This is a genomic window from Roseococcus sp., assembly GCF_965227005.1.
Taxonomy (GTDB): Bacteria; Pseudomonadota; Alphaproteobacteria; order Acetobacterales; family Acetobacteraceae; genus Roseococcus.
Genome location: NZ_CBDDFJ010000003.1, coordinates 56908 through 111734, shown reverse-complemented (window position 1 = coordinate 111734; position 54827 = coordinate 56908). Strand labels below are relative to the sequence as shown.

Annotated in this window: 55 protein-coding genes and 1 tRNA gene (2 of these 56 only partly in view); 16 read left to right on the top strand and 40 right to left on the bottom strand. The window is 69.2% G+C overall.

Translation table 11 applies throughout. The features are described from left to right. The 3 genes in view from ACO057_RS00750 to ACO057_RS00740 are tightly spaced (at most 10 nt apart) and all read right to left on the bottom strand, a layout consistent with a single transcriptional unit that may run on beyond the window. Positions 1-730: the 5' portion of an ABC transporter permease gene (locus ACO057_RS00750; protein ID WP_421988438.1), read on the bottom strand. Its footprint begins 173 nt before the window's first position; only the first 730 of its 903 coding nucleotides appear in the window; it begins with the start codon at positions 728-730; its stop codon lies beyond the left edge, outside the window. 10 nt (positions 731-740) lie between these two features. Beyond that, entirely contained in the window at positions 741-1688 is a 948-nt protein-coding gene (locus ACO057_RS00745) for an ABC transporter permease (protein ID WP_421988437.1), read from the bottom strand. 4 nt (positions 1689-1692) lie between these two features. Continuing rightward, positions 1693-3282, bottom strand: a complete 1590-nt coding sequence (locus ACO057_RS00740; RefSeq protein ID WP_421988436.1) for an ABC transporter substrate-binding protein — start codon at positions 3280-3282, stop codon at positions 1693-1695. Positions 3283-3643: 361 nt separating this feature from the next. Between ACO057_RS00740 and ACO057_RS00735 the strand changes: the two genes are divergently transcribed. Further along, complete coding sequence (locus tag ACO057_RS00735; RefSeq protein ID WP_421988435.1) at positions 3644-3985, top strand: hypothetical protein; 342 nt, start codon at positions 3644-3646, stop codon at positions 3983-3985. A gap of 7 nt (positions 3986-3992) precedes the next feature. On the opposite strand, the gene ACO057_RS00730 is transcribed toward ACO057_RS00735, so the two are convergent. The 8 genes from ACO057_RS00730 to ACO057_RS00695 form a co-directional block, all read right to left on the bottom strand. Next, the gene (locus ACO057_RS00730) at positions 3993-4958 is read right to left on the bottom strand and encodes a CobW family GTP-binding protein (protein ID WP_421988434.1); all 966 of its coding nucleotides are present in this window, start codon (positions 4956-4958) and stop codon (positions 3993-3995) included. Beyond that, positions 4955-6550: an amidohydrolase family protein gene (locus tag ACO057_RS00725; protein WP_421988433.1), complete on the bottom strand. Its 1596-nt coding sequence runs from the start codon at positions 6548-6550 to the stop codon at positions 4955-4957. The genes ACO057_RS00730 and ACO057_RS00725 overlap by 4 nt, the downstream gene beginning before the upstream one ends. Further along, a complete protein-coding gene (locus ACO057_RS00720) occupies positions 6547-7392 on the bottom strand; it encodes an ABC transporter permease (RefSeq protein ID WP_421988432.1) in 846 nt (281 codons plus the stop codon). Before ACO057_RS00720 ends, ACO057_RS00725 begins: the two co-directional genes overlap by 4 nt. Positions 7393-7396: 4 nt before the next feature. Continuing rightward, positions 7397-8431, bottom strand: a complete 1035-nt coding sequence (locus ACO057_RS00715; RefSeq protein ID WP_421988431.1) for an ABC transporter substrate-binding protein — start codon at positions 8429-8431, stop codon at positions 7397-7399. Positions 8432-8434: 3 nt separating this feature from the next. Next, a complete protein-coding gene (locus tag ACO057_RS00710; RefSeq protein WP_421988430.1) occupies positions 8435-9505 on the bottom strand; it encodes an ABC transporter ATP-binding protein in 1071 nt (356 codons plus the stop codon). Further along, on the bottom strand, positions 9505-10359 hold the full coding sequence (locus tag ACO057_RS00705; RefSeq protein WP_421988429.1) for an ABC transporter permease: 855 nt from the start codon (positions 10357-10359) through the stop codon (positions 9505-9507). The genes ACO057_RS00710 and ACO057_RS00705 overlap by 1 nt, the downstream gene beginning before the upstream one ends. A 79-nt stretch (positions 10360-10438) precedes the next feature. Further along, positions 10439-10981: an invasion associated locus B family protein gene (locus ACO057_RS00700; protein ID WP_421988428.1), complete on the bottom strand. Its 543-nt coding sequence runs from the start codon at positions 10979-10981 to the stop codon at positions 10439-10441. 77 nt (positions 10982-11058) lie between these two features. Beyond that, the gene (locus ACO057_RS00695; protein WP_421988427.1) at positions 11059-12048 is read right to left on the bottom strand and encodes a tripartite tricarboxylate transporter substrate binding protein BugD; all 990 of its coding nucleotides are present in this window, start codon (positions 12046-12048) and stop codon (positions 11059-11061) included. Between the two features lie 130 nt (positions 12049-12178). On the opposite strand from ACO057_RS00695, the gene ACO057_RS00690 reads away from it, so the two are divergent. Further along, entirely contained in the window at positions 12179-13345 is a 1167-nt protein-coding gene (locus ACO057_RS00690) for a methyltransferase domain-containing protein (RefSeq protein WP_421988426.1), read from the top strand. Positions 13346-13353: 8 nt separating this feature from the next. Here ACO057_RS00690 and ACO057_RS00685 read toward each other — a convergent pair whose 3' ends face one another. The 4 genes from ACO057_RS00685 to ACO057_RS00670 form a co-directional block, all read right to left on the bottom strand. Continuing rightward, the gene (locus tag ACO057_RS00685) at positions 13354-14007 is read right to left on the bottom strand and encodes a transposase (protein WP_421988425.1); all 654 of its coding nucleotides are present in this window, start codon (positions 14005-14007) and stop codon (positions 13354-13356) included. A 164-nt stretch (positions 14008-14171) separates the two neighbouring features. Further along, on the bottom strand, positions 14172-16001 hold the full coding sequence (locus ACO057_RS00680) for an ATP-dependent nuclease (RefSeq protein WP_421988424.1): 1830 nt from the start codon (positions 15999-16001) through the stop codon (positions 14172-14174). A gap of 173 nt (positions 16002-16174) precedes the next feature. Then, positions 16175-17641, bottom strand: a complete 1467-nt coding sequence (locus tag ACO057_RS00675) for an MFS transporter (protein WP_421988423.1) — start codon at positions 17639-17641, stop codon at positions 16175-16177. A 57-nt stretch (positions 17642-17698) separates the two neighbouring features. After that, a complete protein-coding gene (locus ACO057_RS00670; RefSeq protein WP_421988422.1) occupies positions 17699-18655 on the bottom strand; it encodes an acetyl-CoA carboxylase carboxyltransferase subunit alpha in 957 nt (318 codons plus the stop codon). Between the two features lie 111 nt (positions 18656-18766). On the opposite strand from ACO057_RS00670, the gene ACO057_RS00665 reads away from it, so the two are divergent. The 4 genes from ACO057_RS00665 (at position 18767) to ACO057_RS00650 (ending at position 22187) form a co-directional block, all read left to right on the top strand. After that, the gene (locus ACO057_RS00665) at positions 18767-19969 is read left to right on the top strand and encodes a pyridoxal phosphate-dependent aminotransferase (RefSeq protein ID WP_421988421.1); all 1203 of its coding nucleotides are present in this window, start codon (positions 18767-18769) and stop codon (positions 19967-19969) included. Further along, positions 19969-20958: a GNAT family N-acetyltransferase gene (locus tag ACO057_RS00660; RefSeq protein WP_421988420.1), complete on the top strand. Its 990-nt coding sequence runs from the start codon at positions 19969-19971 to the stop codon at positions 20956-20958. The genes ACO057_RS00665 and ACO057_RS00660 overlap by 1 nt, the downstream gene beginning before the upstream one ends. Positions 20959-21009: 51 nt before the next feature. After that, the gene (locus ACO057_RS00655) at positions 21010-21525 is read left to right on the top strand and encodes a DinB family protein (RefSeq protein WP_421988419.1); all 516 of its coding nucleotides are present in this window, start codon (positions 21010-21012) and stop codon (positions 21523-21525) included. An 83-nt stretch (positions 21526-21608) separates the two neighbouring features. Then, the gene (locus tag ACO057_RS00650; RefSeq protein ID WP_421988418.1) at positions 21609-22187 is read left to right on the top strand and encodes a hypothetical protein; all 579 of its coding nucleotides are present in this window, start codon (positions 21609-21611) and stop codon (positions 22185-22187) included. 52 nt (positions 22188-22239) lie between these two features. Here the strand turns inward: ACO057_RS00650 and ACO057_RS00645 are convergent, their stop codons facing one another. From ACO057_RS00645 to ACO057_RS00635, 3 genes are all read right to left on the bottom strand, one after another. Further along, positions 22240-23091: an SDR family NAD(P)-dependent oxidoreductase gene (locus ACO057_RS00645; RefSeq protein ID WP_421988417.1), complete on the bottom strand. Its 852-nt coding sequence runs from the start codon at positions 23089-23091 to the stop codon at positions 22240-22242. Further along, positions 23091-24041: a tripartite tricarboxylate transporter substrate binding protein gene (locus ACO057_RS00640; RefSeq protein ID WP_421988416.1), complete on the bottom strand. Its 951-nt coding sequence runs from the start codon at positions 24039-24041 to the stop codon at positions 23091-23093. The genes ACO057_RS00645 and ACO057_RS00640 overlap by 1 nt, the downstream gene beginning before the upstream one ends. A gap of 124 nt (positions 24042-24165) precedes the next feature. Further along, positions 24166-25089, bottom strand: a complete 924-nt coding sequence (locus ACO057_RS00635; protein ID WP_421988415.1) for a DUF2125 domain-containing protein — start codon at positions 25087-25089, stop codon at positions 24166-24168. A 49-nt stretch (positions 25090-25138) separates the two neighbouring features. On the opposite strand from ACO057_RS00635, the gene ACO057_RS00630 reads away from it, so the two are divergent. Both ACO057_RS00630 and ACO057_RS00625 read left to right on the top strand, forming a co-directional pair. After that, positions 25139-25693, top strand: coding sequence for a gamma-glutamylcyclotransferase (locus ACO057_RS00630; RefSeq protein ID WP_421988414.1), 555 nt, complete (start codon positions 25139-25141; stop codon positions 25691-25693). 35 nt (positions 25694-25728) lie between these two features. After that, a complete protein-coding gene (locus ACO057_RS00625; RefSeq protein ID WP_421988413.1) occupies positions 25729-26073 on the top strand; it encodes a hypothetical protein in 345 nt (114 codons plus the stop codon). 37 nt (positions 26074-26110) lie between these two features. On the opposite strand, the gene ACO057_RS00620 is transcribed toward ACO057_RS00625, so the two are convergent. Continuing rightward, positions 26111-27160: a hydroxyacid dehydrogenase gene (locus tag ACO057_RS00620; protein WP_421988412.1), complete on the bottom strand. Its 1050-nt coding sequence runs from the start codon at positions 27158-27160 to the stop codon at positions 26111-26113. A gap of 122 nt (positions 27161-27282) precedes the next feature. Between ACO057_RS00620 and ACO057_RS00615 the strand changes: the two genes are divergently transcribed. Both ACO057_RS00615 and ACO057_RS00610 read left to right on the top strand, forming a co-directional pair. Next, positions 27283-27996 carry a PIG-L deacetylase family protein gene (locus ACO057_RS00615; protein WP_421988411.1) on the top strand — a complete coding sequence of 238 codons (714 nt, stop codon included), beginning with the start codon at positions 27283-27285 and terminating at the stop codon, positions 27994-27996. Further along, entirely contained in the window at positions 27996-29162 is a 1167-nt protein-coding gene (locus ACO057_RS00610) for an acyl-CoA dehydrogenase family protein (RefSeq protein ID WP_421988410.1), read from the top strand. The genes ACO057_RS00615 and ACO057_RS00610 overlap by 1 nt, the downstream gene beginning before the upstream one ends. A gap of 62 nt (positions 29163-29224) precedes the next feature. On the opposite strand, the gene ACO057_RS00605 is transcribed toward ACO057_RS00610, so the two are convergent. The 5 genes from ACO057_RS00605 to ACO057_RS00585 form a co-directional block, all read right to left on the bottom strand. After that, positions 29225-30232 (bottom strand): tripartite tricarboxylate transporter substrate-binding protein, encoded by a 1008-nt coding sequence (locus ACO057_RS00605; RefSeq protein WP_421988409.1) that lies wholly within the window; start codon positions 30230-30232, stop codon positions 29225-29227. 56 nt (positions 30233-30288) lie between these two features. Next, a complete protein-coding gene (locus tag ACO057_RS00600; protein WP_421988408.1) occupies positions 30289-32241 on the bottom strand; it encodes an alpha/beta hydrolase domain-containing protein in 1953 nt (650 codons plus the stop codon). A gap of 64 nt (positions 32242-32305) precedes the next feature. Next, positions 32306-32767: an SRPBCC domain-containing protein gene (locus tag ACO057_RS00595; RefSeq protein WP_421988407.1), complete on the bottom strand. Its 462-nt coding sequence runs from the start codon at positions 32765-32767 to the stop codon at positions 32306-32308. 95 nt (positions 32768-32862) lie between these two features. After that, a complete protein-coding gene (locus ACO057_RS00590) occupies positions 32863-33852 on the bottom strand; it encodes a tripartite tricarboxylate transporter substrate-binding protein (protein WP_421988406.1) in 990 nt (329 codons plus the stop codon). A 106-nt stretch (positions 33853-33958) separates the two neighbouring features. Then, the gene (locus tag ACO057_RS00585; RefSeq protein ID WP_421988405.1) at positions 33959-35392 is read right to left on the bottom strand and encodes an amidase; all 1434 of its coding nucleotides are present in this window, start codon (positions 35390-35392) and stop codon (positions 33959-33961) included. Positions 35393-35480: 88 nt separating this feature from the next. Between ACO057_RS00585 and ACO057_RS00580 the strand changes: the two genes are divergently transcribed. Next, complete coding sequence (locus ACO057_RS00580; protein ID WP_421988404.1) at positions 35481-36425, top strand: LysR family transcriptional regulator; 945 nt, start codon at positions 35481-35483, stop codon at positions 36423-36425. Positions 36426-36446: 21 nt separating this feature from the next. Here the strand turns inward: ACO057_RS00580 and ACO057_RS00575 are convergent, their stop codons facing one another. The 12 genes from ACO057_RS00575 to ACO057_RS00520 all read right to left on the bottom strand — a co-directional run bounded on the left by ACO057_RS00575 (position 36447) and on the right by ACO057_RS00520 (position 47925). After that, positions 36447-37220, bottom strand: coding sequence for a class II aldolase/adducin family protein (locus ACO057_RS00575; protein ID WP_421988403.1), 774 nt, complete (start codon positions 37218-37220; stop codon positions 36447-36449). 181 nt (positions 37221-37401) lie between these two features. Continuing rightward, positions 37402-37659 (bottom strand): hypothetical protein, encoded by a 258-nt coding sequence (locus tag ACO057_RS00570; RefSeq protein WP_421988402.1) that lies wholly within the window; start codon positions 37657-37659, stop codon positions 37402-37404. A gap of 567 nt (positions 37660-38226) precedes the next feature. Further along, entirely contained in the window at positions 38227-39060 is an 834-nt protein-coding gene (locus ACO057_RS00565) for a class I SAM-dependent methyltransferase (protein ID WP_421988401.1), read from the bottom strand. 133 nt (positions 39061-39193) lie between these two features. Beyond that, entirely contained in the window at positions 39194-39958 is a 765-nt protein-coding gene (locus tag ACO057_RS00560) for an alpha/beta hydrolase family protein (protein WP_421988400.1), read from the bottom strand. Between the two features lie 52 nt (positions 39959-40010). Then, complete coding sequence (gene guaA, locus ACO057_RS00555; protein ID WP_421988399.1) at positions 40011-41567, bottom strand: glutamine-hydrolyzing GMP synthase; 1557 nt, start codon at positions 41565-41567, stop codon at positions 40011-40013. 70 nt (positions 41568-41637) lie between these two features. After that, complete coding sequence (locus ACO057_RS00550) at positions 41638-41940, bottom strand: hypothetical protein (protein WP_421988398.1); 303 nt, start codon at positions 41938-41940, stop codon at positions 41638-41640. 15 nt (positions 41941-41955) lie between these two features. Further along, positions 41956-42519 carry a GNAT family N-acetyltransferase gene (locus tag ACO057_RS00545; protein ID WP_421988397.1) on the bottom strand — a complete coding sequence of 188 codons (564 nt, stop codon included), beginning with the start codon at positions 42517-42519 and terminating at the stop codon, positions 41956-41958. Positions 42520-42530: 11 nt separating this feature from the next. After that, positions 42531-43838: an RsmB/NOP family class I SAM-dependent RNA methyltransferase gene (locus ACO057_RS00540; RefSeq protein WP_421988396.1), complete on the bottom strand. Its 1308-nt coding sequence runs from the start codon at positions 43836-43838 to the stop codon at positions 42531-42533. Further along, on the bottom strand, positions 43835-44554 hold the full coding sequence (locus tag ACO057_RS00535; protein WP_421988395.1) for a haloacid dehalogenase type II: 720 nt from the start codon (positions 44552-44554) through the stop codon (positions 43835-43837). The genes ACO057_RS00540 and ACO057_RS00535 overlap by 4 nt, the downstream gene beginning before the upstream one ends. Next, positions 44547-46037, bottom strand: coding sequence for an IMP dehydrogenase (guaB, locus tag ACO057_RS00530; RefSeq protein ID WP_421988394.1), 1491 nt, complete (start codon positions 46035-46037; stop codon positions 44547-44549). The genes ACO057_RS00535 and guaB overlap by 8 nt, the downstream gene beginning before the upstream one ends. Positions 46038-46158: 121 nt before the next feature. Beyond that, positions 46159-46851, bottom strand: a complete 693-nt coding sequence (locus tag ACO057_RS00525) for an RlmE family RNA methyltransferase (protein WP_421988393.1) — start codon at positions 46849-46851, stop codon at positions 46159-46161. 69 nt (positions 46852-46920) lie between these two features. Next, positions 46921-47925, bottom strand: coding sequence for a Ppx/GppA phosphatase family protein (locus ACO057_RS00520; protein WP_421988392.1), 1005 nt, complete (start codon positions 47923-47925; stop codon positions 46921-46923). Positions 47926-48058: 133 nt separating this feature from the next. Here ACO057_RS00520 and ACO057_RS00515 point away from each other — a divergent pair. From ACO057_RS00515 to ACO057_RS00500, 4 genes are all read left to right on the top strand, one after another. Then, positions 48059-48132: transfer RNA gene (locus ACO057_RS00515), tRNA-Gln, on the top strand. A 249-nt stretch (positions 48133-48381) separates the two neighbouring features. Beyond that, positions 48382-48717 carry a hypothetical protein gene (locus ACO057_RS00510; RefSeq protein WP_421988391.1) on the top strand — a complete coding sequence of 112 codons (336 nt, stop codon included), beginning with the start codon at positions 48382-48384 and terminating at the stop codon, positions 48715-48717. Between the two features lie 180 nt (positions 48718-48897). Continuing rightward, a complete protein-coding gene (locus ACO057_RS00505; protein ID WP_421988390.1) occupies positions 48898-49887 on the top strand; it encodes a Bug family tripartite tricarboxylate transporter substrate binding protein in 990 nt (329 codons plus the stop codon). A 179-nt stretch (positions 49888-50066) separates the two neighbouring features. Next, complete coding sequence (locus ACO057_RS00500) at positions 50067-50654, top strand: hypothetical protein (RefSeq protein ID WP_421988389.1); 588 nt, start codon at positions 50067-50069, stop codon at positions 50652-50654. A gap of 184 nt (positions 50655-50838) precedes the next feature. Here the strand turns inward: ACO057_RS00500 and ACO057_RS00495 are convergent, their stop codons facing one another. From ACO057_RS00495 to ACO057_RS00485, 3 genes are all read right to left on the bottom strand, one after another. Further along, positions 50839-51426 (bottom strand): carboxymuconolactone decarboxylase family protein, encoded by a 588-nt coding sequence (locus ACO057_RS00495; protein ID WP_421988388.1) that lies wholly within the window; start codon positions 51424-51426, stop codon positions 50839-50841. After that, entirely contained in the window at positions 51423-52370 is a 948-nt protein-coding gene (locus tag ACO057_RS00490; protein ID WP_421988387.1) for a Bug family tripartite tricarboxylate transporter substrate binding protein, read from the bottom strand. Before ACO057_RS00490 ends, ACO057_RS00495 begins: the two co-directional genes overlap by 4 nt. Positions 52371-52517: 147 nt before the next feature. Continuing rightward, positions 52518-53114 (bottom strand): hypothetical protein, encoded by a 597-nt coding sequence (locus ACO057_RS00485; protein ID WP_421988386.1) that lies wholly within the window; start codon positions 53112-53114, stop codon positions 52518-52520. Positions 53115-53331: 217 nt separating this feature from the next. Here ACO057_RS00485 and ACO057_RS00480 point away from each other — a divergent pair, with 217 nt between their 5' ends. Beyond that, the gene (locus tag ACO057_RS00480) at positions 53332-53541 is read left to right on the top strand and encodes a hypothetical protein (RefSeq protein ID WP_421988385.1); all 210 of its coding nucleotides are present in this window, start codon (positions 53332-53334) and stop codon (positions 53539-53541) included. A gap of 1 nt (position 53542) precedes the next feature. On the opposite strand, the gene ACO057_RS00475 is transcribed toward ACO057_RS00480, so the two are convergent. Further along, positions 53543-54827 carry the 3' portion of a dipeptidase gene (locus tag ACO057_RS00475; RefSeq protein WP_421988384.1) on the bottom strand. 95 nt of this gene lie beyond the right edge of the window, so 1285 of the gene's 1380 nt are visible here — the last part of the coding sequence; its start codon lies off the right edge, out of view — the gene reads right to left on this strand; its stop codon occupies positions 53543-53545.

The following is a 54827-nucleotide window of genomic DNA, read 5'->3' as shown; positions in this document are numbered from 1 at the left end:
GGCCGAGGAAGGAGAGGCCCGAGGCCAGGATGATCGCGACCGAGATCAGGCTGGAGGCGTAGATCAGTACCGGTCCCAGCACATTGCCCAGCACATGGTGCCAGAGCACGAGGCGCATCGGCGCGCCGGTCGCGCGCGCGGCATCCACGAAATCGAGGTTGCGGACCTGGGTAGTCGCCGTCTCGGCCACGCGGCAGAGCGGCGGGATGAAGACGAGCGACAGCGCGATCATGCCGTTCACCGCGCCGCCGCCCATGGCGCCCGAGATGGCGACGGCCAGCAGCACCGAGGGGAAGGCGTAGAACACGTCCACCGTGCGCATGATCGCCATGTTGATCACGCCGCCGGTATAGCCGGCGAGCACGCCGAGGCTGCCGCCGATCAGCGTTGCGACGAGCACCGGCAGCATGCCCATCGTCAGCGTGATGCGCCCGCCATGGAGCAGGCGGGAGAGCACGTCGCGCCCCAGCTCGTCCGTGCCGAGCCAGTAGCGATCCATGTAGCCCGGCGGCTTGAGCCGGCGGATGATGCTTTCCTGGTAGGGGTCGAAGGGCGCGATGAGCGGCGCGAAGACCGCCGCCAGGATGATGAGCGTGAGCACGGACAGGAAGAAGAGCGTCACGTAGTCGTAGCGCAGGCGATAGCCGACCGTGCCCCAATAGCCGCGCTGGCTGGGCAGAGCGAGCTCGGTGGTCTCGGCGGGGAGAGTGTCGCTGAGGGCGGTGGACATGCTCGTCCTTTCAGCCACGCCGGATGCGTGGGTCGAGGGTGGACTGGATGAGGTCCACGGCGAGGTTGGTGACAACGAAGATCATCGCCAGGACGAGGATCGCGCCCTGCAAAATCGGGATGTCGCGGTTGAGGATGGCCTTGCTCAGCAGATAGCCGCTGCCCGGCCAGGAGAAGACGGTCTCCACCAGGATGGAGCCGCCCATCAGCGTGCCGAACTGCAGCCCCATCACGGCCAGCACCGGCGGCAGGGCGTTCTTGATGGCGTGCTTGAGCACGCGCCATTCCGGCAGGCCGTTGGCACGCAGGGTGACGACGAATTCCTGGTTCATCACCTCCGAGATCGCCGAGCGCGTGGTGCGCGCGATGATGCCGACGGGAATCATGGAGAGCGTGATCACCGGCAGGACGAGATATTGCAGGTGGTCCCAGCTCGTGGGGTCGAAGGTGTCGCCCGCCGTGCCGGAGGCGGGCAGGATCATCATCTCCACCGAGAAGATGATGACCAGCACGATCCCTAGCCAGTAGTTGGGCACCGAGACGCCGAGCACGGCGACGCCGGTCACCATGCGGTCGATCCAGGTGCCGGATTTGCGCCCGGCGACGGTGCCCAGGATGAAGGCGACGCTGAAGGCGATGAGCACCGCCACCGTTGCCAGGAGAATCGTGTTGCCGAGCGAGCGCTGGATCTCCTCCAGCACCGGACGGCCATTGGCGATGGAGCGGCCGAAATCGCCATGCATCACGCGCCAGAGCCAGTCGAGGTACTGAATGGGCAGCGGCCGGTCGAGGCCGTACATCCGCTTGAGGCGGTCCACGGTCTCGGCGTCCGCATCCGGCGGCAGCAGGGTCTGGATGGGGTCGCCCGGCGCCAGGAAGACCAGCGCGAAGCAGATCATCGAGACGCCCAGTGCGATGGGGATCGCGGCCAGAAGCCGCCGGATCACGTATCCCAGCATCGCGTCAGCGCGGCGCCATGGTGATCGGCGTCAGGTCCTGGAACCAGCTCTGCGCCTGTACGAAGCCGCGCACGCGCGGGGACATGGCGCGCGGGTTCAGGTCGTGCACGACCCAGAGCATCACGGCGTCCTCGCTCATCTTCTCGTGGATCTGGGTGAGGACCGCGTTGCGCGCCACGGGATCGAAGGTGCTGAGCGCCTGGTCGATCAGCGCGTCCATCTCCGCGCTGCGGTAGTGGCCCCAGTTGGAGCCGGCGGGCGCGGCCTGGCGGCTCCAGACGAAACGGAACATCCCGTTGAAGGGATCCTGCAGCGAGCGGCTGATGTTGATGCCGTGGATGCCCTGGTGCCGCTCGCGGCCGTCGCGGCCCACCTGCAGCAACGCGTTCCAATCCATGGTCTGCAGCGTGACCTGGAAGCCGGCGGCCTCCAGCTGCGCCTTCACCAGCTCGTTCATCGGCAGCGGCTGCATCTGGCCCGAGCCGGAGGTGGAGATCGCCAGCGTCACGCGGCAGGGCAGGCAGTTCGCCTCGCGCAGCAAGGCGCGGGCACGGGCGGGGTCATACATGTAGCGCGTGGGATTGCCGTAATAGGGCACGCCGGGAGGCAGGTTGGCGTAGCCCTCCAGCGCCACGCCGCCGAGCATTTCCTTGAAGTCGGGGCGGTTCAGCGCGTGATTGGCCGCGCGGCGGACGCGCACATCGGCGAAGGGGCCGTCCACGAAGTTGAGCTGGTAGGACCAGTTGTGCGGATAGGAGTTGGTGACGATCTGCATGCGCGAGGAGCGCAGGCGCGGGATGGCGTCGGGCGCCGGCGCCTCGATGAAATCCACCTGGCCAGAGAGCAGCGCGGCGGTGCGGGTCGAGGCCTCGGGCATCGGCAGCAGGACCAGGCGATCGGTCTTGGGCACGCGGTTGCGGTCCCAGTAATCGGCGTTGCGCACGAGCTCGAGCCGCTCGCCGGGCACCATGCGCGAGAAGCGCCAGGGGCCGGTGCCGGAGGGGTTGCGCGCGAAGGCGTCGGCGTCGTTGTTCACCTCGGCCGAGCGACGCGGGCTGACCATCATGATGAAGCTCATGTTGTAGGGCAGCAGGCTGTCCGTCTGCTTCGTGGTGATGGCGACCGTGTGGTCGTCCACCGCCTCGATGCTCTCGAAATTGCCGAGATAGGGTCGCGCGAAGGCGAACTGGCGCGGGTTGAACTGCGGCGCGCCCTCGCGCGTGTAGCGCTCCATGTTCCACACGACATCGGCGGCGGTGAAGGGCGAGCCGTCATGGAACTTCACGCCCTGGCGCAGGCGGAAGATCCAGCGGCGGTTGTTGGCGGGATCGATCTCCCAGGATTCGGCGAGGCCGGGCCTGATGTCGGCCGCCACGTCGCTGCGCGAGAGGTCCCAGCCGACCAGCGCGTCGTAAAGGGAGTAGCCGACGAAGCGGAACCCCTCGAAGCCCTGGTCGGGCATGCCGGCGGTGATAGGGATGTCGCCGGCGGTCATGGCGACGCGCAGGACGGTCTCCTGCGCTCGGGCGGGAGGTGCCGCGAGGGTGGCAAGGACCGCAAGGCCGGCGGCGAGGGCGAGGAAGGGTCTCGGCATGTGAACTCCCGTTCGGACAGCCCCATGGCCGGCCGGAATGACGTGGAGTGCGACTGGATCCCTGTGCCGCGCCCTTCGAGGAGAGCGGTCCCGAAGAAAGGCTAGGCCGGCGCGGAAATCCGTCTCAACCGGAATCTGGAGCCGGGGAGGGGTCGTTTTCGGCCCCCGCGCCGGAACTGCGGCAATGTTTCGCAGCAACTGCATGCGTGGGAGGCAAGACGCGCCAAGTCCGGTATGTATTGAAGGCCAGACATTAATCCGCGACGAAACCCGCCGATGCCTGGCGAGGGCATGCCATCCATGCCGCCGCCGCTCGCAGGAAATGCTTCGCGCAAGGCCGTGGCTCGGCTAGGAGGCGCGGATGGACAACAGCACGGCCACGAAACCCTTCAGCCCGCTGAAGGGCGATCGCTATCGCGCCTTCGAGGAGCTGCCGGCGGAGGTGCGCCGGGCGCTGCAGGAATCCCTCGTGGACTGGTGCCCGCTGCGCGCGAAGGAATGGCTGGTCCACCTCACCCGCAAGGAGAAGCTGCGTCCGGCCAAGGCCGCGGCGACGCTCGTGCGCACCATCCGCAAGATGGACCATGCCGAGGTGGCCGCTTTCGCGCGGACCTGGCGCAAGGGCGCCAAGGCCTATCCGCATCTGGCGGCCGGCGCGACCATCCAGCGCTATGCGGGCAAGGGCGGCATCCCCAACGCCTGAACCCGGCTCAGGCCGGCGTGCAGGCGAGCGCGGAGGCCCCCTCGAAGGCGGCGATGCGGACGGGCGAGGCGGCGAGCCCCGCCTGCAACTCGACCAGCCCCAGATCCCGCGCGATCACCACCAGTCCCTCGGCGGCCCCGCGCGCGGCGGGGATCGGCGAGGGCGGCGCGAAGAGCGTGCCGACCGCCTGGACGAGCAGCGGCACCTCAACGCCCGGCCGCCGGAGAAAGCCCTTCACGCGCAGCAGGCGCTCGCCGCAGAAGGCGGCCAGATCCTCCATGGCGTCCAGGCGATCGTCCCAGCTCGCCGCCTCGGTGAAGGTCAGCCGCAGGACGGAGATGCGCGGATGCCGCCCGGCCGGCGCCTCGGGTGCGCCCCAACCGGGCGGAGCGGGCAGGAAGGCCGCCCGCGCGCGGGCCAGCCGGTCCGGCTCGACGACATATTGGGCCAGCGGGTTCACCGAACGGGCCAGCTCCAGCGCGGCCGCCGGATCGCCCAGGTCGGTCTTGGTGACCACGATGGTCCCGGCCGCCGCCAGCTGCGCGGCCACCTCGTCGAATTCGGCGGATTGCTGCACCAGGCGCGTCGCATCGCAAGTGGCTACGACCTGCACCGCCAGGCGCAGCGGTGCGAGGGGGGCGAGCGAGCGCAGGATCGGCCCCGGGCGCGACAGGCCCGAGCCCTCCAGCACGATGCGCCGGAACGGCGGCAGGCCCGACGCCTCCCGCGCATCGACCAAAGCGCGAATGGTGAAGACGAGATCGCTTGTCAGCGAGCAGCAGACGCAGCCGTTGGTCAGCATGGTCATCGGCACCGAGCCGCCCTCCGCGAGGATGGCGCCGTCGACATTGATCTCGCCGGCCTCGTTGACGATGACGGCTGTATCCGCCGCCTCGGGCAGGCTCAGCCAGTCCACCAGAAGCGCGGTCTTGCCGCTGCCCAGGAACCCCGCGAGGAGGATGAAGGCGGTCATGCCGGCGCGGCAGCCTCGATGGCCTTCTGCCCGGCCACCATGGCGCGGACATCCGCCAGCAGCTCCTCCGCATCGAAGACCAGCCCGGCGCGGATGGTATATTTCAATGCGCGGCGCCACTCGCCCTTGTTGGTCTCCTCGTTCAGTCGAAGGGCGCCCGTGCCGTAGAGAAGCTTGAAGTCGGCCAGCGGGTTCTCGTCGAGCACGAGCAGGTCCGCGATCTTGCCGACCTCGATGCTGCCCGTTTCGCCGTCGATGCCCAGAAGCTCCGCGCCCTGGATGGTGGCGGAGCGCAGCACCTCCAGCGGGTTGAAGCCGGCCTCCTGCAGCAGCTCCAGCTCGCGGATATAGCCGAAGCCGAAGGTCTGGAAGATGAAGCCGGAATCGCTGCCCGTGCAGACCCGCCCGCCGCGATTCTTGTAGGCGTTGAGGAACTGCATCCAGAGGCGGTAATGCGCCTTCCACTCCACCTCGTTGCCGATGGACCAGCGGTACCAATAGGCCCCGTGTCCGCCGCGCGAGGGCTGGAAGTAGCGCCACATGCTCGGCCAGGTGTGGTCGTCATGCCAGTCGGCGCGGCGGAAGCGCATGAGGTCGCGATTGGCGTCGTAGATCGTGAAGGTGGGCACGAAGGTGAAGTCGAGCTCGAGGAAATGCTCCAGCACCTCGTTCCACTTGGCGCTGCCGGGCTCGGCCGCCTGCAGGAAGGTCTGGCCCGCGGCGGAAAACCGGAAGTACTCGTCGCTGTAGCTGTAATCGGGCGGATAATCCTGGACCACGCGGTCGGCATAGAGCGCCTCCGGCAGGCCGTAGTAATGCTCGGCGCTGGTCAGGCCCCAGCGCGCGGTGGTCAGCGCGTTCATGCGCGTCACCGCCTGCTGCGCGTGGTGGCAGCCGCTGCGCAGGCCGAGCTTGCCGCATTCCTCGAGCGCGGCGCGCATGATGGCCGGCGGCGCGCCGAAGAACTTCACCCCGTCCGCGCCCTTGTCCTTGGCCTTGCGCAGCCAGTCCCGCGCCTGGTCGGGCGTGTGGATGGTCTTGAGCATGTCGTTCACGGCGGGGAAGTAGGGGTGCGCCACGATGCGCGGCGCGGCGATGCGGTTGGCCGCCGAGGCCTCGCGCTGCTCCGCCACCCAGTCGAGCCCGTTGAAGCAGCCCATCTCGCGCACCGTCGTCACGCCATGGGCGAGCCACAGCTTGTAGACGTAGTCCGCCGGCGCGACGGCGCCGTGCAGGGCATGATAGGCCACGCCGATATGGGTGTGGCAGTCGATCAGCCCGGGTGTGACGAACTTGCCGTGGCAGTCGATCTCGTGGTCCCCGGCCGGAGGGCGGCGCGAGGGGCTGATCGGCCGGTGCGGCGTGCCGACCGGCGTGATGCTGGCGATCCGGTCGCCCTCGATGACGATATCGGCCGGGCCCCAGGGCGGCGCGCCGGTGCCGTCGATGACCTGTGCGCCGCGCAGAACGAGGCGGCGATACGGACCCGTCCCGCGATCGCGGCCGGTGGCGGCCGGCACCGGCGGCATGCCGAGCTTCGTGTTCTTGGCCGTGATCTCCAGGCCGATACCGGGCGTTTCGTCGGTCGTCATGAAGCTTCCTCCTTCGTCCGGCGGTAGCGCCGGCCGAGAGCGGCGCTGCCGAGAACGGTCAGCACCAGAGTGATGGTGAGCAGGATGAAGGCCAGCGCCGCGCCGAAGGGCCAGTTATTGCCCCGCACGAACTGGTCGTAGACGGCGGGCGCCATCATCTTGAAGCGCGGCCCGCCGAGCAGCACCGCGCTGGCATAGGTGTTCATGCAGAGCACGAAGACGAGCACCGATCCGGCCGCCACGCCGGGCAGGGCCAGCGGCAGCACGACGCGCCGGAACACCGTCCAGGATCGCGCGCCGAGATTGGAAGCGGCCTCCTCCACGTTGCGCGGAATGCTCTCGATCACCGCCGAGAGGGTGAGGATCATATAGGGCAGCACCACCGCCACGATGCCCAGCACCACCGCGCCGGTGTTGTAGATGAGCGGCAGCGGCGCGGAGATGAGCCCCAGGCCGAGCAGCGAGGCGTTGATCGCCCCGCCATTGCCCAGCAGCGCGAGCCAGCCCGCCGCCCGCACCACATTGCCGACGAGCAGTGGAAACATCACCACGATGGTGGCGAAGCTCTTCCACCGGCTCTCCATCCGCGCGAGCCAATAGGCGGTGGGAAAGCCGAGGCCGAGGGTCAGCAGCGTGCTTCCCAGCGCCACCGACAGCGTGGTCAGCAGCACCGAGCGGTAATAGGGATCGTTGACGGCGCGCAGGTAATTGGCCGCGGTCGTCGCCTCGATCATCATCTCGGTCGGGCTGTATTCGTTCAGCGAGATGCGGAACAGCAGCACCATCGGCGCGATGAGAAGCATCGCGACGAGCAGCCCGGCGGGAAGGACGAGCGCGGCCAAGGCGTCAGCCCTTGAACTGACGATTCCAGAAATCCAGAATCTCGGCATGGCTGCGGATCAGATAGTCGTAATCCGGCGAGCGCAGCCGCGCCTGGTCGGCCTCGCTCAGGCTGATCGCTGCCGCGACGGCGGGCGGCAGGCGCGCATCCGTCACGGTCGGCAGGTAGCCCATGCGGTCCGCGAAGGCGACCTGCGCCTCGGCGCGCAGCATCGCGTCGAGATAGGCGTAGGCGGCCTCCTTGTTGCGGCTGTTGCGCGTCATCGCCGCCTCGAAGAGGATGGCGTAAACGCCTTCGCGCGGAACGACGTGGCGCAGCGGAATGCCGGCCTTCTGCCACATATAGCCGCGCGCCAGCCACATCGGCGTCATCCACACTTCCTCCTCCTTCAGCGCCGTCGCGAGCGCCTCGTTGGAGGGGTAGATCTTGGCATCCAGGCCGCGCAGCTCCATGAGCTTGGCCTGGGACGGGCGGTAGTCGCTGAAGCTGCCGCCGCCCGCCATCGCCGCGGCGAAGGTGTTGGTGGAATAGAGGATGTCCGAGAAGCCGACGCGGCCGCGATATTTCGGGTCCCACATGTCGGAGAAGCCGGTGGGCGGCGTCGTCACCTTGCTCGGATTGTAGAGCAGCACCAGCGCCGAATAGATGTGCGGCACCGCATAGGGCTTGCGCAGCGCGGGCACGACGGAACCCCAGCGCGAGAGCTTGCTCGTGTCCAGCGTCTCCAGCGCGTTCTGCTGGGACATCATGTTCATGTCGGTGTCGGACAGGCACGCGACATCCATCGTGCCGCGGCGCGCGGTGCGCTCGGCGAGAATCTTGGTCTTGCGCGGGTCGGCGTTCGCGATGTCCTGCAGGACCTCGATGCCCTGGGGCGCGATGAGCGGGACGTCGATGTTCTGGCGCAGCAGCTCGCCGTAATCGCCGCCCCAGGTGCCCACCACCACCTGCCGGGCCTGGGAGAAGGCGGGATTGGGAAGGCCCGCCGAGGCGGCGGCGATGGCGGCACTGGCCAGGGCGGCACGCCGGGTGATGTTCATGGATCAGGCTCCTCGCTCGTCGGGTTGTTCAGCGGACAGCAGCCGGGCGGCGGAAGCGTCCCATGAAAGGGATACGGCGTCACCCGCGGAAATGCGGCGCAGCGGATCGTCCTTGGCCGGCGTCGGGCGGATGGCCATGAGCGGCGTTCCATCGAGGTCGAGATGGTATTCGGTGAGCGGGCCGAGATAGGTGACCGCGCGCAACCGGATGGGGCCGTCGGCCGCCGGCGCCACTTCGATGCGCTCGGGCCGCAGCGCCAGGACGTAGCGCCCCGGCGGCGGGGGCGTGGTCGCGCAGGAGAGCAGCGCGCCGGAAGCGGCGCGGAAGGCGCCGGGCGCCTCCAGCGCGCCAACGATGAGATTGCACTGCCCGACGAAGCCGGCGACGAAGGGATTGGCAGGACTCTCGTAAAGCTCCTCGGCCGTACCGACCTGGCAGACGCGGCCGCGCTCCATCACCACCAGCCGGTCGGCCATGGTGAGGGCCTCCTCCTGGTCATGCGTCACGATCAGCGTCGTCAGGCCGAGGCGCTGCTGCAAGGCGCGGATCTCCATCCGCACCTCGCCGCGCAGCTTGGCGTCGAGATTGCTCAGCGGCTCGTCCAGCAGGAAGACGGCAGGGTTCACGACGAGGGCGCGCGCCAGCGCCACGCGTTGCTGCTGACCGCCGGAGAGCTGGCGGGGGAGGCGATCCTCCAGCCCGTCCAGCCGCACGAGGCGCAGGGCCTCGCGCACCCGCGTGTCGCGCTCGGCGCGGCCGACATTGCGCATCTCCAGGCCGAAGGCGACATTGGACGCGACGGTCATGTGCGGGAAGAGCGCGTAGGACTGGAAGACCATGCCGGTGTCGCGCGCATGGGGCGGCGCCTGGGTGACATCCGTGTCGCCGATCAGCACGCGGCCCGCGCTGGGCGCCACGAAACCCGCCACCATGCGCAGCGTCGTCGTCTTGCCGCAGCCCGAGGGGCCAAGAAGGGCCACCATCTCGCCCTGACGCACCTGGAGGTCCACCCGCTCCACGGCGATGGAATTGCCGTAACGCTTGGCCAGGGCCTCGAGAACAAGGCTTCCCATCAGACGGTCCTTGCGATGGAGACGAAGCGGTCGGTGACGAGCATGAGCACGGCGACGACCAGGATCTGCACGGTGGCGACGGCCGCGAGCGTGGGGTCCACGCGGAATTCCAGATAGTTCAGCATCGCGACCGGCAGCGTCGTGCGACCCGGACCGACCAGCAGCAGGCTCAGCTCCAGGTTCTCGAAGCTCTGGATGAAGGAGAATAGGCAGGCGGCGATGATGCCCGAGCGCATGGCCGGCAGCGTCACGCGGCGAAAGACCGTGAGGGGCCTCGCGCCGAGATTGGCGGCGGCTTCCTCGGCGGCGCGGTCGAGCCCCTGCAGGCTCGCCGTCACCAGCCGCACGGTCCAGGGGATGGTCAGCAGGACATGGGCCGCGACGAGACTTTCCAGCGTCGCGGCGATGTCGCGGTCGAGCCAGAATTCGGCGCGAAGGTAGAACATGTAGAGCGCCGTACCCGCGACGACCGCCGGCACCGCGAGCGGCGCGAGCAGCAGCGTGCTCATCGCGGAAGCGCCGCGCATCCCGCCCCGCACGATGGCATAGGCGGCGGCCGTTCCGAGCGGGACGCCGATGCAGGTGGCGAGTGCGGCGACCTGGAGGCTGGTGACGAAGCCTCGGGCGAATTCCCGCCGCTCCCAGGCATTGACGTACCAGCTGAGCGTCAGGCCCGAGGGCGGGAAGGACACGATCTCGTCGCGGAAGACGCTGATGACGACGACCGTGGCGACGGGCGCCAGCATCACCACGAAGGCGGCCAGCACGAGAAGCCGAAAGGGCAGCCGGCGCAGGAAGCCGGGCAGCCTCAGGGGCCGTGCTGCGGCCGGTCCCTCCTGCAGTGCCGCGCGCATGCCAAGCTCCTCGACGCAAGAACGGTCCGGACCGTCGCGAAGAGTGGAGCGATCCGGCGACGCCTGTCCAGCAGCCTGTTCAGAAGCCCTCGCGCCCGAGCGCATCCAGCGCCTGGCCGAGGCCCCGCGTCGAGAAGGGCAGCGCGACCTCGGCATTGAGCGCGTCGCGATATTCGAGCTGGCCGCGCGTTTCGCGGGCGCGCATACGGGTCAGAAGCGCGGCACCCAGCTCCGTATCGGCAACGCAGCCGCGCGGGCCGCAGGCCTTGAGTGTGACCGGGACGGCCGCGCCGCCATCGCCCAGGCTGAGCCGCATCGGCACCGCGATGGTGATGTTGGAGGGGATGAGCACCACGAGTCGCATCGGGTCTTCGCGATGGATGCGGCCGAGCGCGAATTGCGCGACGGGCTGGCCGCGCTGGTCCTGCAGGGATTGCAGCAGTTCGCAGCCCCGGCCGGTGGCGGGCGCCGTGCGCGTCTCGCAGCGCATCACCCAGTCGCCATAGGTGGCGGAGGTACGCTCGGGCGAGGTGGCGGCGGGTGGCGCGGGGCGCTGCTGGGCCCAGGCGGGGGAACTCGCGGCGAGGCTGGCGGCGAGAACGGCGAAAAGGGGGCGCATCATGAATCCGGATCCGGTCTGGCGCCCAGCATAGAACGGCGGTCGGGGCGGCCCAAATCGTGGCCGCCCCCTTAGGTCGCTCAGTCGGCGAACTGACCGGCCGCCTGGATCACCGGACGCCAGCGGGCGATGTCCGCCGTCCAGAAGGCGCGATGCGCCTCCGGCGTCGCGCGCTCCTGCGCCACCGGCTCGGTGCCGAGGTCCTGGAAGCGGCGGACCAGGCCGGGCTCGCGCAGGGCGACCTGCAGCGCGCGCGACAGGCGCGCCACGACCTCGGTCGGCGTGCCGCGCGGCGCGTAGAGCCCGTGCCAGACGCTCACCTCGAAGCCGGGCATGCCGGCCTCATTGGCCGTGGGCAGGTCGGGCAGGGAGGAGAGGCGCGTCGGCGTCGTCACCGCATAGGCGCGCACGGTATTGGCGCGGATATGCTCGGTCGTGTTGGTCGTCTGGTCGCACATCAGGTCGACCGTGCCGCCGACGAGGTCGTTCATCGCCGGGCCCGTGCCGCGATAGGGCACGGTGGTCAGCTGCACGTTCAGCGAGGACTGGAAGAGCAGGCCGCACAGATGGCTCGCCGCACCCACGCCGGCATTGGCGAGGTTGATGCCCTGGCCCTCGCGCCGCACCAGCGTCACCAGCTCCTGCAGGTTATTGGCCGGGAGATTGCGCTTGCCGATGATGGTCATCGGCACCTCGGTGATGAGGCCGACCGGCTCGAAGCCGTTCACCGCGTCATAGGCGAGGCGGCGATAGAGCGTCGGGATCGTGCTCATGCCGATGTGGTGGATCAGCAGGTTGTAGCCGTCCGGCCGGGCCACGGCCGTGCGCTGGGCGCCCAGCGTGCCGCCGGCGCCGCCGACATTCTCGATGACGACGGTCTGGCCCAGGTCACGGCCGATCTGCTCGGCGACGAGGCGGGCCACGGTGTCGGTCGGCCCGCCCGCCGCGAAGGGGACGATGACGGTAATGGTGCGGGTCGGGAAGCTCTGCGCGGAAGCCGGGGCGGAGGCGAAGGCCGCGAGCGCGGCGGCTGCCAACGCGGGCAGGATGCGCCGGTTGAGGCGGGACATGGTTTCCTCCATCAAGGGGATCATTCGATTGGACGCCGGCAATTTTCTGGTCATTGGACGCAATCTTGGCAATGCCTAAACTCAGCGTCATGCATCGATCTCGCGCGAAATCACCCCATAAGACGCAGCCATGAAGATCACCGCCGAGGAATTGCTGCGACGCGGCATGGAACGCCACCGCGCCGGACAGGTCGCCGAGGCCGAGGGCCTGTACCGCCGCGCGCTCCGTCTGGCCCCCGCGCACCCGGATGCGGAGAACCTGCTGGGCATCTGCGCCCGCCAGCGCGGAGACCTCGCCGCCGCTTTGGCCCATGCGGCGCGCGCCGTGGCGAGCCTGCCCGATTCCGCGCTGTTCCAGGCCAATCACGGCGCGACTTTGGCCGAGGCCGGACGGCTCGGCGAGGCGATCGCCGCCCTGCGCCGGGCCCTGGCGCTGAACCCCGCCGACGCGATGAGCCTGCGCAATCTCGGCCAGGCCCTGACGGCGGCCGGCCGCGCGCATGACGCCCTGGAGCCCCTGCGCGAGGCCGCGCGCCTCGCCCCCCAGGCCGCCGAGGTCTGGCTCGCTCTGGCCCATGCCGCGCGCGAGGCCGGCGAGGGCGACGCCGGGCGCGAGGCCGCCCGGCGCGTGACCGGCCCGCTGGCCGAGCAGGCGGGCTTCCTCCTCGCCGGGCTGGGCGCCGCCCCGCTGCCCGCCCGCGCCCCGGCGGCCTATGTGCGCGAGCTCTTCGACGCCTTTGCCCCCAGGTTCGACGCGGAGCTCGAGGGCGCGCTCGGCTACCGCACCCCCGCCTTGCTGGCCGCGATGCTGGAGGGCGTGGCCCCCGGCCGCGTGCTGGACCTGGGCTGCGGCACGGGCCTGTCCGGCCTGGCGCTCAAGCCCTTCGCCACCCGGCTGGAGGGGCTGGACCTCTCGCCGCGCATGCTGGCCGAGGCGCGGGCACGCGGCATCTACGCCGCGCTGCACGAGGCGGATCTGCTCGATTTCCTGCCGCGCCGCGCGGCCGCCTGGGACATCGTGGCGGCGGCGGATGTGCTGAACTACCTGGGTGACCTCGGCCCGGCTCTGGCCGCGATCCGCACGGCGCTGCGGCCCGGCGGGACGGCGGTGTTCAGCCTGGAGGCGGGCGAGGCGGCGGTCGCGCTCGGGGAGGGGCTGCGCTACCGGCACAATGCCGACCATGCCGCGACCCTGGCCGAGGCGGCGGGGCTCACGGTCCTGGCGCGGCAGGAGGCGGTGCTGCGCCGGGAGAAGGGCGCGGATGTGGCGGGGGTGCTGTTCCGCCTCGGGGGCTGACACCGGGCTCAAACCCAGCACTCCCGGATGGGCCTGGGGATGTAGTGCCGCCCCCCGGTGAGGGTGTGGAGGTGCATCAGCCCGCGCAGGAAGCCGAGGGCGGCGGGCTTGTCGCGACGCCAGGATTTTATGCGCTGCGCAATCGGCAGCCGATGGATGATTTCGGACAAATCCGGATGGGCGACCATCCAGGGCGGGCCCGGCAAGGCCCGCAGCAGCCTGAGCCGGCGGGCGAGGACGATCAGCGCCAGGCCGCGCAGCCGGATGGCGCGGCGGGCGGCGCGGCAGATATAGCCCTCGAGCCGGCGCAGGACGTGGCCCGCCGGCGCGGCGGCCAAGGCGCGAAGCAGGCGTTCCCACAGCCCGGCATGGGTGAGGCGGCGGAAGTGGCGCGCGACAGTGGCGGCCTTGCCGTATTCCTCGGGGAGCTCGCGCCAGGCCCCTTCGGTGGCGGCGACGCGGAAGATGGCATCGAGATGGGCGCGCTGGTCGCAGGGGCGGCCGCTGGCGTGGGCGGGGAGATGGGGGAGGAGGGCGTGCCATTCCTCGTCGGTGAGCGGGGCGTGGGGGATGAGGAGGCGCGCGGGCGGCCGTGGGCGGGGGCCGCGGGGGCGGATGTAGGGTTCGCGGAGGCAGGCGGGGAGGAGGAGACGGAGGGGCATCCGCCATTTATGGTTTAAAGATTAAGAACAAATCAAGAACATTTATGCATAGTCTGAGTTTGACTTTGCTTCGTCAAACTTCGCCATTAACCGTTCCGGCAGTCACCCCGCCCATTTTCGCGCATCAAAGCCGAGACATTACCACTCCTCGCGGGCGCTCAATTTTAACCTGACTCAGGGCTAGGCAGCACGTAGGGAACGACGACGTTGGTATTCTCGCTCTGGCCTACTTCGAAAGGGAAAGTGTCACGCTGGAACAATGGTGATGATATATTAACCTTGACGCGCAATTCATTTTTCTCTGACCGATTTGATAGTAGGAATATATCGGCATCAGCACCTATTGTGGTCTTGGCGATTATGTTTAGTTGATCGTCGGAACTTTCGTGATTCATGCCGAGAAAAACTGACGAAAGTACGGCGCCTAACTTCGGACGAAGCAGTTTATTCTCGTCTACGGTCTGATTGGATGCAATATGTGAGAGGGCAGAAAAAATAGTCTTATAATTCTGTCTGAGATATTTGGTATCAGTTTCCTCAAATTGAGCCGCTTCTTCGGCAGCAAAATCCGGTTTTCCACGATCTGTGGCTGTTATTTTATAGTAATTCTCGATAGCGCCTCGTCGCAAAAAGAAACAACCTAACTCGGCAAGCGCATCGAGCAGTGTATCATAACGCGTCCGTAGGCTTGTCGCTTCAGCGGAGGCAGCGGCGTCATCGAAGCTCGTTGGATCGGTCAGCACCCGCGCAAGCGTTACTCTGCGTTTGGCAAGTGCAGTCGACTCCTTGCTCGACCAATCAGGATAAGTTTTCGCGGCGGTATCGACCGCGGCTTGATGGTTAGCCATGAACGTCGCCAGGGCATTACGCAGATCACTGTCGAGGTCGGTGAGAGTGGCTCGTCCGCGCTGATTGGCTACTGCAGCGGCCTTGGGCAATGTGCTGAAATGGCTTACTAGGCTATTGCTGTCCGCTAGGGCGTCCAAGTCCGCTAGAACGGCGGCATGTTTGTTCATTAGGCCGAATAGTTTCAAAACTTCAACGAATTCACCCTTACCAATAACCGGAAGAACCTGCGCGTTGCGCGCAAGCAGCCGCAGATCGAGGCGGCGAGCGAGCTGCGTAGCGATGATCTCGTCGCTGGGTCCTTCGACCAGTAGAACACGCTCAGCAAACATTGCTATGCGATGGGTCGAGCCAAGCCGGGCTATCATCGCCGCTAACCTAGTTCGTTTTAGAATATCAGCATCAACCGACACTTGTGCCGGAGGTTCACGGACGGAGTTGAAAAAGGCAATACTGGGTAATTCGCTGATGCGTCGAAGCGGTAGCAGAGACGCAGAATGCGTGGCGATCACAATGAGCTTTCGCGTAGGGTCAGATGGATCACCCGCGACCTTCTCCATTTCCTCGAGCAGAAAGGCTTGGTGTTGCGGATGCAGGGAAATCTCCGGTTCATCGATAAGCAGGGCGCCAATTTCATCGTTGTGAATAGCTGCAAGTAGAGCCACAAGATGAAGAATGCCGCTTGCCTCATGATTTGCTGCATAGGAAGTGCCGCCAGACATAGGTGATATTCGGACGTTGAGGCCCTGCTGTGACCACGCAAGCTGTACACTGCGATCAAATAACTGTTGAAGTCGTGCTTCGATCTTTAAGCGTAGATCGGAACGATTTTCTAGTACAAGTAGAATTCCAGTTATACTCTCGATGGTCCACCAGCTCCCTAAATAGCTTGAATGGCCCACTGCCGCATCCATAGTATTTATTCCACCCGGACTGTCGACTGATGCACGAAAGGTCTCTAGTGGGCTGTTTCTCCCGGCCGCCAGGAAGTACGTCTTGCGATTATGAGTTGCAATGGCGCCTGTAGCATCGAGGGCAGTCTTGATTGCGCGCAGGGCACGTGTCTTTCCACTGCCGTTCGGGCCGACCAGTGTGGTGATGCCGGGCCGAATGTTTACTATCCCTTCGGTCGCGGAATTTCCTAGCAAAGGGACTTTGATCCCGAGTGGCCAAGCTTGCTCACTGTTTATACTAATGTTGCCGTTAAACCTTTTATTGGCCCGTAATTGATTTTTGTGTTCAACGATATTTTTGAATAACTAAATTAATAATGATGCCGATTAATTGGATAGTTACCTTGAAGGGCGGTGTTGCATTGGTGTCAAACCCTCCTCAACGGCACCCGCCAAGCCAACACCGTCGCCACCCCCATCAGCACCGCCGCCGCCGCAAACATCGCCCTGAATCCCCCGGCCAGCCCCGCCGCCATCGCCCCCCGGTCCGCCTCAGACAGCAGCGCAAACGCCGCCCGCCCCCCGCGCATCGTCTCCGCGAAAGCCGCCGCCATCGGCCCGTCGCTCAGCGCAAAGGCGCCAAAAATCACCGCACTCAGCAGCGCCGTCCCCGTCGCCGAGCCGAGGTTGCGCATGAACTGCACCGAGGCCGTGGCCACGCCGATCCGGCTCACCCCCGCCGCCGCCTGCACCGTGGTCTGCACCGCGGGGAAAGAGCAGCCGAAGCCGAAGCTCGCAAAGGCCAGCACCCAGGGCAGGCCGTGCAGCGGAATGGCGTCGAGCGCGACCGAGAAGAAGGCCAGGGTCAGCATGCTGATCCCCAGCGTCACCGAGGGCAGCGCCATGTTGCGCCCCGTCCGCGCCAGGAAATGGCCCGAGCTCAGCGCGCCCAGCCCCCCGGCCAGGCTCGTGGGCAGCATCATCGCGCCCACGGTGGCGATGGGCACGTCGCGCACCACCGTCAGATAGAGCGGCATGAAGGAGATCATGGAGACCATCACGCCGGCCACGCAGGCGGCCAGCACATTGGTCCGCCAGATCACCGGGTCGGTGAAGAGCCACAGCGGCAGCAGCGGGTCGGCCGCGCGGCGCTCCACGCGCAGCAGCAGCCACACGGCGGCCACGGCCACGGCGGCGATGGGGAGCGCGACCAGCAAAGCGTCCCAGCTCAACCGCTGCACCCGGTCCAGCACCAGCAGCAGCGCGCCGACGAAGATGGTGAAGAGCAGCGTGCCCGGCGCGTCGAAGCGGAAGCTGCCGCTCTCGGCGCCATGGCGCGGCAGGCGCGTCGTGGCCAGCACGCCGGCGGCGACGACGGGCAGCCCCGCCAGAAACACCCATTGCCAGCCCCAATGCTGCGTCAGCCAGCCGCCGGCCAGCGGCCCGGCCGCCGAGGCGCTCATGAAGCAGGCGACCAGATAGCCCTGGTAGCGGCCGCGCTCGCGCGGCGGCAGGCTCTCGCCGATCAGCGCCATCGCCAGCGTCAGCAGCCCGCCGCCGCCGAAGCCGTGCAGGACGCGCGCGGCCAGCAGCGCCTCGAAGCCCGGGGCGAGGCCCGAGGCGAGCGAGCCCACCGCCTGCAGCCCGAAGGCGCAGAACATCATGCGCCGCCGCCCATAGGCGTCGCCCAGCTTGCCGAAGATGGGGGCCGCGATGGTGGCCGCGACGAGATAGGCCACCACCACCCAGGAGATCCGCTCGACCACGCCGAAATGCGCGGCCATGTCGGGCAGGGCGGTGGCGGTGATCGTCTGGTCGATCGACGAGACGAAGATGGCGGTGCCGATGCTGGGGAAGGCCCGGAAGAACGCCGCGCGCGCGGACGGGTCGGTCATGCGGGGCGGCGCCGCCCCGAGATCTGATTTTGTTGCTTCCCGGACGTTTCCATCGCCTTACACCACCGCGTTGCGGCCCATCTCGAGGAATTTCTCGCGCCGGCGCGCCTTGAGCGTGGCGCCGTCCAGCGGCAGCAGCGGCTCCAGCGCGGCCCAGATGGAGTCGCCCACCCGCTCCAGCGTGGCGGCGTGGTCGCGATGGGCGCCGCCCAGCGGCTCGGCGATCACGGCGTCGATGAGGGCGAGTCGCTTCAGGTCCTCGGCGGTCAGCTTCAGCGCCTCGGCGGCGGTCGGCGCCTGGGCGGCGTCGCGCCAGAGGATGGAGGCGCAGCCCTCGGGCGAGATCACGGAATAGATGGCGTGCTCCAGCATCAGCACGCGGTCGGCCGCGGCGAGCGCGATGGCCCCGCCCGAGCCGCCCTCGCCGATGATGGTGGCCACGAAGGGCACGGGGGCGGAGAGCCCCGCCTCGATGGAGCGGGCGATGGCCTCGGCCTGGCCGCGCGCCTCGGCCTCGATGCCGGGGAAGGCGCCCGAGGTGTCGACGAAGGAGAGGATGGGCATGCCGAAGCGGCCGGCCAGCTCCATGATCCGGCGGGCCTTGCGGTAGCCCTCCGGCTTGGCCATGCCGAAATTATGCTTCACGCGCGTTTCGGTGTCGTGGCCCTTCTCGGTGCCGAGGACCGCGACGGCACGGCCCCGGAAGCGCCCGACTCCGCCGATCACCGCCGCGTCGTCGGCGAAGGCGCGGTCGCCGGCCAGCGGCGTCCATTCGGTGATGAGGCCCGCGATATAGTCGAGGCATTTGGGCCGGTCGGGGTGGCGGGCCACCTGGGCCTTCTGCCAGGGGGTGAGCTTGGCATAGGTGGCGGCAAGGAGCTTTTCGGCCTTGTCGCGCAGCCGCGAGACCTCGTCGGCCACGTCGATGCCGCCGGCATCGGTGGTCCGGCTCAGCTCTTCGACCTTGCCTTCCAGCTCGGCGATGGGTTTTTCGAAGTCCAGGAAATGGCGCATGGTCGGCCCGTCTAGCCCAAAGCAAGCCCCGCGGAAACCATGCAGGCGTATTGGCGGACCCCGCCGGCGGACATAGAGTGCGGCCCTTCCGAACCCCGCCAGGAATACCAGATGCCCGCGCTCGCCAGCCGCCTTGCCAATGTGAAGGTTTCCGCCTCGGTCGCCATGACGATCAAGGCCCGCGAACTTGCGGCGGAGGGCGTGAAAGTCGTCAGCCTCACCACGGGCGAGCCGGATTTCGATACCCCCCCGCATGCGATCGAGGCGGCCCACAAGGCGGCGCTCGCCGGCCAGACGAAATATCCACCCCAGGGCGGCACGCCGGAGCTGAAGGCCGCCGTGCAGCGCAAGTTCAAGCGCGACAACAACCTCGATTATTCGATGGACGAGATCCTCGTCACCAACGGCGGCAAGCAGGGCATCTTCAACGCCTTCATGGCGACGGTCGATCCGGGCGACGAGGTGATCATCCCCTCGCCCTTCTGGGTGAGCTACGCCGACATGGTGAAGGTCGCCGGCGGCGTGCCGGTCACGGTAAGCTGCCCGCAGAACAACGGCTTCAAGCTGCGCCCCGAGGATCTGGAGGCGGCCATCACGCCCAAGACCAAGTGGGTGATGCTGAACTTCCCCAACAACCCGACGGGCGCCGCCTGCTCGCGCTCTGAGATGAAGGCCCTGGCCGCGGTGCTGCTGAAGCACCCCGACATCTGGGTCCTGACCGACGATATGTACGAGCATCTCGTCTATGACGGCTTCGAGTTCTGCACGATCGCCGAGGTCGAGCCCCGGTTGAAGGACCGCACGCTCATCATCAACGGCGCGTCCAAGACCTATGCCATGACCGGCTGGCGCGTGGGCTTCTGCGCGGGTCCGGCCTCGCTCATCAAGGGCATGTTCAACATGCAGGGCCAGGCGACGTCGGGCGTCTCCACCGTCGGCCAGGCCGCCGCCGTGGCGGCGCTGGACGGCCCGCAGGAGCTGGTGAAGGAGCGCGCCGAGGAATACCGCCGCCGCCGCGACATGGTCGTGGAGATGCTGAACCAGGCGCCGGGCGTCGCCTGCCACAAGCCCGAGGGCGCCTTCTACGTCTTCCCGAACATCGCGGGCTGCATCGGCAAGACTTCCAAGGGCGGCAAGAAGATCGAGACGGACATGGACTTCGCCGTGGCCCTGCTCGACGAGGCGCATGTCGCCGTGGTGCACGGCGCGGCCTATGGCATGTCGCCCTATGTGCGCATCAGCTACGCCACCGACATGGAGAGCCTGCGCACGGCCTGCCTGAGCATCCAGGAGTTCTGCAAAGGTCTGTCCTGATGCTTCGTATCGGCACCGACGCCGATACCGAGGCCTATATCCAGCTGATCGGCGACGCCTGGCGTGAGTTTCCCGGCGTCGTCTTCGACGTGGATGCCGAGCTGCCGGAGCTGCGCGCGCTCGCCAGCTACTTCGCTGAGAAGGGCGGCCAGCTCTGGCTTTCGGAGGGGCCCGAGGGCCCCCTCGGCATGGTCGCCACGCGTCCCATGCGCGAGGACGGCGCCTGGGAGATCGGGCGCATGTATGTGAACCACGCCGCGCGGGGCACGGGTCTCGCGCACCGGCTGCTCGACACCGCCGAGGCCCATGCGCGCGAGCATGGCGCCGAGCGCATGGTCCTCTGGACAGACACGCGCTTCAACGCGGCGCATTCCTTCTACGAGAAGCGCGGCTACGTCCGGCAGGGCGCCATCCGCATCCTGGACGACCTCTCGAAGTCGCTGGAGTTCCGCTACACCAAGCCGACCCAGGGCCTCGTCGTCGAGGCGCTGGACGCGGCGGCGGCGGCGAGCGCGGAGCGGCGCTTCTCGGAGATCATGATCGCCTGCGTGGCCGATGGCGCCTCGGTCAGCTTCCTCGCCCCGCTCTCGAAGGAGAAGTCGCGCGCGCATTGGAAGCGCGTCTCCTCGGAGGTCGCGCAGGGGCATCGCGTGCTGCTCGGCGCCTGGGTGGAGGGCGCGCTGGTCGGCACCGTGCAGCTCGACCTCGCCACGCCCGAGAACCAGCAGCATCGCGCCGAGCTGGTGAAGCTGCTGGTCGATCCCGCCTATCGCCGCCGCGGCGTGGGCGAGGCGCTGATGCGCCGTGCGGAGCAGACGGCGCTGCGCCTCGGCCGGCGGCTGCTCACGCTCGACACCCGCGCCGATTGCGCCGGCGAGAAGCTGTACCGCCGGCTGGGCTGGACGGAGGGTGGGTTCATCCCCGACTTTGCGCAGGATGCCAGCGGCCAGGGCTTCGCCACGCGCTTCTTCTTCAAGCGCCCGGAGTAACCTAGACTCCGCGTCGCGGGCTGCCTTTCGCCCGCGACGAAGAGGTCCGAGATGATCCAACCGGCCTGGGTCCGCGCCATGGCGGCCTATAACAGCGAGATGAACCGGCGCAGCTATGCCGCCGCCGACACCCTCTCCGACGCGGAGCGGCGGGCCGATGGCGGCGCGTTCTTCGGCGGCATCCACGCCACGCTCAGCCATCTGGTCTGGGGCGACCACATGTGGATGAGCCGCTTCGACGGATGGGAGAAGCCCGCCGTCGGCATCGCCGGCAGCACGACCCTGTTCGGGGACTGGCGGGAGCTCTCCGCCGCGCGGGTCGCGACCGATGCGCGGATCGAGGAATGGGCCGGGCGGCTGACGCCGGCCGATCTCGCCGGCGACCTCGTCTGGTTCAGCGGCTCCACCCAGCGCGAGATGCGCAAGCCGCGCTGGCTGACGGTCACGCATCTCTTCAACCACCAGACGCATCATCGCGGCCAGGTGCATGCGCTGCTGACGCGGGCCGGGGTCGCGACGGCCGATACCGACCTGCCCTGGCTGATCCCGCGCAGCGTCTATTCCTGATGGCGCTTCGCCTGACATGCTGTGAGGGTTATAGGAGTCATCAGCCATGCCGGGTCACGGCGGGCGAGAGGGAGAACCACCACATGCGCTTGCTCCGATACACCCTGGCCGCCGGGCTTCTGGCCACCGTTCCCGCCATCGCGCAGACCCGGCGTCCCGCCCCCGAGCCCACCGCCATCACCCGCGCCGTGACGGCCACGGCCATCGTCGAATCCATCGACCGCACGACGCGCCAGGTCGTGCTGCGCGCGCAGGATGGCACGATCGAGACGGTCGTGGCCGGACCCAATGTCCGCAATCTCGCCCAGGTCCATCCGGGCGACAGCGTGGTGCTGGAATTCGGCCAGGCGATGATCGTGGCCCTGGCCAATCCGGCCGACGGCGCGGCGCCGGTCGGGGCCGGCCATGCCGAGGCCCGCACGCGCCCCGGCCAGCGCCCCGGCGCCGCCTCGGTCGATGGCGTGCGCGCGCGCGTCACCATCGATGCGGTGGACCGGCGGACGAACACGGTCACCTTCACCGGCCCGTCCGGCGTGCAGCGGACGGCGCGGCCGCAGGAGCGCGAGCTGATCGCCTTCGTGCGCTCGCTGCGGGCCGGCCAGCAGGTGGACATCGTCTATGCGCGCAGCGTGGCGCTGCGCGTCGAGCCGATGCGCCGCTAGGCGAGAAAACGGGCGAGGGGGGCAGGTGTGAGGGGGGCTGGCCCCCCTCGCGCTACGGCGTCTTCAGCGTCAGCCCGCCATCGACGACGATCTCGATCCCGGTGACGTATTTCGCCTCGTCGGAGGCGAGATAGAGCGCCGCGAAGGCGACATCCCAGGCATCGCCCATCCGGCCCATCGGCGGCTGGGCGTTGCGCCGGGCGACGATGGCCGCCACGTCGCCGCCGCTGCGCTGATTGGCGAGCCGCGCCTCGACCAGGGGCGTGTGCATCAGGCCGGGCACCACCACGTTGCAGCGGATGCCGTGCGGGGCGTAGCGCACCGCGATCATCTTGCTGAGCGCGGTCACGCCCGCCTTGGAGGCCGCATAGGCCATCAGGTCGTTGCCGATGTTGCGCAGCGCCGCGATGGAGGAGAGGTTCACGATCGCCCCGCCGCCCTGCTTCTGCATGATCGGCAGCACGGCGCGCGTGCTGAGATGCACGTAGTGCAGGTTGTGGTGGAACTGCCGGTGCCAGGCCTCGGGCGTCAGCTCCTCGGGCCCGCCGGGCACGCTGCCGCCGACATTGTTCACCAGGATGTCGATGCGCCCGAAGGCGGCGATGGTCGCCGCGACGACGCGTGCGATCTCGCTTTCCTGCGTCACGTCGGCGGCGAGCGCGAAGGCCTGCCCGCCCTCGCGCGCGATCAGCGCCGTGGTCTCCTCCGCGGCGGCGAGGTGCAGGTCCACGCAGGCGACCTGCGCACCCTCGCGCGCGAAGAGGATCGCCATGGCGCGGCCATTGCCGATCCCCTCGCCGACGGAGCCGGCGCCCAGGAGCAGGACGCGCTTGCCCGACAGGCGGCCGCTGCCCGGCCGATTCGGACCGTCGGGCTGCGCCCTCAGGTCACCGGACGGGGGCATCAGCGCTGCGCCCAGGGCGTGGTGGCCCAGAGCTGGCGGTAGCGCTGCTCGTCGCGCCGCAGTCGCGCGAACCAGGCTTCACCCGGCTCGAACTGCACGAGGAGCTGGCGCGCCTCGATGGCCTTGATGAATTCCGGATCCTTCGCGATGTCCTCCGTCGCCTCGCGATAGCGCGAGACGATATGCGCGGGCGTGCCGGCGGGCATCACCAGCCCGCGCTCGGAGGCCATGGTCACGTCCACGCCCTTCTCCTTCAGCGTCGGCAGGTCGGGCGCGAAGCGGCTGCGCTGCGGGGCGGCGACGGCCAGCAGGCGCATGCCCTCGTTGTTGCTGAGGACGTAGCCGAGGTTCAGCCCCGTCGCGACGACCTGGTTGCCCAGGATCGCGGTGCGGATCGGCGGGTCGCCCTGGAAGGCCACATGGTTGAATCGCACCCCCGTCGTGGCGCCGATGAGCACCATCAGCAGGTGGTCGTCGGTGCCGATGCCGGGCGAGCCGAAGGAGATGGTCTCCGGCGCGCGGCGCGCCGCCTCCAGGAGCTGCTCGATGGTCTGGTAGGGGGACGAGGAGGCGACCGAGATGGCGGAGGGATCGCCGATCAGATTGCCGATGCCGTGGAAGTCCTCGAGCTTGAACTGCGCCGGCCGCTCGATGGGGATGGTCAGCAGGCCCGGCATGTTGGTCGTGCCGATGATGGTGCCGTCCGCCCGGCCGCGCGCGACGGCGGCCAGCGCCACCTCGCCCCCCGCGCCGGGGCGGTTGGAGACGACGACGGTGCCGCCGATGCGCGGCTCCAGGTAGCGGGCATAGAGGCGCGCATCCACATCCGTCGCGCCGCCGGGCGTGAAGCCCACGACGATCTCGACGGGGCGATCCGGGCGCCAGGATTGGGCGAGCGCGGGGGCGGCCAGAAGCGCCGGCGCGGCGCCGAGCAGACTGCGTCGTTTCATGATGTCGTTCCTCCCTTGGCCGTCTGCGCGGCCGTTCGGCTTGGGGGCTCTGGACGGCGGTGACGTCATCCAAAGCTTTGTGCGGGAGGGAGCATGGAGCCCTGCGCCGTGCAGGGCAATGCGGTCAGCGCCAGTCGATGGCGGGCAGGGTGGTGACCGGCAGGCGCGCGGCGGTGAGGCGGCGGTTGCGTAGCTCCAGCGGCAGGTCCAGGCGCGGCGGCCCGCCCTCCGGCGGCACGCGCGCGGTCGTGGCGAGCGCCAGGCGGAGAAGCGGCGCCTGGTTGGGCGCGATGACGCCGGCCTCGGTCAGCAGCGTCACCGCCTGCTGCCCTCCGGTGAGCTGCAGGTTGCCCCGGCCCTCGGGCTGCAGCGCCGCGTCCAGCGTCAGCGTGGCGGTGAGGTTGGCGAAGACCTCGCCCGTGCGGAACTCGGCGCGCTCGATGCTCATCGCGCCGCCGGACTGGCGCCAGGCGGCGGCGGTGGCGAGCGGCGGGCGGGTGAGGCGGCCGGTGACGTGGACGATGTCGAAGCGCGGCAGGCCCTGGGTGGCGAAGAGGTCGGCGCGCAGGTTGATGGCGGTCTGGAAGACCTCGGCCGAGATGCGGCTGATCTGCGTCGCATCGCCGATGCGCAGGTCCTCGCCCTCCAGCGTGCCGCCCTGGCCGTCCAGCCGCACGCGCAGCGTCAGGGCGCGCTGCTGGAGGGGGGTGGTGCCGTTCAGATGAACCAGCGACTGGGCGCCATCCAGCGTCAGGCGGATCTGGCGGGGATCCTGGGGGTAGAGGGCGAGCGTCGCGCGCTCGGCACGCCAGCCCAGGCCCATCGGCGAGTCGACGCGCAGGTTCTCGAGCTTCAGCGCGGCGGAGAACGGGAAGCCGCTGCGCACGGGCGGCGCGAGGGAGATGCGCCAGCCCTCGGCGGTGCGGGCGCGGATCCACAGGGCGAGCTCGGTGTCGAGCCGGGCGGTGGCCTGCTGCCAGACGACATAAGCGCCGCCCCCCGCGAGGACGATCAGCAGGACGAGGACGGCCAACCATTTTTTCGCCATGCGAGAGGGATTATAGGGGGATGCTGGTTTCGCAAAGGTGCTTTCGAGGGTGTCCCCCGTGCCTCTGGATGCCGATGGGCATCTCTACGTCTTCGCCTATGGCTCGCTGATCTGGCGGCCCGGTTTCACCCATCTGGGGCAGGAGCCCGCGACGCTGCGCGGCTTCCACCGGCGATTCTGTCTGTGGTCGCGGCACTATCGCGGCACGCCGGAGATGCCGGGGCTGGTGCTCGGGCTCGACCGGGGCGGGAGCTGCCGGGGCGTGGCCTTCCGCGTGGCGGGGGCCGATGCGCCGGAGGTCCTGGACTATCTGGAGGCGCGCGAGAACCTCAACGGCGACAAGGTCTATGACCGCCGGCTGCTGACGCTGCGCCTGGGGACGGCGCGCCTCGTGCGGGGCATCGCCTATGTCGCGGATCGCGCCCACCCGGCCTATTGCCGCCCCTGCGAGGCGAGCACCGCCGAAACGATCGCCCGCGGCCGCGGCGAGGCGGGGCTCAACCGTGACTATCTGACGAACACGGCCAGCCAGCTCGCCTCGCTGGGCCTGCGCGACCCCGGGCTGGAGCGGCTGGTGCGCCTCGTGATGGCAAGCCCCGGTTAACCTTTCCGCGGCAGTCTTCCCGGCGGAGGAACGCCATGGAGGACGACGTGCGGGAGGCGCGCATCCGCTGCGCGCGGCATCTGACCGAGCTGCACCGGCTGCACCTGACGCTGCTGGGCGAGACGCGCGCCCTGAAGCGCTTCACCACGGACGGCCGCCCCTCCGTGGAGATCGAGATCGTGGCCGAACTGATGGAGCAGTATCTCTCCGCCAGCGATGCCTTCCTGGAGAATATGCGCGGCCGGATGGAGGCGCGGCTGGGGCTGCTGCGCCGTGGCGAGCCCCTGGCCCATGGCAAGCCCGACGACGCGCCCGGCCATGGCGCCTTCTGGCTGAGCTTCTCGCGGCTCTGCGCGGTGCTGCGCCGGGTCGCGCGCTGACCGCGCGGGGGCGCATGGCCCCCGCGCGGTGTCGGCCTCAGCCTTCCTGCAGGCTGAGGCCGAAGGCCGCCGCATAGCGCTCGGCGAAGCGGGGCTTCACCTCCGGATTGACGATGCGCGGCGGCATCCGCCCCGCCGCGAGATCCGAGAAGGCCAGCGCCGCGATCCGCGTGATGTTCGCGCGGCTCTCCTGCGTCACGCCCGCCGTGTGCTGGCTGGCGATGACGGCCTTGTGGTGCAGCAGCGGGTGGTCCACCGGCGGCGGCTCCAGCTCCCAGACGTCGAGGCCGGCGGTCGCGACCTGGCCGGAATTCAGCGCGGCCAGCAGGTCGTCCTCGTTGTGGATGGAGCCGCGGGCGGTGGTCACGAAGATCACGCCCTTCTTCATCTTGGCGAAGGCGGCGGCATCGATGGTGCCGCGCGTCTGCGGCGTCAGCGGGCAATGCAGGCTGACCACGTCGGCCTGCGCCAGCAGCGTGTCCATATCGACCTTGGTGACGCCGCGCGCCTTCATCTCGTCGGCATCGAGATAGGGATCGACCGCGATCACCTTGCAGCCGAAGGCGAGGCGGCAGATCTCGGCCACGCGCGTGCCGACATTGCCGCAGCCCACCAGGCCCACGGTGCGGTTGCGCAATTCGCGGCCCATCATCGTGGCGCGGTCCTGCGCGCGGCCGGCGATCATGGCGGCGTGGGATTCGGGCATGCGCTTGAGGCAGGCGAGCATCATGCCGACCGCGTGCTCGGCCACGCCCTCGGCATTGCCGCCGGCCTGGTTCACGGCTGCGACACCCGCATTGGTGCAGGCGATGGGGTCGATGGGATCGTAGCCCGCGCCATAGCTCGCGGCGATGAGCAGGTTGGGGAGCTTGGCCAGCAGCTCGTCCGTCACGTGCAGCGGCTTGGGCAATTCGTCGCGCGCGGCCATGACGTAATAGCCGTGGCAGGAGGAGAGCGTCTGGATCGCCTCGGCCGTGCTGGCTTCGAGGGGGATATGAATGACCTCGAGATCGGGGTCCTTCGCGCAGGTCTCCAGGAACATCGGATGCGGCACGAAGCCGAAATAGGCGAGGCGGAACTTAGCCATTGCAGTGTTGACACTCCCTTGATCGCGGCAAAATCGCCCGAAGCCGCGCGCTTGCAAAGGGGGCCTGTTGCCCGCGCATATCGCCGCTTCTAGGTTCGGGCGACGAATTTGGGAGTGAAACGATGCCGAACGTGCTGGTGGTGACCGCGCATCCGGGAGACTTCGTCTGGCGCGCGGGCGGGGCCATCGCGCTGCACGCCAAGGCGGGACACAAGGTGCATATTGTCTGCCTGGCCTTCGGCGAGCGCGGCGAGAGCCAGGGGGCCTGGGCCAGGCCGGCCGCCACGCTGGAGACCGTGAAGGCCGGCCGCAAGGACGAGGCCGAGGCAGCCGCCGCCATCCTCGGCGCCTCGATCGAGTTCTACGACGCCGGCGACTATCCGCTCGTCACCACCCCCGCGATGCTGGACCGTCTGGTCGACACCTATCGCGCGCTGCGGCCGGAATTCGTGCTGACCCACGCGATGGCCGATCCGTATAACCTCGACCATCCGGCGGCGAATCAGTTCGCCCAGGCCGCGCGCATCGTGGCCCAAGCGGCGGGCCACAAGCCCGGCCCCGACGCCGTCTATCGCGCGCCGCAGGTCTATATGTTCGAACCCCATCAGACCGAGATGTGCGGCTTCAGGCCCGATGTGATCCTGAACATCGACGCGGTGTGGGAAACCAAGCGCCGCGCCTTCGAATGCCTGCCCGCGCAGACGCATCTGTGGGGCTATTACGAGCGCGTTGCGATGAATCGCGGCCAGCAGGGCGGCCGCAATGCCGGGATCAAGATGAATTACGGGGAGGCCTATCAGCGCGTCTTCCCCGAGGTGCTGCAGGAGCTTCGCTAGTGGATTTCGCACTGACCCCGGAACAGGACGCCATCCGCGAGGGCGTGCTCGCCCTCTGCGCCGGTTTCGACGACGCCTATTGGCACGGCTGCGACAAGGAGCACGCCTTCCCGCACGCCTTCCACAAGGCGATCGCCGAGGCGGGCTATCTGGGCATCTGCATCCCCGAGGAATACGGCGGCTCGGGCCTGGGCATCCACGAGGCCGCGATCATGATGGAGGCCATCAGCGGCTCCGGCGCGGGAATGACGGGCGCCTCGGCCATCCACATGAACATCTTTGGCCTCAACCCGGTCGTGGTCTTCGGCACGGAGGCGCAGAAGGCGCGCTTCCTGCTGCCGCTGGTGCGCGGCGAGGAGAAGGCCTGCTTCGGCGTGACCGAACCGACCACGGGCCTCGACACCACGCGGCTCAAGACGCGCGCGGTGAAGAAGGGCGACCGCTATATCGTCGACGGCCAGAAGGTCTGGATCAGCACGGCGCAGGTGGCGGACCGCATCCTGCTGCTGGCGCGCACCACGCCGCTCGACCAGGTGGCCAAGCCCACGGAAGGCCTGTCGCTCTTCTACACGAAGCTCGACCGCACGCGCTGCCAGGTCACCGAGATCGACAAGATGGGCCGCGCCGGCGTGGACTCCAACGAGATCTTCTTCGAAGGCTACGAGGTGCCCGAGGAGGACCGCATCGGCGAGGAGGGCAAGGGCTTCCGCTACATCCTGCACGGGATGAATCCGGAGCGCGTGCTCATCGCCGCCGAGGCGGTCGGGCTCGGCCGCGCGGCGCTCGGCCGGGCCACGGCCTATGCGAAGGAGCGCGTGGTCTTCGGTCGCCCCATCGGCCAGAACCAGGGCGTGCAGCATCCGTTGGCGGCCGACTGGATGGCGCTGGAGGCGGCCTGGCTGATGGCGCAGAACGCGGCCTGGCGCTACGACCAGGGCCTCGATTGCGGGCCGCAGGCCAATGCCGCGAAGTATCTCTGCGCCGAGGCCGGGCTGAAGGCCTGCCAGAACGCGATCATGACCCATGGCGGCTTCGGCTATGCCCGCGAATATCATGTGGAGCGCTATCTGCGCGAGGTGATGATCCCCTGGATCGCGCCGGTGAGCCCCAACCTGATCCTCTGCCACATCGCCGAGCGCGTGCTGGGGCTGCCCAAGAGCTACTGACGCAGGCGCGAGCATGATTCACGCCTCCGGTGATTCCACCTGCGGCGATCATGCTCTGGCCCTCACTCCGCCTGGAGCGCCCCGCGCGCGCCCATATCGGCCCAGCGGGCGATCTCCAGGCGGATCAGCGCGGCGAAATCGGCCCGGCTGCCGCCGACCAGCTCGTAGTTCAGCGCGCGCAGCCGCTCCGCCACCTCCGGCGCGTGCACGCTGGCCACCAGCAGCGCGTGCAGCCGGTCCAGCACCGCCTCCGGCACGCCCGCCGGCGCCACCATGCCCCACCAGCCGAGCTGGTCCACCGCCGGCAGGCCGGCCTCGCGGAAGCTCGGCACCTCCGGCAGCAAGGGGCTGCGGCCCTGCGAGGTGATGGCCAGCGCCTTCACCCGCCCGGCCTGCAGCTGCGCCAGCGAGGAGGGCACGCTGATGAAGCCGTACTGGATCTCGCCCCCCACCAGCGCCGCGAGCTCCGGCCCGCCGCCGCGATAGCCGACCGGCGTCATCTCCAGCCCGCTCGTCACCAGGAACTGCACCATCGCCAGATGGTTCGGGCTGCCGATGCCGGCATGGGCGAGGCTGACCGAGCCGGGCCGCTGGCGCGCCATCGCCAGGACGTCGGCGACGCTTTCCGCCGGCGCCGAGGGGTGCTTCACGAAGACCACCGGCGCCTGCACCAGCACGCCGAGCGGCGTGAGGTCCTTCTCGGTGTCGAAGGGCAGGCGGCCGCGCAGCGTGGTCGGGTTCACCGACAGCGCGTTGTCGACGGTGCTGACGGTGTAGCCATCGGCCGGCGCGGTCGCCACCGCCTGCATGCCGGGGACGGTGGCGCCGCCGGCACGGTTCTCGATGACGAAGCTCTGGCCGGTTTCCCGCGTGGCATGCTGCGCCACCAGCCGGCCGACGATGTCGCTCGCGCCGCCCGGCGCGTAGGGCACGATGATGCGCACCGCCCGCGCCGGAAATCCGGACTGTGCCAGGGCGGGAGCGGCCAAGGTCGAGGCGGCCAGGGCTGGGGCGGCCAGGGATGCAGTGGAAAGCAGGGCGAGCGAACGGCGACGGATCGGTCGGTGCATGCGGGATTCCCTTCTTGCTTCTTGCCTGTTTCCGCCTGGCTCGGGGGCGGTGCCCTTCAGCGCAGCCGGGCGAGCCGGTCCGCCGTCGCGGCGGCCGTGACCGCCTCGACATCCTCGGGCAGCAGCAGCCGTTCCGCCGCCAGCCGCCCGGCCGCCGCGCGCACGGCGGCGACATAATCGGCGGGCGCCGCGTAGCGCTCCGCGAGGGAGAGCCGCGGATCGCCCGTGGCCTCGCGCTCGGCCCGCGTGGCGGCGAAGGGCAGCACGGCGCCGGTGTTGTAGCAGAGCGCCCCCGCCGCGAAGCCCTCCGCGCGCGGGTTCCAGCCCGTGTAGCTCGCCTTGGGCACCTCCAGCGCCAGGTTGCGCACCCCGCCGATGGCATTGCCATCCGCATCCACGCGCGGGAGCAGCACGGTGTATTCGCCGCGCACGGCGGGCGGCATGACGGTGTTGTCCACGAGCTGCGCCGGGCCATGGGCCCCGCGATAGCCGAATGCCGCGATCCCCGGATAAAGCCCGGCCGCCGGCACCAGCGTGCCCTGGCTGCGCATCGGATAGCGGGTGGCGGGCGGCTCGACGCCCTCGCGCATCCATTCCTCCATCGCGACCAGCAGCGCGCGCATCGGCGCGCCCGCATGCAGCGGGTTCACCGGCAGGGCGCAGCGGTCGATCGGCCTGGCCACGGCATCGGCCGCGGCGAAATGCGGATGGCCGGCCATGGCATAGGCCCGCACCTCGGGCGGCAGATCGAGGTGGTTGCCGCGCGTATCGGTCACCAGCAGCGAGGCGCGCGCGCCCCAGAACTCGTATTCGCTGTCCGTCTGCATGACGAGCGGGCAGGTGCTGGTCAGGCGGCAGCGCAGCAGCAGCCCGTCACGCCGCCCGGTCAGATGGTCCTCGGTCGTCGCATAGGTGAAGGGGAACTGATCGGCGGGGTAGAGGCGGTCGCCATGCGGCGTCGGATTGCGGCCGGGCTGGGCGAAGCGCGCATTGGTGAAGGTGCGGCGCGAGCCGGGGATATGCGGCAGCATGGCGTCGTAGACGCGGCGGCCGCGCTCATCCTCGTTGAAGCCGAGATACAGGAAGTCGCGCACGAAGCGGCCGGATTGCGAGACGCCGTGCAGCATGGCCCGATTGACGGTCACGCGGCCATTCGAGGCGAGGGGGTTCGCCTCGCCGCGCTCGCGCGTGAGGAAGGCCGCCACGTCGCGCACCGCCGCGAAGGCCATGCCCTGCACCGTGGGATCCCTGGCCGTGTAGGTGAGCTCGTAGAGCGCCCCGGCGTCGAAGCCGGCCGGGCGCGTGATCTCGATCCGGCTCGGGTCGAGGAAGCGGAAGGACAGGCCGGGCGGCGTCTGCCGCTCGTCCTCGAAGCGGGCGCGCACGGTGAGCGTCGCGCCCTGCTCGGTTGCCGCCGGATAGGTGAGCGGCGCGGCGACCGGGCTGGTGCGATGGTCGAAAAGGAATTCCTCGCGCGAGAGGCCGGTGACGCCGGGCACCACCGGCGCCTCCAGCCGCAGGCCCGCGCCCCGGCCCTCGCCGGGCGGGATATCGGCCTGCCAGCCGACCCAGGCGAGGGTGAGGCCGCGCCGCAGCAGGAAGCCGTTGCCGGGATTCCGGCCGTTCATCAGCCCGTTGGCCGGGCCGTCGTCATAGAGTTGCCCGGCGAGCTCGCGGCCGCGATTGGGTGCTTCGACCAGCAGCGTGCCGCTGCCCCGGAAGGCCTCGGCGGGGCGCAGGACGACCACCTCGGCCACCGCCTCCACCCGCCCCTGGGCATTGCGCGGCGCCAGCGCGATGTCGGCGATCACCGCGTTGCGCGGATCGGCCGGATCGAGGGCGATGGTGGCGCGGGCGGTCAGGCGCTCATAGCGGCCCGCCTCGCCGAAGGAACGGCCCTCGAAGGCGGGCTGCGGCGGGCCGGTGAGCTCGAAGAGGGTGACCTCGGCGGCGGCCGGCATGGCAAGCATGCAGGCGCCCACCGCGGCGAGGGCGGCAGATTTGCGCATGGTTCGTTCCTCCTGGCCGCAGGCTAGCCGCACGGATTGGCCTGAGGAAGGAAGTTTCGGGGCGCTATCCGTCGAGGAGGTGCGCGAGGTTCTCCAGCGAGGAGGCCATCCCGGCCGCGTGGTCCTGGGCGCCGATGCCGGCGGGGACGTTCTCGCAGGCGATGGTGACCCGCGTGCCGATCGGCACCGGCGCGAGCGACCAGGTGATGGTCATGATGCCCGCGAAGGCGGGGTCTTCGGATGGGAACTCGACCGCCTGCACCACCTTCCGGAATTCGACGAGCTCGACGAAGCGGCCCTGGACGATATCGGTATGCCCCGAGCTCTTGCCCGCGGGATCGGCCGCCTCGTGGGTGAGGGTCATCCGGTAGGTGCCGCCCACGCGCGCCTCGAAGGCTTCGATCCGGCCCGCCATGCCCCTCGGCGGCAGCCAGGCGAGGAGCTCCCCGGGGGTCAGCATGGCCCGCCAGATCCGGGCCGGTGACGCCGCGATGATCCTGGAGCTGCGGTCGATGCGTCGTGCCATGCCGGGCGAGACTGCCCGGCCCATCGCCGCGACGCCAGCACGGGCGGCAGCCGCCCATCCCGGCAGCTCGTGCTCCACCGGCGTGGCGCCCGGGATCAGCCTTCGGTCCGGATGTTGTTCTGCCGAACGACATCGCCCCAGAGGCGGACCTGCCGGGCGAAATGCTCGCGCATCTGCTCCGGGCCGCCGGCGATGACGGTGACTCCCATCAACCGGGTGAGCCGCCGGTTCACCTCCTCGCCGCGCAGCGCCGCCGACAGCTCCGTATTGAAGCGGTCGATCAGCGGCCGGGGCGTCGCACCGGGCGCATAGACGCCCCACCAGGGCGTGGCGTCGATGTCGGTCAGGCCGCTTTCGGACAGCGTCGGCACCGAGAGCAGCGAGGCGTGGCGCGCGGGCGCGGTCTGCGCGAGCGGCCGCAGCGTCTCGGCCGAGAACTGCGCCGACAGCACGGTCGTCGCCGCGATGATGACGTCGACCTGGTTGGCGAGGGCCGCGGTGACGGCCGGTGCCGCGCCGCCGGAATAGGGCACATGGACCATCCGCAGGCCACGGCGCTGCGCGATCAGCACCATGGTCAGATGGCCGAGGCTGCCCTGGCCGGCCGAGGTGTAGTTGATCTCGCCGGGCCGGGCCTCCGCCGCCGCGAGCACGTCGCCCAGCGTGCGGTAGGCGCGCGAGGGATGGGCGGCGATGACGTTGGGCGCCGTGCCGATGAGCATGACCGGCGCGAGGTCCCGCTCGTGGTCGAAGGGCTGCGAGGCCAGCAGCGACGGATTGACCGCATGGGTGTCGAAGACGAAGAGCCAGGTGTTGCCGTCGGGCGCCGCGCGCACCGCCGCCGCCGCGCCGATGCTGCCATAGGCGCCGGGCCGGTTCTCGACGACGACCGTCGTGCCGAGGCGCTGCTGCAGCCCTGGCTGGACGAGCCGGGCGATCTGGTCGGCCGTTCCGCCGGGGGCGAAGGGCACCAGCAGCCGGATGGGCCCCTGCAGATTGCCCCCCTGCGGATTTCCCTGCGCGCGTGCGGCCCAAGGAGCCGCCAGCCCCGCGGCGATTGCGCCGCGCCTGGTCCATCTCGACATTGCGTGCCTCCCGGCGGCCACGTCGGCTTCGAGGCCGCGGGCTCGTTGTTTGTGAACGAACCGTAAGATCGGGCGGACCGGGAAGGCAAGAAGAACGGTGGGCGCGCTATCCTGCCGGGCGGTGCTGCGCCCAGGGCCGCGCCTGCTCCAGCAGCGCGCCGAAGCGCAGCACGTCGGTCTCCGCGCCCCAGTGGCCGACGATCTGCACCGCCGTCGGCAGCCCGTCCGTCCCGAAGCCCGAGGGCAGGGAGACGGCGGGATGGCCGGTGAGGTTGAAGGGGTACTGATAGGCCGTCCAACCCTGGCGGGTGATCCCGTACTTCACGCCATCGACCTCGACCTCCTCATTCGCCGCATCGAACTCGACCGGCAAAGCGGTGCGCGTCATGGTGGGGGTGACGAGGAAGTCGTAGCGGTCGAACAGCGCCTGGATCGCGCGGAACAGCCGCGTGCGGGCGAATTGCGCGTTGCGGAAATCGTGCAGGCCGAAGCCGTTGCCGCGCTCCATGAAGGCGAGCGTCACGGGATCCATCTGGTTCTGCCAGCGCGACAGGTATTGCGCGAAGCCGACCGCGAAGCCGGCCTGATAGAGGACGCGGCCCTCATATTCGATCCAGTCGATCGCGTCGGTGACTTCCTCGACCTCGGCGCCCATGGCGGCCCAGGCGTCCAGCGAGGCCTGGGTGTTCGCGGTCACGTCGGCCGCCACGCGCGGGTTGTGGCAGCGCGGGATATAGCCGATGCGCACGCCGCCGAGATGGGCGCCGATCAGCCTCGGCGAGAGCTGCCGCCGGTCCTCGCCCTTGAGCGACCACACGTCCCTGGACGCGCCGCCGGTCATCACCGCATGCATCACCGCCGCATCGGTGACGGTGCGGGCGAGGGGGCCGGCGAAGGTGTTGTTGGCGTAGCTGTCGGTCGCCGTCTCATAGGGCACGCTGCCGAGCGTCGGCTTCAGCCCGACCACGCCGCAGCAGGCCGCCGGCCCGCGCACCGAGCCCGCGCCATCCGTCCCCAGGCCCAGCGGCGCGAGCCCCGCCGCCACGGCCGCCGCCGCCCCGCCGCTCGATCCGCCGGAGGTGCGCCCGAGGTTCCAGGGGTTGCGGGTGATGCCGTGGGGCGGGCTGTCGGTCAAGCCCTTATTGCCGAATTCCGGCGTGGTGGATTTGCCGATGACGATGGCGCCGGCCGCGCGCAGCCGCGCCACCAGAACGTCGTCCTCGGCGGCGGGCGGCGCGTCCTGGAAGATCGCCGAACCGCGCCGCGTGGGCACGCCCTTCACGTCCAGCAGATCCTTGATGTGGACGGGCACGCCATGCAGTGGGCCAAGCGGCGCGCCGGAGGTCACGGCGGCCTCGGCTTGGCGCGCCTCGGCCCGCGCCTGCTCGGCCATCACCTCGACGAAGACGTTCAGCCGCGGCTGCTGGACCTCGATCGCGGCGAGCACGGCGTCCACATATTCGACCGGCGAAAGCTTGCGCCGGCGGATGAGCGCGGCGGCGGCGGTGGCGGAGGTGAAGAGAAGGTCGGCGTCGGGCATCGGGCTCTCCGGCTTGTGGCGCGAGAGTGCTGTCGCCCCACGCCGGGCACAAGCGAGGCACCCTGTCTTTTTCGTCGCGAAGTCGGCAGTGTCCGCCGTCATGGACCTCCGCCAGCTCCAGCTCTTCCGGCGCATCGTCGCCGAGGGAAGCTTCTCCCGTGCCGCCGCCGCGCTCGGCATCGCCCAGCCGGCGCTGAGCCGGCAGGTTCGCGCGCTGGAGGAGGAGCTCGGCCTGCGCCTGCTTCACCGCAACGGGCGCGGCGTGATCCCGACCGAGGAGGGGCGGCGCTTCGCCGAGGCCGTCTCGCCCGTGCTGGACGATCTCGACCGCATCCGCGAGGAGGCGATGGCCGCGCAGGGCGTGGCGCGCGGCAGGCTGCGCGTGGCGATGCCGCCCTCGGTCGCGGCCGCGCTCGGCCCGGCGCTGCTGCGCCATCTGCGCGCCGAGATGCCGGGGGTGGAGCTGAACCTGCGCGAGGGCTTCACCGGCACCATCCATGAATGGCTGACGCGCGGCGAGGTGGATATCGCGGTGCTCAACCCGATGCGGCGCAGCGCGGCGGTGAAGATCGAGCCGCTCTACGACGCGCATCTCTTCCTGGTGCACCGGGCGGGCGATCCGCAGGTGGCGCCGCTGCTGACGCCCGAGGGCGAGATCGCGCTCGCCGATGTGGCGCATCTGCCGCTGCTTTTGCCGGGCCGCCATCACGGCGTGCGGCGCGAGATCGAGGCGGCCTTCTCGGCGGCGCGGCTGGTCGCGGCGAAGATCGAGGATGTGGACACGCTCTCGGGCGTGAAGCAGATGGTGGCCGAGGGGCTCGGCTGCACGCTTTTCGCCTGGGACGCGGTCTCGCTGGAGATCGAGGCGGGGCGGTTGTCGGCCGCGCGGGTCTGCGCGCCGGTCCTGCTGCATGGCTTCGTGCTGGCGACCTCGCCCGAGGCCTCGCCGGCGGCGCGGGCGGTGGTGCGCTTCCTGCGCGAGGAGGTGCGGCGGCGGATCGGCGATGGGCGGTTGCGCGGCAGCCTCAACTGAGGCCGCCGCGCGGATGAAGCGTCAGTCGAGGTAGTCGGGCTGCGTCTTGTCGAGCACGCGCTTCAGCGCGGCGAAGTGATATTCCGGCCCGCTCATCGCCATGGTCGGATCCTTCCAGGAGGCCTGCTGGCGCATCTTCTCCAGCACCTCCTCCTTCACGAAGCGGCGGCGCTGGCCGGTCCACATGCTGAACATCTGGGTGCGACAGGCGCGCTCGAGGTAATAGAGCCGGTGATAGGCCTGGGCGACGTTCTTGCCCGTGACCACGACGCCGTGATTGGCCAGCATGAGGATGGGCTTGCCGTCCATCAGCGCGGCCATGCGCACGCCTTCGTCATGCTCATGCGCGAAGCCGTTATAATCGTAGTCATAGGCGATGCGGTCGTTGAACTGCAGCGCGCTCTGGCCCGTCATCTCGATGGTCATGTCCTCGAGCTGCGAGATGGCGGTGCAATAGGGCATGTGGGTGTGCAGCACGCATTGCGCGCCGGTCGCCTCGTGGATGGGGGCGTGGATGCAGATGGCGCTGCGGTCGGCCGGGCCGGTGCCCTCGATCACCTCGCCGTCATAGGCGACCTCGATGAGGTTGCTCGCCGTCACCTCGGTCCAGTGCAGGCCATAGGCGTTGAGGTAGAAACGGCCCGGGCGGCCGGGGACCATGAGGGTGAAGTGGTTGTCGATCGCCTCGTGGAAATCATGCGTCACGGCCAGGCGGTGGGCCGCCGCCATGTCGATACGGGCCAGGCGCCGCTCGGCCTCGAGCAGGTCGGCCGGGGTGTGGGTGATGGTATCCATGGAACCTCTCCATCTGGGCGCGGCCTTCGCGAGAATGCGGGCGCGCGGCTGCGATGCTGATGGCCTCCATGAACCCATGCGTTCGGCGGAAAGGCAACCCGATTTGCCGGGGAATACCCCGGATCGACGCTGCAATTGCCCAGACGTGCGCCCGGAGATGGACCTGGTTGCCCCAGACGCGTCAGTGGGTCGGCACCGCGTCTCCCGCCGCGCAGGTGACCATGGAGAGGCGTTCGAGGCCCTTCCTGGTGATCTTCCACGCCGGATCGCTGGGCCGGGTCGGCGCCACGCCGCGCTGGGCCAGGCCGGATTTGGTGAGGTGGGTCAGGGTGCGCGACCCGACGCCCCGCGGAAATCGGGCGAGCGGGACGAATTCTAGGTCGCGGCTGGCGAGAAGCTGCAGAGCTTCCCGGTATCGCGCGTGCCAGGTGATTTCCATGGGCCGGACTCATCAGGTTTGGTCTGCTTAAGCCCTCAGGTCCCCCTGAGTTGCGGCCGTATCGCGGTGGGATGCGAATTTAACGCGAAATAATAGATTAAAATCTTATTTTTAATGATGTGCGATGATCGCCCTCTCAGGGTCCGCATCTTCAAACTGCGCCGCGCGGCCGGCCATCCCGCCGGGCGCTCCGATCCCGCAGGATCGGCGAAGCGAGGCGCGGCGCCTCGATCGCGACCTCACGATCAGGTGGAAGGGCATCGAGGATGCCCATCGCGCATTTAAAGCGAAAAAATACCAATAATATTTATTTAAGGTAATTAAATTCAAATTTCTATAAATTATTGCACGCGTATCTAATATGCGTTCTTTGAGCATTTTATAGAATGCATTCCGATACATATAGAGTTCATGAACTCCGATCGCGTGGCATTGCAACTGGCTCGATTCCTGATCGGCTCCGTTTGGACGACGATGTCCTGGATTACATTTGTCAGCCTTACAGGCGGATGACATGTCCGGCGGGCAAGGGGAGCGCCCCTGCGCCGCATCTAACGCACCACGAACTCATGATTCCACCCGGGCCTCGAAGCGGTAGCGCAACAGGCGCCCGACCTTGCCCAGGCCCGGCACGAGACGGGCCACCAGCATCGCGCATTGGGCCGAGAGCGACATCCGGGCCGTCTGCGCCGGCTCATGGGCCCCACGCTCCTCCAGCAGGCGCAGCCGCGGGATGGCGCGCTCGAGATCCCGCGTCTCCTCCAGCGCCCAATGCAGCCGCGCGCCTGTCCGGCGGATCGAGGGATGGTTCTGCACCACCCAAAGCCCCAGCCGGCTATAGCCGTCGAAGGCGAGCTCGCCGCCGGGGAAGCGCGCCGTCAGCCGGTCGAGCAGGGGGATGACCTCGTCGGCGGCGATGTAGAGCAGCAGCCCCTCGGCGAGGATCAAGGCCGGGCGGTCGGTGGGGATGGCATCGAGCCAGCTGGGATCCGTCACGGCGGCGCCCACCAGGGTGTAGCCCTTGCGCGCGGGATAGAGGCGGCGGCGCAGCTCCACCACCTCGGGGAAGTCCACGTCGAACCAGCGGACCTCCGGCGGCGGGTCGAGGCGGAACACCCGGCTGTCCAGCCCGCAGCCCAGATGCAGCACCGTCGCGCCCGGATTCCGCGCGAGGAAGGCACGCGCCCATTCGTCGAGGACATGCGCCCGCAGCGCCAGGCCGACCATCAGGTCGCGGTCGATGTTCAGCCGAGCGAAGTCGTAGTCGATCCGCGCCATGGCCGCGGCCGCGAAATGGTCGTGCAGGAGGGAATCCGGCAGGCGGCTCTCCCCCGCCTTGGCGGCGAGGGTGAGGAGGAGGGTCTCCTTGGCGCCGGTCAGGGCGATGCGTTCGGTGTCCATGATGGCGCAGCATATGGGGCGCCTGCCGGCCTTTCGCGAGAAGATCGGCCCGGTGGCGGTTTCGTCCCTGAAGGCTGGGCGATCGCGGTCCAGCCGGACGGCGCCGTCGCATCACGACCCGTCGGAGAAAACTCTAACTCGTGATGAACCGGCACATGATCTCGGCGATCTCTTCAAGGAGAGCCTCCCGATCGGGGAACGGATCCGTTGCCTGAGGGGGCGGGCAATTCATGAACGTATAATGACCGGCGCCTTCGACGATGCGCGTCTCCACCGAGGCCCCCAACATGTCATTCAAGAACTTCGTTTGAGCGGGAGGCGTGATCTCGTCCCTTGTTCCGGCCCAGGCGAGGATCGGCAAGCTTACGCCGTCCAACGCGCCCGGAGCCCTGAAGAAATCAGTCGCCGGCGCCAGAAGCACCAGCCTGTCCAACCGCGTGTCGGGCGTGATGGGGACATGCTGCCCCGCTCGCGTCCACGCCTGCGCCCCTGCCAGGGCGAGCAGCATCGTTGCTCCGATTGAATGTCCCACACCAGTCACTGGAAGCCCTGGGCGCAGGATATGATCGAGAGCGAGGCGCAACCGGCGCGCGCGCAGCAACAGTTCGTTCTCGGTGGGTGTCGGAGAGGTCAGTCGCGCGAAGTGCGGCGCCGCAACCGTGCAGCCACGCCCGGCCAAAGCCGTCAGGAGCGGGAGATGGCGCTCCGGATTCCCCCCGCCGCCAACGGAGAAGAGCACGGCGCGGGAAGGTTCCGCCGCTTCCAGGACCGTCACTTCAAACGAGTCCTCGCCGTCGTTCAGCGAGCGCCTGGAAACCTGATTCCCAACCTCCGTCATGACGTTCTTCCCGGCACCGCAATGCTCATCCCTGGGTTGTCGATTGCTATCGACCACCATCGGCAGACGAATCTGGCCCTCAGCGCTGCGGGCTATCCCGTGGCCTCCGGCCTCATTCCCACTCGATCGTGCCCGGCGGCTTGCTCGTGATGTCGTAGGTCACCCGGTTCACGCCGCGGACCTCGTTCACGATCCGGTTCGCCACCCGCCCCAGGAAGCCCATATCGAAGGGATAGAACTCCGCCGTCATGCCGTCCGTGCTGGTGACGGCGCGCAGCGCGCAGGCCATGTCATAGGTCCGCCCGTCGCCCATCACGCCCACGGTGCGCACCGGCAGCAGCACCGCGAAGGCCTGCCAGATGGTGTCGTAGAGGCCCGCATTGCGGATCTCCTCCAGGTAGATCGTGTCCACTTTGCGCAGCAGGTCGGCCTTCTCGCGCGTCACCTCGCCGGGGATGCGGATCGCGAGGCCCGGCCCGGGGAAGGGGTGCCGGCCCACGATCTCCTCGGGCATGCCCAGCTCGCGGCCAAGCGCGCGCACCTCGTCCTTGAACAGCTCGCGCAGCGGCTCCACCAGCTGCATGCGCATATGCGCCGGCAGGCCGCCCACATTGTGGTGCGACTTGATGGTCACGCTCGGGCCGCCCGTGGCCGAGACGCTCTCGATCACGTCGGGATAGAGCGTCCCCTGGGCGAGGAAATCGGCGCCGCCGATCTTGTTCTGCTCTTCCTCGAAGACCTCGATGAACAGCCGCCCGATGATCTTGCGCTTCTGCTCGGGATCCGTGACGCCGGAGAGCTGACCCAGGAACATGTCGCTCGCGTCGCGATGGATCAGCTTGATGTTGAAGCGGTCGCGGAAGGTGCGGACCACCTGCTCGCTCTCATTGGCGCGCATCAGCCCGTGATCGACGTAGATGCAGGTCAGCTGGTCGCCGATCGCCTCGTGCAGCAGCACCGCCACCACCGAGGAATCCACGCCGCCGGAAAGCCCGCAGATCACGCGGCCGGTGCCCACCTTGGCGCGGATGCGGGCGATGGCCTCGGCGCGGAAGCCGGCCATGGTCCAGTCGCCCGTGCAGCCGCAGACGCCATGGGTGAAGTTCTTGAGCAGGGCCGCGCCGTGCGGCGTGTGCACCACCTCGGGGTGGAACATGGTGCCGAAATACCGGCGCTCGTCATTGGCGATGAGCGCGAAGGGCGCGCCCTCGGATTCGGCCACGACGCGGAAGCCCGGCGGCAGGACGGTGATGCGGTCGCCATGCGACATCCACACCGTCTCCCGCGCGCCCTTGGCCCAGAGGCCCTGGGTCAGCGCGCATTCGCCGGTGACGGTGACGACGGCGCGGCCGAACTCGGCGGCATGCCCGCCCTCGACGGTGCCGCCGAGCTGGGCGGCCAGCGTCTGCTGGCCGTAGCAGATGCCCAGGATGGGAAGGCCCATCTCGAAGACCTCGGCCGGCGCGCGGGGCGAGGCGCCCTCGGTGACGGAGGCCGGGCCGCCGGAGAAGATGATGCCCTTGGGGGCGAAGGCGCGGATGCGCTCGGGGGCGGCGGCGTTGAAGGGCCAGACTTCGCAATAGACGCCGGTCTCGCGGAGACGGCGCGCGATGAGCTGCGTCACCTGGCTGCCGAAATCGATGATCAGGATGCGGTCGTGCTGGGTCATGCCCGCTTGAAATGGCGAAACGGCCCCACGTCAAGCGCGCGTTGCGGGCGACAGACCTGCCCGGCGGCGCTCAGCGGGCCGTGGCGGCCTCGCGCTCGAGGCAGCCGACGAGGATCAGGTAGGATTCGCGCCTTTCGCTGAGGCGCTGGCACCGCTGCCGGGCGCTGCCGGAGACCTGCGGCCACAGCACGGCCGCCTGGTGCCTCGCATCGGTCTCGCTGGCGATGCAGGCCTGCGGCGCGGCGTCGCGGTTCCCCGCGCGCCGCGCGGCGTCGGCGCAGCTATGGGCCGGGTTGAAATGGGGGAGGGTGGTGGCCCCGGCGGCGGAGGCGAGACAGAGCACGAGGCAGGCGGCAAGCGCGGGGAGGATCAACGCAAGGACTCCGGATCAGCGCGGCAGCTTGGTCGAGGCCGTCGCGGTCAGCAGAATGTGGATCGGGTCCCAGCCATAGGCGAGCTGGGTGGTCCGCTCGCGGGCGAAGACCATCTCCTCGCGCGCGACCAGCTTGGCCCCCAGCCGCTCGTAGAACCAGCGCGAGGGGTTGTGCTCCAGCACCCAGGCGAAGGCCGATTGCGCGCCGAGCGACGCCAGGTGCGAGGCCATGGCCCGCATCAACCGCCGGCCGATGCCGCGCTCGTGGAAATCGTCGAGGAGATAGAGCGTCTCCACCTCGCCCTCGGCGATGGAGGGCCGACGCGAGAGGCCGCCGGTGATGAAGCCCACCACGCCGCCCCCGGGGATCTCGAGATTGTCGGCCACGGCCACGAAGGCCGCATGGCCCCCGCGGCGCTCGGCCATGTCGCGCTCATAGCCCACCGCCTCGCGGACGGCGGAGAGCGAGCTCAGATAGTCTTCGGGCAGGACCCCGGCATAGGCGCTGCGCCAGCAGGCCACATGCACCTGCCCGAGCGCGACGGCGTCACCAGCTCTGGCGCGGCGAATGGTGACCATCGCACGCCAGCCTAGGCCTGACGTTCGAGGACGGCGCAGAAGAAGCCGTCGGTGCCGTGCGCGGCCGGGGAGAGCAGCATGTGCTGTCCCTGCATCGGCGGATCGCCCGCGAGGCCGGCCGCCGGCCAGGCCGCGGCGAGCGGCACGGCGCGAAACGCCGGATGAGCCTCCAGGAACCGCTCGACCTGCAATTCGTCCTCCTCGGGCAGCAGCGAACACGTCGCGTAGACGAGCCTACCGCCAGGACGGACGAGATGTGAAGATGTTACGAGAATTTCACGTTGCTTCTCAACCAGCTCGGCGAGGTCCACCGCCCCCGTGCGCGAGCGCGCATCGGGATTGCGGCGCCAGGTGCCGGTGCCGGTGCAGGGGGCGTCCACCAGCACGCGGTCGAACTGGCCCGCGCGGCGCTTCACCCAGCGGTCGCCCGATTCCAGCAGATGCGTCTCGGCATTGTGGACGCCGGCGCGGCGGAGGCGCTTGTTGGCCCCCTCCAGCCGAGGGGCGGAGACGTCGCAGGCGGTGACGCGGCCCTGGTTGTTCATGGTGGCGGCCATGGCGAGCGTCTTGCCCGCGGCCCCCGCGCAATAATCGGCAACCCGCATGCCGGGCGCGGCGCCGACCAGGGCAGCGATGAGCTGGCTACCCTCGTCCTGCACCTCGATGAGGCCGGACTTATAGGCGGCGGTGCCGGTGATGGGCGTCCGTCCGGGCATCCGCAGGCCCCAGGGCGAATGCGGCGTGGTCTCGGAGGCGAGGCCCTCGGCGCGGAGCGCCCGCTGGGCCTCCTCGCGCGTGCCCTTGAGGATGTTCACCCGCAGGTCGAGCGGGGCATTGGCCTCCATCGCGGCGGCCTCGGCCTCCAGGCGCTCGCCGAAGCGCGCGGCCAGGCCGGGCAGGGCCCATTCGGGGAGGTTCAGCCGGGCGAAATCGGGCATCTCCTTGCCCATCAGCGGCTTGCCCACGAGGCGATCGGCCACGCCCATCTCGCCCGCATCCAGCGGCCCGGCGGAATAGCGCCCGGCGTCGAAGAGCTTGCCGGCCTCGCCGGGCTTGCGCTTCTCGACCAGCAGCAGATAGGCGAGCGCCAGCAGGCGGGGCGTCAGCCGCGCGCCGGTCTGCGCGATCCACCATTCCAGCCGCAGCCGCTGCCTGAGCACGCCCCAGGCGAGGTCGGACACCGCCCGGCGGTCGCTGCCGCCGATATAGCGGCGCGAGCGGAAGAAATCGGCGCCGATCGCATCGGCGGGACGGCGAGGCTGGTCGAAGACCGCGTGCAGCAGGTCGATCGCGGCGGAAAGCCGCCCTTCGGGTGTCACTTCAATAGCTCCGCTAGGCCTGCGAGATCCGGCAGGCTCGGGACGCCGGCAGCTGCCAGCCCGTATTCGTCAGGTGCGCCCGCGCGGTTCACGCGCAGGCAGCGAAAGCCGGCGGCATGGGCCGCCTGCGTGTCCCAGGGATTGGCCGAGACAAAGACTATCCGCCCCGCCGGCAGGCCCAGCCGCGTCTCGGCCAGGGCATAGACGCGGCGGTCCGGCTTGAAGACGCCCACCGCCTCGACCGAGAGCAGCGCGTCGATCTGCGGGGCGAGACCGGCATTCCCGAAGGCGTCGGCCAGCATCATCGGCGAGCCGTTGGAGAGCACCGCCGCCCGCAACCCGTCCGCGCGAAGGGCGCGCAGCATCGCCGGCACCTCCGGATAGGGGGAGAGCAGGCGATAGGCGTCCAGCAGGGTGGCGATGAAGGCGGCATCGTTCACGTCGTAGCGCGCGCAGACGAAGCGCAGCGCATCCACCGTGCAGGCCCAGAAATCCTGGTGGCGCGCGGGGCCGGTCAGGCTGCGCACCCAGCTGTATTCCAGCTGCTTGGTCCGCCATTCCCGCGAGAACTCGCCGGCCAGCGGCCCCAGCCGGTCGGCATGGCGCGCGACCGCGGAATGCACGTCGAGCAGGGTGCCATAGGCGTCGAAGACCACCGCCTCGACCTCGCGCCCCGGCTTCTCCTTCGATCGCCAGGGCGCGAGCGGTTCAACCATCGTTGCGGTAGTTCGGCGCCTCGCGCGTCACCGCGACGTCATGCACGTGGCTCTCGCGCAGGCCGGCATTGGTGATGCGCCGGAAGCGCGCGTTCTTCTGCAGGTCGGCGATGGTGGCGCTGCCCGTATAGCCCATGGCGGCCTTGAGCCCGCCGACGAGCTGATGGATCACATTGCCGACCGGACCCTTGTAGCCGACGCGGCCTTCCACGCCCTCGGGAACCAGCTTGAGCTGGTCGGTCACCTCGGCCTGGAAGTAGCGATCGGCCGAGCCGCGCGCCATGGCGCCCAGCGAGCCCATGCCGCGATACGACTTGTAGGAGCGGCCCTGGTAGAGGAACACCTCGCCCGGCGCCTCGTCCGTGCCGGCGAAGAGGCTGCCCATCATCACGCATTCCGCGCCGGCCGCGATGGCCTTGGCGATGTCGCCCGAGCTGCGGATGCCGCCATCGGCGATCGCCGGCACGCCGGCCTCGCGCGAGGCGGCGGCGCATTCCATCACGGCGGTCAGCTGGGGCACGCCCACGCCGGCCACGATGCGCGTGGTGCAGATGGAGCCCGGCCCGATGCCGATCTTCACCGCATCCGCGCCCGCCTGGATCAGCGCCAGCGCGCCCTCGGGCGTCGCCACGTTGCCGGCGATGATCTGCACCGTGTTGGACAGGCGCTTGATGCGCTCGATCGCCGCCAGCACGCCGCCGGAATGGCCATGCGCGGTGTCGACGACGATGACGTCCGCCTCGGCCTCGACCAGCGCCTCGGCGCGCTTGATGCCGTCCTCGCCCACGCCCGTCGCGGCAGCCGCGCGCAGGCGGCCCATCGCGTCCTTCACGGCGTTGGGATGCTCCTCGGACTTGTCCATGTCCTTGACGGTGATGAGGCCCACGCAGCGGCCCTGCTCGTCCACCACCAGCAGCTTCTCGAGCCGGCGCTTGTGCAGCATCGTGCGCGCCTGTTCGGCCGAGACGTTCTGCGGCGCGGTGACGAGGTTCTCGCGCGTCATCAGCTCGTAGACGCGCTGGTTGGGGTCGGTGGCGAAGCGCATGTCGCGATTCGTGATGATGCCCACCAGCCGGCCCGAGCCGGGCTCGACGACCGGGAAGCCGCTGATGCGGTGGCGCGCCTTCAGCTCCAGGATCTCGGCGAGCGTCTGGTCGGGGTTCACCATGACCGGGTTTACGACCATGCCGCTCTCGAACCGCTTCACCTGGCGGATCTGGTCGGCCTGCTCGGCAGGGGTCATGTTCTTGTGGATGACGCCGATGCCGCCGCGCTGGGCCATGGCGATGGCCATGGGCGCTTCGGTCACGGTGTCCATCGCCGCGGCGATGAGCGGGATGTGGAGCGATATCTCGCGGGTCAGACGCGTGCGCGTGTTCGTCTGTCCGGGAAGCACGGTCGAATAGGCCGGCAACAGGAGGACGTCGTCGAAAGCATAAGCTTCGGCGATACGAATCGGTTCAGCGAAATCGAGGGCTGCCATGGCGGGGGACCTTTCGGGCGGTCAGTCGACCTTGGCGTGCGTCCTTAACCTTGCAAGAGGACGGCGTCCAGCGAGGAGATGGGGAGGAGCGCGCGTCCCTCCCCTGCGTCTGGCGCGGAACCTAGGGGCGGAACCCCTGGGCGACCACGTAGAGCTCGCTGCTCTCCTTGCGGCTGGCGGGCGGCTTGGCGTGCTGGACCTTGGTGAAATGCTGCCGCAGGCGCTCGAGCATCTCCTTCTCGGAGCCGCCCTGGAAGACCTTGGCGACGAATCCGCCGCCCGGCGCCAGCACCTTCACCGCGAATTCGAGCGCGAGCGCGGCCAGGTCCATGATCCGCAGATGGTCCGTCGGGCCATGGCCGGTCGTGTTGGGCGCCATGTCCGACAGCACGAGGTCGGCCTTGCCGCCGAGGGCGGCGAGCACCGCCTTCTCGACGTCATTGTCCTGGAAGTCGCCCTGCAGGACGATGGCGCCGGGCAGGCCGTCCATCGGCAGGAGGTCCAGCGCGACGATCTCGCCGCGCTCGTCCAGCGCCCGCAGCACGACCTGCGTCCAGCCGCCGGGCGCGGCGCCGAGGTCGACCACGCGCTGGCCGGCCTTGAGCAGCTTGAAGCGCTCGTTCAGCTCGGTGAGCTTGAAGGCCGCGCGGCTGCGATAGCCGGCCGCCTGGGCCGCCTTCACATAGGGGTCGTTGAGCTGGCGCGAGAGCCAGCGCTGGCTCGCATTGCTGCGGCCGCGTGCGGTCTTGAGGTTGGAGTGGGTTCCGCGCGGGCCGGGACCACCGCTCCCGGACCGGCTCGTGGTTTTGGTCATGGGGAGGCGTTTAGAGCATGATCGTCGAAGGCGGTATCGCGGAAGACGCGAATCATTCTTTCAGCTGGCTCAATTGCGCCAGACGCTCCGGTCACCCCGCATCAGGCGCATGAGCATCCCCTCGCGCAGGCCGCGATCGGCCACCGTGAGCGAGCTGACCGGCCAGAGCCTGCGGATCGCGGCATAGACGGCGCAGCCCGGCAGCACGAAATCCGCCCGCTCCGGCCCGATGCAGGGATGGGCGGACATGCCCGAGCGCCCCATGGCGAAGAGCTCGGCCAGGGCGTCATCGGCCGCCTCGGTGCACAGCCGCGTGCCGTCCACCAGCTGGCGGCGGTATTTGGGCAGGTCCATCACGACGCCGGCCAGGGTCGTCACCGTGCCGGAGGTGCCGATGAGGCGCACGCCGCCGCGGCGGATCTCCTGGCCGATGCAGTGCAGCCGGTCGAAGCTCACGAGCCGGGCGTGGATGTCCTCCACCACGGCCTCGAAGCCATGGAGGGTGAAGCAGTCGCCGCCCTCGCGCTCGGCCAGGGTCACGACGCCGCAGGGGATGGAGAGATAGCCGATGAGCTCGGGCCGGGGGCCGGTGCGAATCCAGGCGATCTCGGTGCTGCCGCCGCCGATGTCGAAGAGAATGGCGCGGCGGTCCTCGGTCTCGAGCAGGGGCGCGCAGCTTTCCATCGCGAGCTCAGCCTCCTCGCGCGGGGTGATGATGCGCGGGCGCAGGCCGGTCTCCAGCGCGGCGCGGGCGAGGAAGGCGGCGCCATTGGCCGCACGGCGGCAGGCCTCGGTGGCGACGGCGGCCAGGCCGCGCACGGGGCGGCGGTGCAGCCGCTCGGCGCAGGCGGACAGCGCGGAGATGGTGCGGTCCATCGCCGCGTCGGAAAGCTCGCCCGAGCCGGCCAGGCCCTCGCCGAGGCGCACGATTCGCGAAAAGCTGTCGACCACGCGGAAGCCCTGGCGCGTGGGCGCGCCGATCAGCAGCCGACAGTTGTTCGTGCCCAGATCCAGCGCCGCGAAGAGGGCCGGGGGAGGGCCTTGATGCCCGTAGGAGGAGTGCAGAGCGGTCATCGGGGGACTGACTCGTTCGGGGTGCGTGTCTGGCATGATCATGATGCATCGCTGATATCGCAAGCTTTATTGCGGGGGGTTGGCAGGCCGCGAGGCCGATGCTATTGCCCCGGCCAGCCGAGCGGTAACGCTTTGGGGGATAGTTTAACGGTAGAACTTCCGACTCTGACTCGGACAGTCTTGGTTCGAATCCAGGTCCCCCAGCCAGCTCGCTGACGCCTTTGTGATCGCGGCCCTTCTACCGGGGGCCGCATCACGAGGCCCCTCCGGGCCAGGCGCCCTCCCTCTTCATCGTACCAAGTAGTTCGTCCTCCGGATGCGCGTTCCGCATCGCCGGATAACGATCATTTCATGCCTGAATCCGCCATTTTCCGAACAGATCGTTGTGGGACGTCACGGATACGCCGATAGATTCGGTCGTCGACCGTATCGGTCGATGGAATGGGGGAAATTTCCATGCGTCGTCATTTAATTCTTTCTGCCGTGCTTCTGATGGGCGCTGCGATGCCGGCATTCGCGCAGTGCGATACCAGCATTCGCGTCGTCAACCGCTCGAACGCCGTCGTGAACGAGCTCTATTTCAACCCGACGCGCCTCTCCAGCTGGGGTCCGGATCGTCTGGGTGCCAACGTCCTCGCCCCCGGCGCCTCCAGCAACTACCGCCCGTCGCCCGGCGGCAATTATGATTTCAAGGCGGTCTTCGCCAATGGCCGCGAAGTCGAGCGCCGTGGCCTGAACCTGTGCGAGGTCAGCACGGTGACGATCAGCGGCAACGGCATCTCGGCGGAATAAGCCGAAAGCCGAGGGTGGAGCGGCGCGCGCCCCAAGGCCGCGCCGCCTCTGCTTCGCGACGTCACCTGTAAAATCCGCCTTTACGTCACCCTCGATCCAGGCTTCGCTCCCCTCCGGTGCCGAGGCGCCCAAGAAGAATTCGCGCACACGGCCCGTCATCGAAATCCGAGCGAGGTCCGCATGCGTCGACTGATCTGTTCCGCCGCCCTCTGCGCCCTGGCCTGGTGGCCGGCCGCCCAGGCCCAGACCCAGGCCCAGACATTTCCCGTTCCGGGCCGGCCGATCTCCATCCTCTACGGATTTCCCGCCGGCACCCCCGGCGATGTCTATCTCCGCCTTTCCGCGCCGCGCCTCTCGGCCGCGCTCGGCGTGCCCGTCACGGTCGAGAGCCGCGTGGGCGCCACCGGCAATATCGCCGCCGAGGCCGTGGCACGCGCGCCGGCGGACGGGCATACGGTGCTCCTCGCCACCACCAGCCTCACGGCCACGAACCCGCTGCTGCTGCACATGCCCATCGACCCGATGCGGGACCTGCTACCGGTCATGCGCGTCTTCGATGCGCCCAATGCCTTCACCGTAAGCACGGCGGCGCGGCCGCAATACACCGACTGCAAGGCCGTGATGTCCGCCCTGCGCGCCGCGCCGGGCCGGCTGAACTATGCCAGCAGCGGCATCGGCGCCTCCACCCATCTGGCCGCCGCGCAATTCCTGCAGGCGACCGGGCTGGAGGCGCAGCACATTCCCTATCGCGGCGGCCCGGCGGCCATGGTCGCGCTCTACCAGGGTGATGTGGATTTCTTCTTCTACCAATCGGGCACGGTGGTGGAGGACATGCGCGCCGGGCGCGTGCGCATCCTGGGCATCACCTCGGCCGCGCGGCATCCGCAGCTCCCCGAGATACCCACCGTCGCCGAGGCCTGCGACCTGCCGGGCTTCGTCAGCACCACCTGGCACGGGCTGATGGTCCCCGCCGGCACGCCCGGGGTGGCGGTCACCCGGCTCGCCCAGGAATTCGCGAAGGTCAACGCCGCGCCCGAGATCCAGGCGCGGCTGGTGGCGCTCGGCCTCACGCCATTGGTGAGCGACCCGGCCGAGATGCAGGCCACGACCGAGCGCGACATTCGCAGCTGGGGCGAGGTGGTGCGTCGTGCCGGGCTGCGGCGGGAATAGCCAAGGCCGTCGAAAGCCAAGGCCACGAAGCCAGGCCTCCCCGCGCCGGGCATGTTCCGTCCCCTCGATGGGCGCCCCATCGGCGCGGCCGATCAAGGCCATCGCGTAATTGTCCTTTGCCAGGCCCGGCCGTCACGCCAGAGTGCGGTCTCACAGTAAAAAAATTCGGGAGGCGGTACATGCCTGAAATCGAAACCGGCGATATTCTGTTCATGGACAACGCGACCGCCGGCCATATCGGCATGGCCTATTCGGCGTCTACCGTCATCCACGCGCAGATGAAGGGGAATTTCCACAAATCCAATAATGATCAGTATGATACGAAGAAACAGGAAGCCATGCCGAGCATGGCGAACATGGCCGGCGTCATGGTCTTTCGCCCGCCCTGGGCCAAATGCAATAACGCTGAGGCGCGCAAGGCCGAGCTCCAGAAGGTGGCCGATGCGATTTCGCTCGGGGCGAAATACGGCGCCTATCGGGCTATCCGTCTGTTGATCGGCTCCTCTGAGTTCGGTCCCGACGCCTATGGGCGCTTCATGAAATACCGCGAGCGCTACAACAAGACGAAAGGCACGCCCAATCTCTTCGGAGAGGCCGGGAAGGAAGTGATCAAGACCGTCACCTGTTCGGAGGCGGTGATCGTCACCTACCAGCTGACCTTTCCGTTGGAGGAAAGCCCTTTCTTCATCCGTCTCGATGGGGCCCATGCCATGCCTCGGACGCTCCGGGATTGGCTTAAGATCAATGGCTGGACCCACGTCACCTAGAGCCTTCTCCGTTCGCAAGGGCTCACTGCGCAGGCTCTAGCCATTTGTTTTTACGAGCATCTTTATCCGGTCAGACGATTCCGTCTGGTCGGATGATGCTCTATCGCTCTGACCTGATGGGAAGATGCTCGGAAAACAACAGGTTGGAGCTTTTTGACGTGAGCCTCTTCGATCGGAAAAAGCTCTAGGCTGGCGGGAGGTCGGTGAACCCTTCGGCCTCGCTCAGTGCCGGCGGGGCGCCGGCCGGCAGCGGGATGCGATGCGCGTTCAGCGCGACCGAGACCATGCCGTAGAAGCCGATCAGCGCCGTCAGCTCCACCGCGCCGCGCTCGCCCCAGCGGGCCAGGATGGCGGCATAGGCGGCGTCGTCCGGCTCGCCCTTCACCTGGATCTGCCGGGCGAACTCATAGACCTCGCGCTCCTCGGCCGCCTGGATTGGCGGGGGCGCGGCGACGCGGATCGCCTCGACGATCGCGACATCCAGCCCGGCCTTCACCGCTGCCGCGCCATGGACGTGGAACTCGACCTGGCTGTTCCAGCGGCGCCCCACCACGATGATGGCGAGCTCCGCCAATTTCGGCGGCAGCACCGTGCGGTTGCGCAGCGTGTCGCCGAGACGCCACCAGGCCTCGGCGAGTTCGGGGCTGTGGATATTGGCGCGCTGCGGGCCGTTCATGCTGCGCGTCGGGCTGGCGATGATGCGGTCATAGAGATCGCGCTGCGCGGTGTTCATGGCCTCGGGCGCGGGGAGGGGGAGGCGGGGCGGCTTCATGGCTGGATATTCCGTTCGCGGAAGATGGGCGTCCAATAGGCCTGCTCCTCGGCGAGGAAGGCGCCGAATTCGGCCGCGCCGGTGAAGCGCGGCTCCAGGTCGTCCTCGGTGAAGGCGCGGCGCGCCTCGTCCACCCCGGCGAGGCTCCGGAACGCCTCCTCCAGCCTGCTCTGCGCGGCCTGCGGCGTCCCGGCGGGAGCGAGGAAGCCGTACCAGGTGCGGGCCACGACATCGAGGCCGGCCTCGGTGAGCGTGGGCACCTGCGGCGTCAGCAGCGAGCGCCGCGTGCCGCTGGAGGCGATGGCGACCAGCGCGCCGGAGGTCGCGGGGCCGCCGGCCGTCGCGGTGAAGACGGCATCGAGATTGCCGGCCAGCAGATCCGTCAGCGAAGGGCCGGAGCCGCGATAGGGAACGTGAATGATCTCCACGCCGGCACGGGCGGCGAAGAGCTCGGCCGCGACATGCGGCGTCGAGCCCACGCCGGAGGAGCCGAAGCGCAGGCCTCCGGGCCGGGCGCGGGCGGCGGCCAGGAAAGCGGGGACATCGCGCGCGCCGAGGCTGGCGCGGGTGTAGAGCGTCATGCCGCCCACGCCGGCGAGGGAGATGGGCGTGAGCGAGCGCGGATCATAGGGAAGGTCGCGCATCAGCAGCGGATTGCTGACCAGGCCGAAGCTGGCCATCAGGATCGTATGCCCGTCGGGCACGGCCCGCGCGACCATGGCCGCGCCGATGGAGGCCCCGGCGCCGGGGCGGTTGCTGATGACGATGGGCTGGCCCCAGGCCTCGCGCAGCGCCGCGACCATGGCGCGCACATAGCGGTCGGCGGGGCCGCCCGCCGCATAGGGCACGACGATCTCGACGGGGCGGGAGGGGAAGGCGGGTTGGGCCAAAGCCGGCCCAGGGGCGAGCGCCGCCGAGGTGGCGAGGAAGATCCGTCGTTGCATGGCGCGCTTTCCCGATTATTGCCGCCGATCCTGAACGGGTGGCGGCGGCACGGCAATCGACCGGCCCGCGACAGCAGGATCGCCGCGGGCGGAATCACCGGATGGGTGAATCCCGCCCCGCAACCGCGCGCCGCGGCTTTGGCGGTTCTATCGCGCCTGTTGCAGCGCGGCCGCGAAGCCGAGACGGTCGAGCAGGCGGTCGATCGCCTGGTTCATCGTCCGCAGCATGAGCGCATGCAGCCCTGCCGGATCGGCGAAGACGCCCGTGTCGAGCGCCAGGATGCTGCCCTCGACGTTGTTCACGTTCTCCTTGTCCTGCCAGAGCACGCGTCCGCTGCTGCGTTCGCGCAGGACCAGCTCCAGTTCGGCGGTGGCTTCCAGCCGGACGTAGCGATTGGCGACGAACTCCCGCAGGGTGATCTCGATCTCGACGCGCGGATCCTGCGGCGCGAGCCAGCCGCGCGCGGCCAGGGCGGCGTCGAAAGCGGTTTGCACGGCCTGGTCCAGCGGGCGGTCGGCGTTCAGCGTCTTCAGGGGATTGCCGTAGCCCCCGCGAATGGTGCCGATCCAGATGGGATCCTCGCCGCCCGTGCCGCGCAGATTGCGGACGTTGGCGGTGCGCGCGATGGGGCCGGGCGGCTGGTTCGGCGCCACGGCGACGGTCGGCGCATAGGGCATCGGGAACTGGGTCGTGCCGCAGGCCCCTAGGCTGAGTGCGAGTAAGATCGTGGCGAGACGGCGCATGCATTTCCTCCAGGTTAGTATTTGTTGAAGGACGGCATGGCATCATTTATCCCAGGTATCAAACAATGCCAGGGAGTGCATGTATTGTGTGGATAAAAGTCTATTACTGAATAAGTTAAGCGCCACGACCTTGGCCTTCATGCGCTGCAGGGTTGTCCCCGTGTCGGATTCCGTGACGTAGAGCTTGCGACCATCCGCCCCGAAGCAGAGGTTCGTCGTGGACAGCCCGCGCGGCAAGCGCAGCCGCAGCACCGGTTTGCCGAGTCTGGTTGGCGCGCGTCACCGCCAGCAGCATGTGCCGCCCGTCGGGCGCCCGCGGAACGAGGCGAAGCATCGCGCCGAGGGCCTCGCTCTGCCGGACCAGACGCGCGAGGACCTGGCGAAGGTCGCGGGCGAATACGGGGTGGCGCTGCCGGCGGGCTGGTAGCTCAGCCCGGCAGCACGGCCGCCAGTACCCGCGCGAAGTTGCCGCCCATCAGCTTCTTCGTGCCCTCCGCGTCGAAGCCCACCTCCAGCAGCGCCTGGGCGAGATCGGGCGCGACCGCGTAGTCCTCGAAGGCGCTGCGTCCGAGCAGCCCCAGCATGTCGCTGCCCACGCCCACATGGTCCACGCCCACCGCATCCACCATGCGGGCGATGCTCTCAGCGTAGCGGCGCGGCGTCGGATTGTCGCCCACCAGCGGCCAGATGCCGACCACGCCGCCGGTCTGCGCCACCACGCGCGCATGCTCGGCCGGGATGAGGCGGCTGAAGGGGCGCGGCTGGCGCGTCAGCGCGGTGTGGGAGAGGTTGATCGGCTTGCTGGTCACCTCGGCCGCCCGGCGCACCATCGGCAGCGTCGCATGCGCGACGTCCACCAGGATGCCGAGGCGGTTGCAGGCGCGCACCACCTCCACGCCGAAATCGGTGAGGCCATTATGCACGGCGCTGACCGTCTGGATGTCGCCCAACTCGTTCACATGATAATGCGTGAGCTGCAGGTGCCGCAGCTTCTGCTCGCGAAAGGCCCACTCGAGCCGGTCGATCCGGCCCTCCATGAAATCGCCGCCCTCGGATTCCACGAGGATGGCCGGCGGCGCGCCGGGCCGCATCTGGCGGGCGAGGCCGGCCTTGTCGGTGACGATCGTCAGCCCCTCCTGCGCGACCAGCCGGTGCAGCCGCGCGAAGGCCCGTTGGCCATGCGCCCAGAGCTCGCCCGGCGCCGGCTGGCGATAGGGCTGGATGAAGCCGCCGGAGACGCGGATCACCGGGCTGTCGGGCACGATGGCCAGCGAGACCAGCGACATGCCGCCCGCGCGCATGGGCGCGGCCAGGGGCAGGAAGGCGCGATCGGGATCGGACGGCCGCAGGATGACGCGCCCGGCATGGCTGTGCAGGTCCATGGGCGAGGCGGCGTCGACGAGCGCGCGCCCGGCGCCGGCGGCCGTCTGCGCGCGGGCGGCGCGCGGCGCGGCGCAGAGCAGGGGCGCGGCGGCGAGCAGGGCGCGCCGGTTCAGCCAGGGACCGCCCGTCACGCGCGCGGCGACCGTGGCCGCCTCGATGCGCCAGCGCCAGGGCTCAGCCTCGGGCAGGTTGCGCCAGATGCCGCTGACGCGGATCGAGCGGCTCTTCGGCGCGCTGCCGTCGAGCAGGACCTCGACGGTGCTCTCGGGCTGCGGCCGGCAGCCGATGCAGCAGCCCGCTTCGGCGACCAGAAGCAGGCGTCCGTCCGGC

Excerpts from the sequence above, each read along its gene's own strand:
- ACO057_RS00745 (WP_421988437.1), bottom strand. The coding sequence starts at position 1,688 with ATGCTGGGATACGTGATCCGGCGGCTTCTGGCCGCGATCCCCATCGCA.
- ACO057_RS00740 (WP_421988436.1), bottom strand. The coding sequence starts at position 3,282 with ATGCCGAGACCCTTCCTCGCCCTCGCCGCCGGCCTTGCGGTCCTTGCC.
- ACO057_RS00735 (WP_421988435.1), top strand. The coding sequence starts at position 3,644 with ATGGACAACAGCACGGCCACGAAACCCTTCAGCCCGCTGAAGGGCGAT.
- ACO057_RS00730 (WP_421988434.1), bottom strand. The coding sequence starts at position 4,958 with ATGACCGCCTTCATCCTCCTCGCGGGGTTCCTGGGCAGCGGCAAGACC.
- ACO057_RS00725 (WP_421988433.1), bottom strand. The coding sequence starts at position 6,550 with ATGACGACCGACGAAACGCCCGGTATCGGCCTGGAGATCACGGCCAAG.
- ACO057_RS00715 (WP_421988431.1), bottom strand. The coding sequence starts at position 8,431 with ATGAACATCACCCGGCGTGCCGCCCTGGCCAGTGCCGCCATCGCCGCC.
- ACO057_RS00710 (WP_421988430.1), bottom strand. The coding sequence starts at position 9,505 with ATGGGAAGCCTTGTTCTCGAGGCCCTGGCCAAGCGTTACGGCAATTCC.
- ACO057_RS00705 (WP_421988429.1), bottom strand. The coding sequence starts at position 10,359 with ATGCGCGCGGCACTGCAGGAGGGACCGGCCGCAGCACGGCCCCTGAGG.
- ACO057_RS00700 (WP_421988428.1), bottom strand. The coding sequence starts at position 10,981 with ATGATGCGCCCCCTTTTCGCCGTTCTCGCCGCCAGCCTCGCCGCGAGT.
- ACO057_RS00695 (WP_421988427.1), bottom strand. The coding sequence starts at position 12,048 with ATGTCCCGCCTCAACCGGCGCATCCTGCCCGCGTTGGCAGCCGCCGCG.
- ACO057_RS00690 (WP_421988426.1), top strand. The coding sequence starts at position 12,179 with ATGAAGATCACCGCCGAGGAATTGCTGCGACGCGGCATGGAACGCCAC.
- ACO057_RS00685 (WP_421988425.1), bottom strand. The coding sequence starts at position 14,007 with ATGCCCCTCCGTCTCCTCCTCCCCGCCTGCCTCCGCGAACCCTACATC.
- ACO057_RS00675 (WP_421988423.1), bottom strand. The coding sequence starts at position 17,641 with ATGACCGACCCGTCCGCGCGCGCGGCGTTCTTCCGGGCCTTCCCCAGC.
- ACO057_RS00670 (WP_421988422.1), bottom strand. The coding sequence starts at position 18,655 with ATGCGCCATTTCCTGGACTTCGAAAAACCCATCGCCGAGCTGGAAGGC.
- ACO057_RS00665 (WP_421988421.1), top strand. The coding sequence starts at position 18,767 with ATGCCCGCGCTCGCCAGCCGCCTTGCCAATGTGAAGGTTTCCGCCTCG.
- ACO057_RS00660 (WP_421988420.1), top strand. The coding sequence starts at position 19,969 with ATGCTTCGTATCGGCACCGACGCCGATACCGAGGCCTATATCCAGCTG.
- ACO057_RS00655 (WP_421988419.1), top strand. The coding sequence starts at position 21,010 with ATGATCCAACCGGCCTGGGTCCGCGCCATGGCGGCCTATAACAGCGAG.
- ACO057_RS00650 (WP_421988418.1), top strand. The coding sequence starts at position 21,609 with ATGCGCTTGCTCCGATACACCCTGGCCGCCGGGCTTCTGGCCACCGTT.
- ACO057_RS00645 (WP_421988417.1), bottom strand. The coding sequence starts at position 23,091 with ATGCCCCCGTCCGGTGACCTGAGGGCGCAGCCCGACGGTCCGAATCGG.
- ACO057_RS00640 (WP_421988416.1), bottom strand. The coding sequence starts at position 24,041 with ATGAAACGACGCAGTCTGCTCGGCGCCGCGCCGGCGCTTCTGGCCGCC.
- ACO057_RS00635 (WP_421988415.1), bottom strand. The coding sequence starts at position 25,089 with ATGGCGAAAAAATGGTTGGCCGTCCTCGTCCTGCTGATCGTCCTCGCG.
- ACO057_RS00625 (WP_421988413.1), top strand. The coding sequence starts at position 25,729 with ATGGAGGACGACGTGCGGGAGGCGCGCATCCGCTGCGCGCGGCATCTG.
- ACO057_RS00620 (WP_421988412.1), bottom strand. The coding sequence starts at position 27,160 with ATGGCTAAGTTCCGCCTCGCCTATTTCGGCTTCGTGCCGCATCCGATG.
- ACO057_RS00615 (WP_421988411.1), top strand. The coding sequence starts at position 27,283 with ATGCCGAACGTGCTGGTGGTGACCGCGCATCCGGGAGACTTCGTCTGG.
- ACO057_RS00605 (WP_421988409.1), bottom strand. The coding sequence starts at position 30,232 with ATGCACCGACCGATCCGTCGCCGTTCGCTCGCCCTGCTTTCCACTGCA.
- ACO057_RS00600 (WP_421988408.1), bottom strand. The coding sequence starts at position 32,241 with ATGCGCAAATCTGCCGCCCTCGCCGCGGTGGGCGCCTGCATGCTTGCC.
- ACO057_RS00595 (WP_421988407.1), bottom strand. The coding sequence starts at position 32,767 with ATGGCACGACGCATCGACCGCAGCTCCAGGATCATCGCGGCGTCACCG.
- ACO057_RS00590 (WP_421988406.1), bottom strand. The coding sequence starts at position 33,852 with ATGTCGAGATGGACCAGGCGCGGCGCAATCGCCGCGGGGCTGGCGGCT.
- ACO057_RS00585 (WP_421988405.1), bottom strand. The coding sequence starts at position 35,392 with ATGCCCGACGCCGACCTTCTCTTCACCTCCGCCACCGCCGCCGCCGCG.
- ACO057_RS00575 (WP_421988403.1), bottom strand. The coding sequence starts at position 37,220 with ATGGATACCATCACCCACACCCCGGCCGACCTGCTCGAGGCCGAGCGG.
- ACO057_RS00570 (WP_421988402.1), bottom strand. The coding sequence starts at position 37,659 with ATGGAAATCACCTGGCACGCGCGATACCGGGAAGCTCTGCAGCTTCTC.
- ACO057_RS00565 (WP_421988401.1), bottom strand. The coding sequence starts at position 39,060 with ATGGACACCGAACGCATCGCCCTGACCGGCGCCAAGGAGACCCTCCTC.
- ACO057_RS00560 (WP_421988400.1), bottom strand. The coding sequence starts at position 39,958 with ATGGTGGTCGATAGCAATCGACAACCCAGGGATGAGCATTGCGGTGCC.
- guaA (WP_421988399.1), bottom strand. The coding sequence starts at position 41,567 with ATGACCCAGCACGACCGCATCCTGATCATCGATTTCGGCAGCCAGGTG.
- ACO057_RS00545 (WP_421988397.1), bottom strand. The coding sequence starts at position 42,519 with ATGGTCACCATTCGCCGCGCCAGAGCTGGTGACGCCGTCGCGCTCGGG.
- ACO057_RS00535 (WP_421988395.1), bottom strand. The coding sequence starts at position 44,554 with ATGGTTGAACCGCTCGCGCCCTGGCGATCGAAGGAGAAGCCGGGGCGC.
- guaB (WP_421988394.1), bottom strand. The coding sequence starts at position 46,037 with ATGGCAGCCCTCGATTTCGCTGAACCGATTCGTATCGCCGAAGCTTAT.
- ACO057_RS00525 (WP_421988393.1), bottom strand. The coding sequence starts at position 46,851 with ATGACCAAAACCACGAGCCGGTCCGGGAGCGGTGGTCCCGGCCCGCGC.
- ACO057_RS00520 (WP_421988392.1), bottom strand. The coding sequence starts at position 47,925 with ATGACCGCTCTGCACTCCTCCTACGGGCATCAAGGCCCTCCCCCGGCC.
- ACO057_RS00510 (WP_421988391.1), top strand. The coding sequence starts at position 48,382 with ATGCGTCGTCATTTAATTCTTTCTGCCGTGCTTCTGATGGGCGCTGCG.
- ACO057_RS00505 (WP_421988390.1), top strand. The coding sequence starts at position 48,898 with ATGCGTCGACTGATCTGTTCCGCCGCCCTCTGCGCCCTGGCCTGGTGG.
- ACO057_RS00500 (WP_421988389.1), top strand. The coding sequence starts at position 50,067 with ATGCCTGAAATCGAAACCGGCGATATTCTGTTCATGGACAACGCGACC.
- ACO057_RS00495 (WP_421988388.1), bottom strand. The coding sequence starts at position 51,426 with ATGAAGCCGCCCCGCCTCCCCCTCCCCGCGCCCGAGGCCATGAACACC.
- ACO057_RS00490 (WP_421988387.1), bottom strand. The coding sequence starts at position 52,370 with ATGCAACGACGGATCTTCCTCGCCACCTCGGCGGCGCTCGCCCCTGGG.
- ACO057_RS00485 (WP_421988386.1), bottom strand. The coding sequence starts at position 53,114 with ATGCGCCGTCTCGCCACGATCTTACTCGCACTCAGCCTAGGGGCCTGC.